This window comes from Pseudomonas fluorescens (assembly GCF_018614775.1).
Taxonomy (GTDB): Bacteria; Pseudomonadota; Gammaproteobacteria; order Pseudomonadales; family Pseudomonadaceae; genus Aquipseudomonas; species Aquipseudomonas fluorescens_BY.
This window is the reverse complement of the sequence record NZ_JAGGOF010000033.1, coordinates 1-55,376: the sequence shown is the minus strand read 5'-3', so window position 1 is coordinate 55,376 and position 55,376 is coordinate 1. Positions and strand designations below refer to the sequence as shown.

General features: G+C 61.7%; 55 protein-coding genes and 1 tRNA gene. 14 read left to right on the top strand and 42 right to left on the bottom strand.

Annotated elements, in window-relative coordinates:
• Window positions 1-45 precede the first annotated feature (45 nt).
• The 6 genes from xerD to ffh all read right to left on the bottom strand — a co-directional run bounded on the left by xerD (window position 46) and on the right by ffh (window position 4,644).
• The gene (gene xerD, locus J7E36_RS09660) at window positions 46-942 is read right to left on the bottom strand and encodes a site-specific tyrosine recombinase XerD (RefSeq protein ID WP_215002221.1); all 897 of its coding nucleotides are present in this window, start codon (window positions 940-942) and stop codon (window positions 46-48) included.
• 132 nt (window positions 943-1,074) lie between these two features.
• A complete protein-coding gene (rplS, locus tag J7E36_RS09655) occupies window positions 1,075-1,425 on the bottom strand; it encodes a 50S ribosomal protein L19 (RefSeq protein ID WP_003440273.1) in 351 nt (116 codons plus the stop codon).
• 44 nt (window positions 1,426-1,469) lie between these two features.
• The gene (trmD, locus tag J7E36_RS09650; RefSeq protein ID WP_170845966.1) at window positions 1,470-2,243 is read right to left on the bottom strand and encodes a tRNA (guanosine(37)-N1)-methyltransferase TrmD; all 774 of its coding nucleotides are present in this window, start codon (window positions 2,241-2,243) and stop codon (window positions 1,470-1,472) included.
• Window positions 2,225-2,761, bottom strand: coding sequence for a ribosome maturation factor RimM (rimM, locus tag J7E36_RS09645; RefSeq protein ID WP_215002219.1), 537 nt, complete (start codon window positions 2,759-2,761; stop codon window positions 2,225-2,227). The genes trmD and rimM overlap by 19 nt, the downstream gene beginning before the upstream one ends.
• Before the next feature lie 5 nt (window positions 2,762-2,766).
• Window positions 2,767-3,018, bottom strand: a complete 252-nt coding sequence (rpsP, locus tag J7E36_RS09640) for a 30S ribosomal protein S16 (RefSeq protein ID WP_003198088.1) — start codon at window positions 3,016-3,018, stop codon at window positions 2,767-2,769.
• Between the two features lie 249 nt (window positions 3,019-3,267).
• A complete protein-coding gene (gene ffh, locus J7E36_RS09635; protein ID WP_215002216.1) occupies window positions 3,268-4,644 on the bottom strand; it encodes a signal recognition particle protein in 1,377 nt (458 codons plus the stop codon).
• A gap of 193 nt (window positions 4,645-4,837) precedes the next feature.
• Between ffh and J7E36_RS09630 the strand changes: the two genes are divergently transcribed.
• From J7E36_RS09630 to cmoB, 8 genes are all read left to right on the top strand, one after another.
• Window positions 4,838-5,650, top strand: coding sequence for a cytochrome C assembly family protein (locus J7E36_RS09630; protein WP_215002214.1), 813 nt, complete (start codon window positions 4,838-4,840; stop codon window positions 5,648-5,650).
• A 12-nt stretch (window positions 5,651-5,662) separates the two neighbouring features.
• Window positions 5,663-6,904 (top strand): HlyC/CorC family transporter, encoded by a 1,242-nt coding sequence (locus tag J7E36_RS09625; RefSeq protein WP_215002212.1) that lies wholly within the window; start codon window positions 5,663-5,665, stop codon window positions 6,902-6,904.
• Window positions 6,905-6,994: 90 nt separating this feature from the next.
• Entirely contained in the window at window positions 6,995-8,308 is a 1,314-nt protein-coding gene (locus J7E36_RS09620; RefSeq protein ID WP_215002210.1) for an MFS transporter, read from the top strand.
• A gap of 161 nt (window positions 8,309-8,469) precedes the next feature.
• Window positions 8,470-10,884 carry an endopeptidase La gene (gene lon / locus J7E36_RS09615; protein WP_231286378.1) on the top strand — a complete coding sequence of 805 codons (2,415 nt, stop codon included), beginning with the start codon at window positions 8,470-8,472 and terminating at the stop codon, window positions 10,882-10,884.
• Window positions 10,885-11,091: 207 nt separating this feature from the next.
• Window positions 11,092-11,484: a protease inhibitor I42 family protein gene (locus J7E36_RS09610; protein ID WP_215002208.1), complete on the top strand. Its 393-nt coding sequence runs from the start codon at window positions 11,092-11,094 to the stop codon at window positions 11,482-11,484.
• Between the two features lie 2 nt (window positions 11,485-11,486).
• Window positions 11,487-12,122 carry a lysoplasmalogenase gene (locus tag J7E36_RS09605; RefSeq protein WP_215002206.1) on the top strand — a complete coding sequence of 212 codons (636 nt, stop codon included), beginning with the start codon at window positions 11,487-11,489 and terminating at the stop codon, window positions 12,120-12,122.
• 121 nt (window positions 12,123-12,243) lie between these two features.
• Window positions 12,244-12,987 carry a carboxy-S-adenosyl-L-methionine synthase CmoA gene (gene cmoA / locus J7E36_RS09600; protein ID WP_215002204.1) on the top strand — a complete coding sequence of 248 codons (744 nt, stop codon included), beginning with the start codon at window positions 12,244-12,246 and terminating at the stop codon, window positions 12,985-12,987.
• Complete coding sequence (gene cmoB / locus J7E36_RS09595) at window positions 12,984-13,940, top strand: tRNA 5-methoxyuridine(34)/uridine 5-oxyacetic acid(34) synthase CmoB (protein ID WP_215002202.1); 957 nt, start codon at window positions 12,984-12,986, stop codon at window positions 13,938-13,940. The genes cmoA and cmoB overlap by 4 nt, the downstream gene beginning before the upstream one ends.
• Before the next feature lie 123 nt (window positions 13,941-14,063).
• Here cmoB and tadA read toward each other — a convergent pair whose 3' ends face one another.
• From tadA to J7E36_RS09555, 8 genes are all read right to left on the bottom strand, one after another.
• Window positions 14,064-14,561 carry a tRNA adenosine(34) deaminase TadA gene (tadA, locus tag J7E36_RS09590; RefSeq protein WP_215002200.1) on the bottom strand — a complete coding sequence of 166 codons (498 nt, stop codon included), beginning with the start codon at window positions 14,559-14,561 and terminating at the stop codon, window positions 14,064-14,066.
• Window positions 14,561-15,937 (bottom strand): multicopper oxidase family protein, encoded by a 1,377-nt coding sequence (locus J7E36_RS09585; RefSeq protein WP_215002198.1) that lies wholly within the window; start codon window positions 15,935-15,937, stop codon window positions 14,561-14,563. The genes tadA and J7E36_RS09585 overlap by 1 nt, the downstream gene beginning before the upstream one ends.
• Before the next feature lie 231 nt (window positions 15,938-16,168).
• A complete protein-coding gene (locus tag J7E36_RS09580) occupies window positions 16,169-16,576 on the bottom strand; it encodes a DUF6632 domain-containing protein (protein ID WP_215002196.1) in 408 nt (135 codons plus the stop codon).
• Window positions 16,577-16,722: 146 nt separating this feature from the next.
• The gene (locus tag J7E36_RS09575; protein ID WP_215002194.1) at window positions 16,723-17,919 is read right to left on the bottom strand and encodes an FAD-dependent oxidoreductase; all 1,197 of its coding nucleotides are present in this window, start codon (window positions 17,917-17,919) and stop codon (window positions 16,723-16,725) included.
• Window positions 17,920-18,308: 389 nt separating this feature from the next.
• A complete protein-coding gene (guaA, locus tag J7E36_RS09570) occupies window positions 18,309-19,886 on the bottom strand; it encodes a glutamine-hydrolyzing GMP synthase (RefSeq protein ID WP_215002192.1) in 1,578 nt (525 codons plus the stop codon).
• A 79-nt stretch (window positions 19,887-19,965) separates the two neighbouring features.
• Complete coding sequence (gene guaB / locus J7E36_RS09565) at window positions 19,966-21,435, bottom strand: IMP dehydrogenase (RefSeq protein ID WP_215002190.1); 1,470 nt, start codon at window positions 21,433-21,435, stop codon at window positions 19,966-19,968.
• A 244-nt stretch (window positions 21,436-21,679) separates the two neighbouring features.
• Complete coding sequence (locus J7E36_RS09560; protein ID WP_215002188.1) at window positions 21,680-22,228, bottom strand: sugar ABC transporter ATPase; 549 nt, start codon at window positions 22,226-22,228, stop codon at window positions 21,680-21,682.
• Between the two features lie 69 nt (window positions 22,229-22,297).
• On the bottom strand, window positions 22,298-23,065 hold the full coding sequence (locus J7E36_RS09555) for a sulfite exporter TauE/SafE family protein (protein ID WP_215002186.1): 768 nt from the start codon (window positions 23,063-23,065) through the stop codon (window positions 22,298-22,300).
• A gap of 244 nt (window positions 23,066-23,309) precedes the next feature.
• Between J7E36_RS09555 and xseA the strand changes: the two genes are divergently transcribed.
• The 3 genes from xseA to leuA all read left to right on the top strand — a co-directional run bounded on the left by xseA (window position 23,310) and on the right by leuA (window position 27,552).
• A complete protein-coding gene (gene xseA, locus J7E36_RS09550) occupies window positions 23,310-24,689 on the top strand; it encodes an exodeoxyribonuclease VII large subunit (protein WP_215002225.1) in 1,380 nt (459 codons plus the stop codon).
• 3 nt (window positions 24,690-24,692) lie between these two features.
• The gene (locus tag J7E36_RS09545; protein WP_215002184.1) at window positions 24,693-25,514 is read left to right on the top strand and encodes a peptidoglycan DD-metalloendopeptidase family protein; all 822 of its coding nucleotides are present in this window, start codon (window positions 24,693-24,695) and stop codon (window positions 25,512-25,514) included.
• A gap of 358 nt (window positions 25,515-25,872) precedes the next feature.
• Entirely contained in the window at window positions 25,873-27,552 is a 1,680-nt protein-coding gene (leuA, locus tag J7E36_RS09540; RefSeq protein ID WP_215002182.1) for a 2-isopropylmalate synthase, read from the top strand.
• Between the two features lie 152 nt (window positions 27,553-27,704).
• Here leuA and J7E36_RS09535 read toward each other — a convergent pair whose 3' ends face one another.
• From J7E36_RS09535 to trmJ, 22 genes are all read right to left on the bottom strand, one after another.
• Entirely contained in the window at window positions 27,705-28,121 is a 417-nt protein-coding gene (locus tag J7E36_RS09535; RefSeq protein WP_215002180.1) for a hypothetical protein, read from the bottom strand.
• A gap of 68 nt (window positions 28,122-28,189) precedes the next feature.
• Window positions 28,190-28,981: an amidohydrolase gene (locus J7E36_RS09530; RefSeq protein ID WP_215002178.1), complete on the bottom strand. Its 792-nt coding sequence runs from the start codon at window positions 28,979-28,981 to the stop codon at window positions 28,190-28,192.
• A complete protein-coding gene (locus tag J7E36_RS09525; protein ID WP_215002176.1) occupies window positions 28,969-30,117 on the bottom strand; it encodes a pyridoxal phosphate-dependent aminotransferase in 1,149 nt (382 codons plus the stop codon). The genes J7E36_RS09530 and J7E36_RS09525 overlap by 13 nt, the downstream gene beginning before the upstream one ends.
• Window positions 30,118-30,353: 236 nt before the next feature.
• Window positions 30,354-31,826: a ribosome biogenesis GTPase Der gene (gene der / locus J7E36_RS09520; protein ID WP_215002174.1), complete on the bottom strand. Its 1,473-nt coding sequence runs from the start codon at window positions 31,824-31,826 to the stop codon at window positions 30,354-30,356.
• Between the two features lie 124 nt (window positions 31,827-31,950).
• Window positions 31,951-33,102 carry an outer membrane protein assembly factor BamB gene (gene bamB, locus J7E36_RS09515; RefSeq protein WP_215002172.1) on the bottom strand — a complete coding sequence of 384 codons (1,152 nt, stop codon included), beginning with the start codon at window positions 33,100-33,102 and terminating at the stop codon, window positions 31,951-31,953.
• Window positions 33,095-33,736, bottom strand: coding sequence for a YfgM family protein (locus tag J7E36_RS09510; protein ID WP_215002170.1), 642 nt, complete (start codon window positions 33,734-33,736; stop codon window positions 33,095-33,097). Before J7E36_RS09510 ends, bamB begins: the two co-directional genes overlap by 8 nt.
• 40 nt (window positions 33,737-33,776) lie before the next feature.
• Complete coding sequence (gene hisS / locus J7E36_RS09505; RefSeq protein WP_215002168.1) at window positions 33,777-35,066, bottom strand: histidine--tRNA ligase; 1,290 nt, start codon at window positions 35,064-35,066, stop codon at window positions 33,777-33,779.
• Between the two features lie 22 nt (window positions 35,067-35,088).
• Window positions 35,089-36,198 (bottom strand): flavodoxin-dependent (E)-4-hydroxy-3-methylbut-2-enyl-diphosphate synthase, encoded by a 1,110-nt coding sequence (gene ispG / locus J7E36_RS09500; protein WP_060543112.1) that lies wholly within the window; start codon window positions 36,196-36,198, stop codon window positions 35,089-35,091.
• Window positions 36,199-36,201: 3 nt separating this feature from the next.
• The gene (locus J7E36_RS09495; protein WP_215002166.1) at window positions 36,202-37,200 is read right to left on the bottom strand and encodes a RodZ domain-containing protein; all 999 of its coding nucleotides are present in this window, start codon (window positions 37,198-37,200) and stop codon (window positions 36,202-36,204) included.
• Window positions 37,200-37,958 (bottom strand): type IV pilus biogenesis/stability protein PilW, encoded by a 759-nt coding sequence (gene pilW / locus J7E36_RS09490; protein ID WP_215002164.1) that lies wholly within the window; start codon window positions 37,956-37,958, stop codon window positions 37,200-37,202. The genes J7E36_RS09495 and pilW overlap by 1 nt, the downstream gene beginning before the upstream one ends.
• 12 nt (window positions 37,959-37,970) lie before the next feature.
• On the bottom strand, window positions 37,971-39,119 hold the full coding sequence (gene rlmN / locus J7E36_RS09485; protein WP_210642966.1) for a 23S rRNA (adenine(2503)-C(2))-methyltransferase RlmN: 1,149 nt from the start codon (window positions 39,117-39,119) through the stop codon (window positions 37,971-37,973).
• Window positions 39,120-39,147: 28 nt separating this feature from the next.
• Window positions 39,148-39,573, bottom strand: coding sequence for a nucleoside-diphosphate kinase (gene ndk, locus J7E36_RS09480; RefSeq protein ID WP_042727994.1), 426 nt, complete (start codon window positions 39,571-39,573; stop codon window positions 39,148-39,150).
• Window positions 39,574-39,661: 88 nt separating this feature from the next.
• Window positions 39,662-39,862, bottom strand: a complete 201-nt coding sequence (gene iscX, locus J7E36_RS09475; RefSeq protein WP_215002161.1) for a Fe-S cluster assembly protein IscX — start codon at window positions 39,860-39,862, stop codon at window positions 39,662-39,664.
• A gap of 13 nt (window positions 39,863-39,875) precedes the next feature.
• Entirely contained in the window at window positions 39,876-40,217 is a 342-nt protein-coding gene (gene fdx / locus J7E36_RS09470) for an ISC system 2Fe-2S type ferredoxin (RefSeq protein WP_215002159.1), read from the bottom strand.
• Window positions 40,218-40,220: 3 nt separating this feature from the next.
• Window positions 40,221-42,083: a Fe-S protein assembly chaperone HscA gene (gene hscA, locus J7E36_RS09465; RefSeq protein ID WP_215002157.1), complete on the bottom strand. Its 1,863-nt coding sequence runs from the start codon at window positions 42,081-42,083 to the stop codon at window positions 40,221-40,223.
• A gap of 50 nt (window positions 42,084-42,133) precedes the next feature.
• Window positions 42,134-42,655, bottom strand: coding sequence for a co-chaperone HscB (hscB, locus tag J7E36_RS09460; RefSeq protein ID WP_018611578.1), 522 nt, complete (start codon window positions 42,653-42,655; stop codon window positions 42,134-42,136).
• An 8-nt stretch (window positions 42,656-42,663) separates the two neighbouring features.
• A complete protein-coding gene (iscA, locus tag J7E36_RS09455) occupies window positions 42,664-42,987 on the bottom strand; it encodes an iron-sulfur cluster assembly protein IscA (protein ID WP_215002155.1) in 324 nt (107 codons plus the stop codon).
• 24 nt (window positions 42,988-43,011) lie between these two features.
• Window positions 43,012-43,398, bottom strand: a complete 387-nt coding sequence (gene iscU / locus J7E36_RS09450; RefSeq protein ID WP_003185157.1) for a Fe-S cluster assembly scaffold IscU — start codon at window positions 43,396-43,398, stop codon at window positions 43,012-43,014.
• A gap of 43 nt (window positions 43,399-43,441) precedes the next feature.
• Window positions 43,442-44,656, bottom strand: coding sequence for an IscS subfamily cysteine desulfurase (locus J7E36_RS09445; protein WP_215002153.1), 1,215 nt, complete (start codon window positions 44,654-44,656; stop codon window positions 43,442-43,444).
• Between the two features lie 50 nt (window positions 44,657-44,706).
• The gene (gene iscR, locus J7E36_RS09440; RefSeq protein WP_030139599.1) at window positions 44,707-45,198 is read right to left on the bottom strand and encodes a Fe-S cluster assembly transcriptional regulator IscR; all 492 of its coding nucleotides are present in this window, start codon (window positions 45,196-45,198) and stop codon (window positions 44,707-44,709) included.
• Between the two features lie 268 nt (window positions 45,199-45,466).
• The gene (gene cysE, locus J7E36_RS09435) at window positions 45,467-46,243 is read right to left on the bottom strand and encodes a serine O-acetyltransferase (RefSeq protein WP_215002151.1); all 777 of its coding nucleotides are present in this window, start codon (window positions 46,241-46,243) and stop codon (window positions 45,467-45,469) included.
• A 1-nt stretch (window position 46,244) separates the two neighbouring features.
• Window positions 46,245-47,015, bottom strand: coding sequence for a tRNA (cytosine(32)/uridine(32)-2'-O)-methyltransferase TrmJ (gene trmJ, locus J7E36_RS09430; protein WP_215002149.1), 771 nt, complete (start codon window positions 47,013-47,015; stop codon window positions 46,245-46,247).
• Between the two features lie 144 nt (window positions 47,016-47,159).
• On the opposite strand from trmJ, the gene suhB reads away from it, so the two are divergent.
• Complete coding sequence (suhB, locus tag J7E36_RS09425; RefSeq protein WP_215002147.1) at window positions 47,160-47,978, top strand: type III secretion system regulator SuhB; 819 nt, start codon at window positions 47,160-47,162, stop codon at window positions 47,976-47,978.
• A 282-nt stretch (window positions 47,979-48,260) separates the two neighbouring features.
• On the opposite strand, the gene J7E36_RS09420 is transcribed toward suhB, so the two are convergent.
• The 6 genes from J7E36_RS09420 to queA form a co-directional block, all read right to left on the bottom strand.
• Entirely contained in the window at window positions 48,261-48,809 is a 549-nt protein-coding gene (locus J7E36_RS09420) for a glycine zipper 2TM domain-containing protein (protein WP_109753612.1), read from the bottom strand.
• Between the two features lie 119 nt (window positions 48,810-48,928).
• Window positions 48,929-49,843, bottom strand: coding sequence for a protein translocase subunit SecF (secF, locus tag J7E36_RS09415; protein WP_215002145.1), 915 nt, complete (start codon window positions 49,841-49,843; stop codon window positions 48,929-48,931).
• 9 nt (window positions 49,844-49,852) lie between these two features.
• Complete coding sequence (gene secD, locus J7E36_RS09410) at window positions 49,853-51,721, bottom strand: protein translocase subunit SecD (protein WP_215002143.1); 1,869 nt, start codon at window positions 51,719-51,721, stop codon at window positions 49,853-49,855.
• Between the two features lie 65 nt (window positions 51,722-51,786).
• Window positions 51,787-52,122 (bottom strand): preprotein translocase subunit YajC, encoded by a 336-nt coding sequence (yajC, locus tag J7E36_RS09405; protein WP_053214538.1) that lies wholly within the window; start codon window positions 52,120-52,122, stop codon window positions 51,787-51,789.
• A 43-nt stretch (window positions 52,123-52,165) separates the two neighbouring features.
• Window positions 52,166-53,281 (bottom strand): tRNA guanosine(34) transglycosylase Tgt, encoded by a 1,116-nt coding sequence (tgt, locus tag J7E36_RS09400; protein ID WP_215002223.1) that lies wholly within the window; start codon window positions 53,279-53,281, stop codon window positions 52,166-52,168.
• 14 nt (window positions 53,282-53,295) lie between these two features.
• Window positions 53,296-54,345: a tRNA preQ1(34) S-adenosylmethionine ribosyltransferase-isomerase QueA gene (gene queA / locus J7E36_RS09395; protein WP_215002141.1), complete on the bottom strand. Its 1,050-nt coding sequence runs from the start codon at window positions 54,343-54,345 to the stop codon at window positions 53,296-53,298.
• 108 nt (window positions 54,346-54,453) lie between these two features.
• Between queA and J7E36_RS09390 the strand changes: the two genes are divergently transcribed.
• Both J7E36_RS09390 and J7E36_RS09385 read left to right on the top strand, forming a co-directional pair.
• A tRNA-Leu gene (locus J7E36_RS09390) sits at window positions 54,454-54,538 on the top strand.
• Window positions 54,539-54,822: 284 nt separating this feature from the next.
• Window positions 54,823-55,152, top strand: coding sequence for a hypothetical protein (locus tag J7E36_RS09385; protein ID WP_215002139.1), 330 nt, complete (start codon window positions 54,823-54,825; stop codon window positions 55,150-55,152).
• Window positions 55,153-55,376: the final 224 nt, after the last annotated feature.

Genomic DNA, 55,376 nt, shown 5'->3' with positions numbered 1-55,376 from the left:
AGCAGGCTCGCTCCCACAGCAGATCAGCGTTGGGCTGTTGATGATTCAACCCCGTGGATGATGTTTGGCATGCAAGTCCTGCAACCGCGCCCGGGCGACGTGGGTGTAGATCTGGGTGGTGGAGAGGTCGCTGTGGCCGAGCAGCATTTGCACCACCCGCAGGTCTGCGCCGTGGTTGAGCAGGTGGGTGGCGAAGGCATGGCGCAAGGTGTGGGGCGAGAGGGATTTGGCGATGCCCGCCACCTTGGCCTGGTGCTTGATGCGGTGCCAGAAGGTTTGGCGGGTCATCTGGTCGCCGTTGCGGCTCGTGAACAACACGTCGCTGGGGCGTCCGCTCAGCAGCTCGTGGCGGGCGTCGCGCATGTAGCGCTCGACCCAGACGATCGCCTCTTCGCCCATCGGCACCAGGCGTTCCTTGCTGCCCTTGCCCATCACCCGCAGCACGCCCTGGCGCAGGTTGACTTGTTCCAGGGTCAGGCTGATCAACTCGGTGACGCGCAGCCCACAGGCGTACAGGACTTCCAGCATGGCCCGGTCACGCTGGCCGATGGCTTCGCTGAGGTCCGGCGCCGCCAGCAACGCTTCCACATCGGCTTCCGAGAGGGATTTGGGTAGCGGACGGCCCAGTTGCGGCATTTCCACGCGCAGGGTCGGGTCCACCGCAATCAGCTTTTCCCGCAGCAAATAACGATAGAACCCACGCAAGCCGGAGAGAAAGCGTGCGGTTGAGCGCGGCTTGTAGTTCTGTTCCAGGCGCCACGCCAGATGATCGAGGATCAACTCCCGCCCGGCATTGGCCAGCTCCAGGTTCTTCTCCTGCAACCAGCCGTTGAACAGCGCCAAGTCACTGCGATAGGCGTCGCGGGTGTTATCGGACAGCCCCTTTTCCAACCACAAGGCGTCGAGAAACTGGTCTATTAGAGGATGATCGATGGCTGGCATAAAAACTCAAAAGGATGCAGGCACGCACTGTATCGAAATGGAAAGCGAAGGTACGCAGGGTGCTCAAAGACCAAATCGCAGGCAACAAAAAAGCAGCCCGAAGGCTGCTTTTTTTTGCATCGGAAGCTGGACTTAAGCCAGTTTTTCCTTGATGCGAGCTGCTTTACCGGACAGGTCACGCAGATAGTACAGCTTGGCTTTACGCACGTCACCGCGACGCTTCACAGCCATGCTGTCGATTTGCGGGCTGTAGGTCTGGAAAGTACGCTCTACGCCAACACCGTTGGAGATTTTACGAACGGTGAAAGCACTGTTCACGCCACGGTTACGCTTGGCGATAACGACGCCTTCGAACGCTTGCAGACGGGAACGGTCACCTTCCTTCACTTTCACCTGAACGACAATGGTGTCGCCCGGGGCAAAGGGAGGGATTTCTTTGGTCATCTGCTCTGCTTCGAGTGCAAGGATGATTTTGTTAGTCATGCTGTGCTCCTAAGGCAAGTCTCGGACTTACCATCGATACGTTGTTAACTATCGTCCCGCTCGCGGATGTATTCCTCGAGCAGCTTCTTCTCTTCTCCAGAAAGCGAGCGGCTTTCCAGAAGATCGGCGCGTCGTTCATAGGTCCGACCAAGGGACTGCTGTAAACGCCAACGCCGGATGTGCGCGTGGTTGCCACTTAGCAACACGTCGGGAACACGCTGATCCGCATACACCTCCGGTCGGGTGTAGTGCGGGCAATCCAGCAGACCATCCGTAAAGGAATCTTCCTCGGCGGAATCTGCATGCCCTAAAGCTCCAGGCAGCAGTCGTGTAACCGCATCGATCAGGACCATCGCCGGCAGCTCGCCGCCAGACAGTACATAGTCGCCAATCGACCACTCTTCATCGACATGAGCTTCAATGAAACGCTCGTCAATGCCTTCATAACGGCCGGCAATCAGGATCAATGCATCCGAATTCGCCAGCTCGCGTACCGCCGACTGAGTCAGCTGGCGGCCTTGGGGCGACAGGTAGATCACCTTCGCACCCTCCCCGGCTGCCGTCCTGGCCTGAACCAGCGCATCTTCCAGGGGCTTGATCTTCATCACCATGCCCGGACCACCGCCAAACGGGCGATCGTCCACAGTGTGATGTCGATCCGTGGTGTAGTCCCGCGGATTCCAACAGGTGAGCTGCAACAGCTCCTGTTTCACCGCGCGGCTGGTTATGCCGTATTCGCTGATGGCGGAAAACATCTCGGGAAACAATGTGATGACTTCAACGCGCAAATTAGCCACGTTCAGAAATCCGCATCCCATTCCACCTTCATCTCGCCTGCTGCAAGGTCGATGGCCAACACGCATTGCTCGGTATAGGGCAACAGGCGTTCGCGATCATCCAGGCTGCCGACGAAAGGCTTGACCACCATGACATCGTTCGAACCGGTCTCGAGCAGGCGATCGATTTGCCCGAGCATCTGCCCGAGTTGGTCGATGACCTTCAGACCCACCAGCTGGTACCAGTAGTACTCGCCGTCGGTCAGTTCAGGGAAGAGGTTGCGCGGCACGCAGATCTCATAACCGGCCAGAAGACGTGCTTCTTCACGATCATCGAGACCCTTGAGCTTTGCGACCAGGAACTTGTCGTTCCCGCGTCCGCTGACCAGCTCAACCTGTTTCTCGCTGCCTTCGCGCTTGAGCGTCCAGGTTTTGTAGTCCAACAGGTTTTTGATCGGATCAGTAAAGGAATACACCTTCACTTCGCCGCGAACGCCATGAACAGAATAGATCTTGCCGACAACGATCAAATCATCAGCAGCTTTTGGCGTCGCGTTCATATTGCTCAGGCCGCAGCCTTAGCCGATTCCTTCAGCAACTGAGCAACGCGCTCAGAAGGCTGTGCACCAACGCTCAGCCAGTAGGCTACGCGCTCTTGGTTCACGGACAGACGTACTTCCTGGCCACGGGCAACAGGGTTGAAGAAACCAACCTGTTCCTTGTGGGAACCGTCACGCGGGTTGCGGCTGTCGGTTACGGTCAGGTGGTAAAACGGGCGCTTTTTGGAGCCGCCAAGGGCAAGACGGATTGTTAGCATGTGAACATCGTTCCTGTAGTCGGTGCTGCAAATCTAAATGCACAGCGGGCATAGGTGCCCGAAAGGCCGCATATTCTAAGGAATATCCGGACTTTTGCAAATGTCTTTTTCCGACGCCTGTCGGCGTGCCATTCAGATCTGCCATGAAGCCGTCATTGAAACGGCCGGTCAGCGCCCGCGAATGGCGGGTTGGCTGGAGATCCCACGTCCCCGTGGGCAGCGCCGGCATGACTGCCGGCGCCTGGATTCTTACATCTTGGGCATACCACCGCCGGGCAACATACCGCCCATGCCGCGCATCATCTTGGCCATTCCGCCCTTGGTGGAGAACTTCTTCATCATCTTCTGCATCTGCTTGTGCTGCTTGATCAAGCGACCGATGTCCTGCACCTGGGTGCCGGAACCCATGGCGATGCGGCGCTTGCGCGAACCGCTGATCAGCTCGGGGTCGCGGCGCTCGGCCGGGGTCATGGAGTTGATGATGGCTTCCATCTGCTTGAACTGCTTTTCAGCCGCACCCTGGGCGTTGCCCATCTGCGCCAGGTTCACGCCACCGATGTTCGGCAGTTTGTCCATGAGGCCGCCAAGGCCGCCCATGTTCTTCATTTGTTGCAGTTGATCGCGGAAGTCCTCGAGGTCGAAGCCCTTGCCCTTCTTCAGCTTCTTGGCCAGTTTGTCGGCCTTTTCCTTGTCGAGGGTCTGTTCAGCCTGCTCGATCAGGCTGAGCACGTCGCCCATGCCGAGGATGCGTGAAGCGATACGCTCGGGGTGGAACGGTTCGAGCGCTTCGCTCTTCTCGCCCATACCGATGAACTTGATCGGCTTGCCGGTGATGGCCCGGACCGACAGCGCGGCACCACCACGGGCGTCGCCATCGACCTTGGTCAGGATCACGCCGGTCAGCGGCAGTGCGTCGCCGAACGCCTTGGCGGTGTTGGCCGCGTCCTGGCCGGTCATGGCGTCGACCACGAACAGGGTTTCCACCGGATTGATCGCAGCATGCAGCGCCTTGATCTCGCCCATCATCTCTTCGTCGATGTGCAGGCGACCGGCGGTGTCGACGATGACCACGTCGATGAACTTGAGTTTTGCTTCCTTTATAGCCGCCTGGGCGATGTCCACCGGCTTCTGGCTCAGATCGGACGGGAAGAACGTCACGCCGATGTCGCTGGCCAGGGTTTCCAGTTGCTTGATCGCCGCCGGGCGGTAGATGTCCGCGGACACCACCATCACCGACTTCTTCTTGCGCTCCTTGAGGAAGCGCGCCAGCTTGCCGGCAGTGGTGGTCTTGCCCGCGCCCTGCAGGCCGGCCATCAACACCACGGCGGGCGGGACGGCGCTCAGGTTCAGGTCTTCGTTGGCGGCGCCCATCAGGCTTTCGAGTTCGGCCTGGACAATCTTCACGAACGCCTGGCCCGGCGTCAGGCTGCGCGACACCTCGGTGCCGACGGCGCGTTCCTTGACCGAATTGACGAAGTCCTTGACCACCGGCAGGGCGACGTCGGCTTCGAGCAACGCCATGCGCACTTCGCGCAGGGTGTCTTTGATGTTGTCCTCGGTCAGTTTCGCCTTGCCGGTGACATGGCGCAGCGTCTGCGAGAGACGGTCGGTTAGGTTTTCAAACATGCGCGATCCTTTCAGGCCCAGATGAGACCGGGGTAATGGCGGCCCAGACCGTGAAAAATGTGCTCGGCGAGCCTGCGGCGTGGGCAGGTCGCGGATTATAGCGAAGAAGCGTGCGACGTACACCTGCTGGTCTTTCGTGCGGCGGGGGTTCTATGCCAAACTCAGCGACTTTCGGGCCTGCCTAACAGGATTTATGCTCCCCTTGTCACCCAGCTTGCTTGCCACACTCGCCGCCGCCTGCCTTTATGCCGCTGCGACCTTCTATCAAGGCTCCCGCCTGGCCACCGGCGCCAAGGCGAACAAGCGCCTGCTGGTCACGCTGGGCGTGCTGGCGGTGCTCGGCCACGCGGCCAGCCTTTATACCCACCTGATGACGCCGATTGGCCTGGGCCTGGATTTTTTCAACGCCGCCAGCCTGATCGCCGTGGCGGTGATTGCCCTGACGCTGATGGCCTGCTCGCGGATCCCGGTGGAGAACCTGCTGGTGCTGCTCTTCCCACTGGGGCTGGCGACGGTGCTGCTGGCGCAATTCGCGCCATCGGGTACGGTGCAGGTCATCGACGAAGAGCCGGGCATCCTGGCCCACATCCTGTTGTCGATCCTCGCCTACGGACTGTTCACCATCGCGGTTTTCCAGGCGTTGCTGCTGTTGGTGCAAGACCACCAGCTCAAAAACAAACACCCGTCCGGGCTGATCCGCAACTTTCCGCCGCTGCAAACCATGGAAAGCCTGCTGTTCGGCTTTCTCTGGGCCGGCTGGACGCTGCTGTCGCTGTCGCTGATTTCCGGCTGGCTGTTCGTCGAAAACCTGTTCGCCCAGCACCTGGTGCACAAGACCCTCCTGGCCTGCCTGGCGTGGGTGGTGTTCAGCGTGCTGCTGTGGGGCCGCAACCGTCTCGGCTGGCGCGGCCACAAAGCCATCCGCTGGACCCTCGCCGGTTTCTGCCTGCTGATGCTCGCGTACTTCGGCAGCAAGCTGGTCCGTGAATACATCCTGCATATCTGACGGACGGCCCTGATGGATACATTGCCCGTAGCGCCGTTGTTCGCCGTGCTGGTGGTGCTGATCCTCTGGTCAGCCCTGTTCACCGCTATCGAAGCCGCGCAGCAATACCTGCTCGCCCAGCGCAAGGCCTCGCGGTCCAGCGACAAACCGCTGGCGATGCTGAGCTTTCCACTGGCCAGCCTGATCCTGTGCGATACCCTGTGCCGTACCCTGGCTGTCGTGATCGGCACCTTGCTGGGGATTTTTGCCTGGCTTGAAAACGGTCCTTGGGCGGCCTGGCTCGGCACCAGCGCGGTGCTGCTGGTATTCGCCGATTACCTGCCGCGCACCCTGGCCAGCCGTCACCCCGAGGCGGTGCTGGGGCTGGGCAACGCCTTGCTGGGCGTGCCATTGAAGCTGCTTTACCCGTTTGCCTGGCTGTTGAACGGCATCAGTCAATTGCTGCTGCGGCCCTTTGCCCGCAAGGCCAGCGTGGTGCAGCAGAGCGACGACGAGATGCCCGCACCACCGCGCAGCGAGCACGAGCCTGAGCACACCGGCGGCCGGTTGCAGCCGATTTCAGGCATCCATGCCCTGGACAACATCACCGTCAACGACATCCTCGTGCCCCGCAGCGAGGTCGACGGGATCAACCTCGACGACCCGATTGGCGAGATCATTGAACAACTGCGCATGAACCGACGTACCCGCCTGCCGGTGTTCCACAGCGACATCAACCAGGTCGAAGCGGTGCTCAACACCCGCCAGATCCGTCATCTGCTGGCGGACGCGAGCTTGACCAAGGAAGCGCTGCTGGTCGCCTCCCACGAACCCTACTTCGTGCCGGAAAGCACACCGCTGCAGCTGCAACTGCTGAATTTCCACAAGCAGCAACGGCGCCTGGGCATGGTGGTGGACGAATACGGCGAAGTGCTGGGCATCGTCACCCTGGAAGACATCCTCGAAGAAATCGTCGGCGAATTCGAAAGCCAGCACAGCCTCGACAACCCCCACGTCCATCCCCAGCCCGATGGCCGTCTGATGATCGATGGCGCGGCGTCGATCCGCGAATTGAACCGGACCCTGGGCTGGCACCTGCCTTGCGACGGCCCCAAGACCCTCAACGGGTTGGTGACCGAAGCGCTGGAAACCATTCCTGAAAGCCCGGTGTGCTTGAAGATCGGCCGTTATCGACTGGAAATCATCGAAACCGTGGACAACCGCGTCAGCCAGGTCCTGGCGTGGCATAACAGTTCGGTGCCGGTGATCGTCTGAACGCCGCAAGGTTCATCGCAAGCTCCACCCCTAGCTGTTCGACCATAATAATTCGCTCCGACGGAGCACATGAGTGTCAGGGATAACTGCATGACCACCACGACCTGCAACGACGCCGTGCCTGCCCGGCCGACCAACTCTGCCACCCGCGTGGCGACCGCGAGTTTCATCGGCACCGCCATCGAGTTCTACGATTTCTACGTCTACGCCACCGCCGCCGCGCTGGTGATCGGGCCGGTGTTCTTCCCGCAAACCTCCGGCACGGCGCAGATGCTGTCGTCATTCCTGACCTTCGGCATAGCCTTTCTCGCCCGGCCGCTGGGTTCGGCGCTGTTCGGCCACTTCGGTGACCGGATCGGGCGCAAATCCACGCTGGTGGCGTCGCTGTTGCTGATGGGCCTGTGCACCACCCTCATCGGCGTGCTGCCCGGCTACGCCAGCATTGGCGCCTGGGCCCCGATCCTGCTGTGTTTGCTGCGTTTCGGCCAGGGCCTGGGATTGGGCGGTGAATGGGGTGGCGCGGCGCTGCTCGCCACCGAGAACGCGCCGAAAGGCAAGCGCGCCTGGTTCGGCATGTTCCCGCAACTGGGGCCGTCGATCGGCTTCCTGGCGGCCAACGGGCTGTTCCTGACCCTGGCGATGACCCTGGACGACGAGCAATTCCGCTCCTGGGGCTGGCGGATTCCCTTCCTGCTCAGCGCCGTACTGGTAATCGTCGGCCTCTATGTGCGGCTCAAGCTCCATGAAACGCCGGTGTTCGCCAACGCCGTGGCCCGTCAGGAACGAGTGAAGGTGCCGTTGGTCGAGCTGTTCAGCCAGTATTGGGCACCGACCTTGCTGGGCGCAGCAGCGATGGTGGTGTGTTACGCACTGTTCTATATCTCGACGGTGTTTTCCCTGAGTTACGGCGTTTCCACCCTCGGCTACAGCCGCGAGACCTTCCTCGGCCTGCTGTGCTTTGCCGTGCTGTTCATGGCCGCCGCCACGCCACTCTCGGCCTGGGCCAGTGATCGCTACGGGCGCAAACCGGTGCTGATCACCGGCGGCGTGCTGGCGATTGCCTCGGGCTTCCTCATGGAACCTTTGCTGACCCAAGGCTCGACCGGTGGCGTGGCGCTGTTCCTGTGCATCGAACTGTTCCTGATGGGCGTCACCTTCGCCCCCATGGGCGCCTTGCTACCGGAACTGTTTCCTACTCATGTGCGCTACACCGGCGCCTCGGCTGCCTATAACCTGGGCGGCATCGTTGGCGCCTCGGCCGCGCCGTTCTTTGCCCAGAAACTGGTGGCGATGGGCGGCTTGAGCTATGTCGGCGGTTATGTCTCTGCCGCCGCGCTACTCAGCGTGATTGCGGTGCTGTGCCTGAAGGAAACCCGCCATAACGATTTGAACCGGGTCGCCTGAGCCCCTTGTGATGAGGGGGCTTGCGCCCTGCTCCCTCGTCACTGGAACCCTGTCACGCCGCTGAACAGCGCCCCATGAAATAGCCGCTAACAATCGTCCCCCATTGAAACCGCCCCCCACCTGCCCCATCTAAGTCCCATACTCCCTTGCGCAGGTGCCCCATGAGCGACCAGGACTCTACTGAAGCCGCGAACGAATACGCAGACTCCGAACACATCGAACATACCGCCTCCGGCACCGGCCTGGCCCTGCCCGGCCAGAACCTGCCGGACAAGGTCTACATCATCCCCATTCACAATCGTCCGTTCTTCCCGGCCCAGGTGTTGCCGGTCATCGTCAATGAAGAACCGTGGGCCGAGACCCTGGAGCTGGTGGCCAAGTCCGAACATCATTCCCTGGCGCTGTTCTTCATGGACACGCCCCAGGAAGACCCCCGGCATTTCGACACGTCGGCGCTGCCGCTGTACGGCACCCTGGTCAAGGTCCACCACGCCAGTCGCGAAGGCGGCAAGCTGCAGTTCGTCGCCCAGGGCCTGACCCGCGTGCGCATCCGTACCTGGCTCAAGCACCATCGCCCGCCCTACCTGGTGGAAGTCGAATACCCGCACCAGCCGAGCGAGCCCACCGACGAGGTCAAGGCCTACGGCATGGCGCTGATCAATGCCATCAAGGAGTTGCTGCCACTCAACCCGCTGTACAGCGAAGAGCTGAAGAACTACCTCAACCGCTTCAGCCCCAACGACCCGTCGCCCCTGACCGACTTCGCCGCCGCCCTCACCTCAGCCACCGGCAGCGAGCTGCAGGAAGTGCTCGACTGCGTGCCCATGCTCAAGCGCATGGAAAAAGTCCTGCCGATGTTGCGCAAGGAAGTCGAGGTGGCGCGGCTGCAGAAAGAAATATCCGCCGAGGTCAACAACAAGATCGGCGAACATCAGCGCCAGTTCTTCCTCAAGGAACAGCTCAAGGTCATCCAGCAGGAACTGGGGCTGACCAAGGACGACCGCAGCGCCGACCTCGAACAGTTCGAGCAGCGCCTGGAAGGCAAAGTGCTGCCGGCCCAGGCGCAGAAGCGCATCGAAGAGGAAATGAACAAGCTGTCCATCCTGGAGACCGGCTCGCCCGAATACGCCGTCACCCGTAATTACCTGGACTGGGCGACCTCGGTGCCGTGGGGCGTCTACGGCCAGGACAAGCTTGACCTGAAACATGCGCGCAAGGTGCTTGACCAGCACCACGCCGGCCTCGATGACATCAAGGACCGCATCCTCGAGTTCCTCGCCGTCGGCGCCTACAAAGGCGAGATCAGCGGCTCCATCGTGCTGCTGGTGGGTCCGCCGGGCGTGGGCAAGACCAGCGTCGGCAAGTCCATTGCCGAATCGTTGGGGCGGCCGTTCTACCGCTTCAGCGTTGGTGGCATGCGCGACGAAGCCGAGATCAAGGGTCATCGACGCACTTACATCGGAGCCCAGCCGGGCAAGCTGGTGCAGGCGCTGAAAGATGTCGAAGTGATGAACCCGGTGATCATGCTCGACGAAATCGACAAGATGGGCCAGAGCTACCAGGGCGACCCGGCCTCGGCACTGCTCGAAACCCTCGACCCGGAACAGAACGTCGAGTTTCTCGATCACTACCTGGACATGCGCCTGGACCTGTCCAAGGTGCTGTTCGTCTGCACCGCCAATACCCTGGACTCGATCCCCGGCCCACTGCTGGACCGGATGGAAGTGATTCGCCTGTCGGGCTACATCACCGAAGAAAAAGTCGCCATCGCCAAGCGGCACCTCTGGCCCAAGCAACTGGCCAAGGCCGGTGTGTCCAAGGGCAGCCTGAGCATCAACGACAGCGCCCTCAAGGCCCTGATCGACGGGTATGCCCGTGAAGCCGGGGTGCGCCAGTTGGAGAAACAACTGGGCAAGCTGGTGCGCAAGGCGGTGATGAAGCTGATCGATGAACCGAAGGCCGTGATCAAGCTCGGGCCGAAGGACCTTGAGGCCTCCCTGGGCAAACCGGTATTCCGCAATGAGCAGGTGTTGTCCGGCATCGGCGTGATTACCGGCCTGGCCTGGACCAGCATGGGCGGCGCGACCCTGCCGATCGAGGCGACGCGCATCCACACCCTCAATCGCGGCTTCAAGCTGACCGGCCAACTGGGAGACGTGATGAAGGAATCGGCGGAAATTGCCCACAGCTACGTCAGCTCGCACCTGAAGCAGTTCGGCGGTGATCCGAAGTTCTTCGACGAAGCCTTCGTTCACCTGCACGTCCCGGAAGGCGCCACGCCCAAGGACGGCCCGAGCGCCGGCGTCACCATGGCCAGCGCCTTGCTGTCCCTGGCCCGTAGCCAGGCGCCGAAAAAAGGTGTGGCCATGACCGGCGAACTGACCCTCACCGGGCATGTGCTGCCGATTGGCGGGGTGCGCGAGAAAGTGATCGCGGCGCGCCGGCAGAAAATCAATGAGCTGATCCTGCCGGAGGCCAACCGGGGCAACTTCGAGGAGCTGCCGGACTACCTCAAGGAAGGCATGACGGTGCACTTCGCCAAGCGGTTTGCGGATGTGGCGAAGGTGTTGTTCTAATGCTCTTGTAGCGCCAGTGCTATCGCCTTCGCGAGCAAGCCCGCTCCCACAGGGTTATTTGTTGAACACAATTAGGTGAACGACACAAAACCACTGTGGGAGCGAGCCTGCTCGCGATGGCGTCATCTGCAACAACCCATGCCCACCTGACACACCCGGTAGCATCTTCGGTTATGCTCGCCATTCGTCGTGAATGCCGGAGCCCCTATGTCCCCCACCCGCCTGCTCGTCCCTTTGAGCCTCGCGCTGCTGAGCGCCTGCGCCACGCAACCGAAACACAACGTGACCGTGGAAAAACTCAGCCAATGCCCGATACGGCTCGACAGCGGGCAGAATCTGATCCTGAGCCTGCCCAGCAACCCCACCACCGGGTATCGCTGGGCGATCCAGGATTCGGCGGGCGGCGTGCTGAAAAGCCTTGGTCCGGAGGTCTATCGCAACCCGGAAGACGCCGGCATCGTTGGCGCCGCCGGCGTATCGACCTGGCGCTTCCAGGCGTTTGCCGCTGGCACCGGGCGTTTGCGCCTGACTTATCAACAACCCTGGGCGCCTGAAGTGCCACCGGTGGAAACCTTCGACTGCGCCATTGCGGTGAACTGACCGTGGGTTGGCTGATCCTCGCGTTGATGGGTGCGGCCACCTACCTCTACGGCCTGGCTATGCACGCCACGCTGCTGTGCCTGCTGGTCAAGCCCATGCCGGTACTGGCCTTGCTCGGCTGGCTGCACGACGCACCGCCCGGTGAATACCGGCGCTGGATCAGCCTCGGGTTGATGTTCTCGCTGGTGGGCGACGTGGTGCTGGCCTGGCCGGGGGATCTGTTCGTGGTCGGCCTCGGCGCATTTCTGCTGGCGCACCTGGCCTATCTGAAAGCCTACCTCAGCGACAGCCGCCGCCCGGCAGTGCTGCCATTGACCCTGGCGTTGGGCATTGGCGCCGTGCTGTTGGGGATCCTCGTATCCGGCGGGCTCGGGCCGCTGCTGGTCCCGGTGATCGTCTATGGCCTGGTCATCAGCGCCATGCTCTGGCGAGCACTGGCGCGACTGGGTACCAAGGTGCCCAAGCGCTCGGCCTGGCTGGCCGCCGCCGGGGCATTGGCGTTTGTATTTTCCGACAGCCTGATTGGCATCAACCGCTTCGTTGCCCCTTTCCATGCCGCGCCCTATCTGATTATCGTCAGCTATTGGCTGGGCCAATGGGGGATTACCGCATCGGCCTTCACCCGCAAGCCCGACTGAACCAGAGAACACTGTGGGAGCCTGTGGGAGCTGAGCTTGCTCGGCTCCCACAAAGGCTCGCTCCCAGCGGTTTTTTGGTTAAAATGCCGGCCTTTTCACCACCCTTCCCGCTGGAACCGCCGTGAGCAAAGAACCCGACCGTCTATTCGCCCAACCGCTGGCCCAAGTGCCTGACTTCGCCTTCAACGAGGACGTGGTGCGGGTGTTTCCGGACATGATCAAGCGTTCGGTGCCGGGCTACCCGACCATTGTCGAAAACCTCGGTGTGCTTGCCGCGCAGTTCGCCCAACCCAATAGCGTGCTCTATGACCTGGGCTCGTCCCTGGGCGCGGTGACCCAGGCGCTGCGCCGTCATGTGCGCACCGACGGTTGCCGGGTCATTGCGGTGGATAACTCAGCGGCCATGGTCGAGCGTTGCCGGGAATACCTGAACGGCCAGGACTCGATGTTCCAGGAGCTGCTGCCGGTCGAGGTGATCGAAGGTGACATCCTCGCCCTGGCCTTTCAGCCGACCTCGGTGGTGGCACTGAACTTCACCCTGCAATTCATCGCCCCGGACCAGCGCACCGCGTTGTTGAGCCGCATCCGCCATTCGCTGTTGCCAGGCGGCGCCCTGATCCTGTCGGAGAAGCTGCGTTTCAACGATGCCCAGGAGCACGCGTTGCTCACCGATCTGCACGTGGCGTTCAAGCGCGCCAACGGCTACAGCGAGCTGGAAATTGCCCAGAAACGCAGCGCCATCGAAAACGTCATGAAGCCCGACAGTCTCGAAGAACACCGCGAGCGCCTGCTGGCAGCCGGGTTCTCGAAAGTCGTGCCGTGGTTCCAATGCCTTAACTTCGCCTCGTTGATTGCCCTGCCATGATTGATCTGTCCCCCCTCGCCCGCCATCTGACCGGCACCCCGTTGGCCGACTGGGCTGCAACGCTGCAAACGCAACTCGACAGCAAGATGGAAAAGGGCCACGGCGACCTGGAGCGCTGGCAGAGCGCCCTCGACGCCTTGCCCGTCCTGCAACCCAGCAAAATCGACCTGCTGAACGGCTTGACCCTCGACACCGACTGCAGCGACGCAACCCGGGCCCAGATGCGCACCGCGTTGATGGGCCTGTCGCCGTGGCGCAAAGGGCCGTTCGACCTGTTCGGTGTGCACGTGGACACCGAATGGCGCTCGGACTGGAAGTGGTCGCGGGTCGCGCCGCACCTTGACCTCAAGGGCAAGCGCATCCTCGATGTGGGCTGCGGTAATGGTTACTACATGTGGCGAATGCTCGGGGCCGGGGCCGACACGGTGATCGGCGTCGACCCCAACTGGCTGTTCTTCTGCCAGTTCCAGGCGGTGCAGCGTTATCTTTCCCAGCCCAAGGCCTGGCACCTGCCGTTCCCGTTCGAAGACCTGCCGCCGGACCTGGAAGGCTTCGACACGGTGTTTTCCATGGGTGTGTTCTACCACCGACGCTCGCCGATCGAGCATTTGCTGGCGCTGAAGGACTGCTTGGTGAAAGGCGGCGAACTGGTGCTGGAAACCCTGGTGATCGAGGGCGACGAACATCAGGTGCTGGTGCCCGAGGACCGCTACGCACAGATGCGCAACGTCTGGTTCCTGCCTTCGGTACCGGCCCTGGAACGCTGGCTGCGCCGCGCCGGGTTCAGTGAGGTGCGCTGCGTGGACGTGAGCCTGACCACAGTCGAGGAACAGCGCAGCACCGAGTGGATGAAATACCAGTCGCTGAGCGATTTCCTCGATCCGACCGACCACGGCAAAACCGTCGAAGGGCTGCCGGCGCCGATGCGGGCGGTGATTGTGGCGCGTAAATAACCCAGCCACCACACACGCCACAGTGGGAGCGGGCTTGCTCGCGAATACGGGCTCACATTCAACGCTGATGTTGGCTGATCTACCGCTTTCGCGAGCAAGCCCGCTCCCACAAAGGCCCGGTGGTTAGTCTGAAGGCTTGGCCCTTCTCGCCCTGAAAAACTCACTCAACACCGCGCTGCATTCCTCTGCCAACACCCCCCCCTCGAAAATCACTCGATGGTTCAGAAACGCCTGGCTGAAAAACTGCCCCTGACTCTGCACGATGCCGGCCTTGGGTTCCAACGCGCCGTAGACGACCCGAGCGATGCGCGAGTGGACGATGAGGCCGGCGCACATGCTGCATGGCTCCAGCGTGACGTAGAGGGTGCTGCCCGGCAGGCGATAATTGCTCACGGCCTGGGCAGCGGCGCGGATGGCGACCATTTCCGCGTGGGCGCTGGGGTCGTGGCCGCTGATCGGGCAGTTGAAGCCGCGTCCGATCACCTCGCCGTCCTGCACCAGCACCGCGCCCACCGGCACTTCGCCCAGGGCCGCGCCTTGGGCGGCGAGCGCCAGGGCTTCGCGCATGAAGTCCTGGTCACGGCTGCGATCAATGATCCGTGCGGGACGAATCTGGCGCATCACGCCACCTCGATGGCGGCCATCAGGCCGGTTTCCATGTGGTCGATCACATGGCAATGGAACATCCACACGCCCGGGTTATCCGCCACCAGCGCCACCTGCGCCCGCTCGTTCTTGCCCAGCAGGTAGGTGTCGGTGAAGTACGGGATGACCTTGTGGCGGTTGGACGCGATCACTTTGAAACTCATCCCGTGCAAATGAACCGGATGCTGATACTGAGTCATGTTCTTCAATTCGAAAATGTAGCTCTGGCCTTTTTTCAGTGTGGCAATCGGCCGGTCGGCGCAGGTCTTGTCGGTGATGTCCCAAGCCTTGCCGTTGATCTGCCACAGGCTCGGCGGCTTGCCATTGTCGACGTCGACCGACACCGAACCGACCCATTCGAAATTGAAGTTGAGTTTCTCGGCATTGGCCAGGTCCGGCTCGGACACCGGGTTGGCCGGCAACGCGGGCGGCCACTGGGCCGGCGCATCACTGTTGGGCACCGAGCGCAGTGTCCCCAGGCGCACCGGGCCGTTGCGCAACGAAAGCTCCTCCCCGGCCGGCGGCGCCTTGATCGCCAGGCAAATGCGCATGCCCGGGCCCAACCAGTATTCCTTGCCGAGGGGACGCGGTTCGACGGGGTTACCGTCCAGCGCATAGATCTGCGCTTCGACGCCCGGGATATTGATCCGGTAGGTCAGGGTGTTGTCCAGGTTGAGCAAGCGCACCCGGGTGATCTGCCCGGCCGGCAGGTCAATCACCGCTTCCGGCACGCCATTGATGGTCGACAACCGCCCCGCCGTCCCACCACGGGCAGCCTCACGCGGCACACTGAAGGCAACGAACTCGCCTTGCTCGTCCACGTGCCAGCTCTTCAGGCTCAGGGTCTGTTCATACTTGAAGCCGGTGGGCTCGCGCTCCTCGATGATCAGCGGCCCCACCAACCCACGCCCGAGTTCTTCGCTGCTGTTGACGTGTGGGTGATACCAATAGCTGCCGGCGTCTGGCACGCGGAATTTGTAATCGAAGTACTCTCCCGGCAGCACCGGCAGTTGCGAGACATAAGGCACGCCGTCCATTTCCAACGGCAGGCGGATGCCGTGCCAATGGATGGTAGTGGCGACCGGCAAGTGGTTGATGAAGCGTACCCGCAACCACTCGCCCTGGCGCACCCGCAGCTCGGTACCCGGCGCCGACGGGCCGAATGCCCAGGCCTGGGTCTTGTGCCCGGCCACCAGCTCGACGTCCAACGGCGCCGCAATCAACTCATAGTCGTGCCCAGCCTCGGCGTCCGCCCGCTTGCCCAACCAATACCGCGACGCGCCTCCTGCGCCAACGCCCACAACAACAAGACCGGCCAGGCCACCGAGTATTTGGCGACGGGTAAAGGACATGAAGGCAACCACCTATTGAATCTGCGGCGAACCGGTAGGCCCGCAAAAGGCGAATACGATACACCTGCAATTGAGAAAGATTAAGTGAAGGATTGTCGCGCGGTCTCGATGTGGCGAGGGCGCATGGCGAGACGCGTTGCCGTCGGGAGGCCAGAACACGCCGGTCACCAAAATGAAAAAGCCCTGGAGAGATTATCCACAGGGCTTTTCAGGTACACCGCAAATGCAGGATCAACCCGCCAGCAAACGCGCCTTCTCGCCACGGGGTGTGAAGAGCGCCAGCGCCGCCGCAACAACGAACAGCGCAGGTACGTCACCGAGTAGATGGCCGTAGTGGCTCATTCCGTCCATCCCGACCCCAAAGGACTGCACAGCCATGATTGCGCCATGCACGACGCTCGACCACACCGTGAACCAGATCAAGCTCAGGTGCTTTATCGGATCACGCGAAGCCCTCAGCAGGAACACGCCGAGGGTTGCGTAGAGGCCTACGATCATCAGTGGGTAGTCGGAATGACCGCTGTGCCATGTCCAGCCGGACGGCCATAGCAACATCAGCGGGCCGATTGCGAACACGGAAATCAGGCCCACGATGATCAGAACCATGCGCAGGGCGGCGAGTTTTTGGGTGTCGTTCATGGCGGGCTCCTTTTGGCGACAGGACTGTCGCCGGAACTAGACGTCTGTGAGTATAGTCCGCACCTCCCACATTCGACTGCGAACGGCCGCATTACCCGAGAACGCGGCACACCCCGACAAACTCTCGGTTTTCCATGGCCCGACGATTACCCGTCAACCTCACTCGTTTGAAAAAGCGCGCCGAGCCGTCTGACGGCGGCCTCGGAGGCCATTGGATCGGGCGTGGTATCAGGATTGCCAAAATCACCCTTGGCGTGGGCCTGCACCAAAATGCCATCCCCGCGCGGAGCAACGAACAGATTTTCGCTACGATATGAAATGCCATAGGTGACTTCAGGCTGGGGAATCAGCCGCGCGGTCTGTCCACGCACCGCAATAATGGACTCATCGCCCAACAAGGCGCGCGCGCCATAACCTGTGGCATTGACGATGACGTCCTCGGAAAGTCCGGAAAACTCCTCTGGATCGTAGAACTGGTGGAGCTCCATTTTGCCGCCGCCACGTAAGTAGTCGTCCAGCAGGAGCCGCGAATAGGCATTGATATTGAGGCCCATCTGCCGATAGAAACGAGCATCCTGTGCAAATGGATGCTCTTGGGGCCGTAACGCAACAGGCACTGGCAACAAGTCGCGGATCAGGGGTCTCAGGTCGGCATACTCCGGCTCGCCGTCCTTGTCGTCATCTGACGGGGCTGGAACCTTAGTATTCGCCAGCGAGTAGCCGTCATGCCACTTGATCGGATCGCCCGCCAAGCCCACCAGTGTCTGGAAATGACTGAAAGACGTACGCGCCATCATCTCCCAGCTCCGCTTGAATTGCGGTGTCGCCTGCTCGATGGCACATATCCGCGAATCCGGGGTCCATACGCCGCTGGCCTGGAAAGAGTGGGTCTGCGGCATGAGATCCTTGGTATAGATGCGAACGCTGAAGCCGGAGCGCTGTGCGAGCACTGCGGTGGTCAGCCCGATTGCACCACACCCGATGACGGCCAATGTGCGCCGACCGGTCGCCTTCGCCTGCGCAACGGCCAATGCCGCAGCACCCCACGAAAGCGACCAGCCACTACCGCCGTGCCCGTACTTGTGAATGAGGGTCTTGCTGCCCAAACGCTCCGATTCGATGCGCGGCCCTTGGGCGCGAAATGGCCGTATGCCAACACCGACAGCAATGATGCGATCCGGGCTGGCTCGGATCGGCGCAATCGGCGCAAGGGAAGGAAAATGATTGGCGCCGTAACGAGCCTGAGTGCGTTCGGTTGTGATAAACCGCCCGCCCCCACACGCTGAAAGGACATTGGCGACCAGGATCAAGCCGCTGGCCTGCAGAAACTTTCGCCGCTCCATAGCTGCTTCCGTCGAGGTTGAAATTTACGTTACCCACGCTGATGCAGTCCTGCAGCCAGCAGGTTCGTGCACGCTAATTCTTTCAACGTAACAGGGGATCGCCGCGCGTAACAACGCAGCAAACGTATCGGCATGCTTCTTGGAGCGACTTTTCGGACACATGCTCGTCCAGCAACTCACCGAACAGACGCAGGACGTCCAGGTCGGTCCCCCCTGATCTTGTCAGCTAATGGTTAAAGTCGGATAAAAACGATTATTTACCAACGAACTCGAGTTCGTCAGAGCTCGGGAAGCGAAGGGCCTGTACAAGCTCCCTTCCTTCCCGACTACTGAACCGACGTTGCGTCGATTCCAGGACAACGGGAGTTAGTATCTCCCTGGGACGTTCGTCATTCCCACTCAATCGTCGCCGGCGGCTTGCTCGACACGTCATACGTGACGCGGGAGATGCCTTCGATCTCGTTGATGATGCGGCCCGACACGGTTTCCAGCAGCTCGTATGGCAGGTGCGCCCAGCGAGCGGTCATGAAGTCGATGGTCTCCACGGCGCGCAGGGCCACGACCCAGGCGTAGCGACGGCCATCGCCGACCACGCCGACCGATTTCACCGGTTGGAACACCACGAACGCCTGGCTGACCTTGTGGTACCAGTCGGCCTTGCGCAGTTCTTCGATGAAAATGTGGTCGGCGCGACGCAACAGGTCGGCGTATTCCTTCTTCACTTCACCGAGGATTCGCACACCCAGGCCCGGGCCCGGGAATGGGTGGCGGTAGACCATGTCGTAAGGCAGGCCCAGTTCCAGGCCGAGGCGACGGACCTCGTCCTTGAACAGCTCGCGCAGCGGCTCGACCAGCTTGAGGTTCATTTCTTCCGGCAGGCCACCGACGTTGTGGTGGGACTTGATCACGTGGGCCTTGCCGCTCTTGGCGCCGGCCGACTCGATCACGTCGGGGTAGATGGTGCCCTGGGCCAGGTACTTGATGTTGTCCAGCTTGCAGGATTCGGCATCGAACACGTCGATGAAGGTACGCCCGATGATCTTGCGCTTCTTCTCCGGGTCGGACTCGCCGGCCAGGTTGTTCAGGAACTGCTCTTCGGCGTTGGCGCGGATCACCTTGACGCCCATGTTCTCGGCGAACATGGCCATCACTTGCTCGCCTTCGTGCAGGCGCAGCAGGCCGTTGTCGACGAAGACGCAGGTCAGCTGGTCGCCAATGGCCTTGTGCAGCAGCGCCGCGACCACCGACGAGTCCACACCGCCGGACAAGCCCAGCAGCACGTTGTCGGTGCCGACCTGGGCGCGCACCTGGGCGATGGCGTCTTCAGCGATCTTCGACGGGGTCCACAGGGCTTCGCACTCGCAGATGTCGAGGATGAAGCGCGACAGGATGCGACCGCCCTGCTTGGTGTGGGTCACTTCCGGGTGGAACTGCACGCCGTAGTAACGACGCTCATCGCTGAACATGCCGGCAATCGGGCAGCTCGGCGTACTGGCCAGGATGTGGAAGTCTTCCGGCATTTTGGTGACCTTGTCACCGTGGCTCATCCAGACGTCCAGGCCGAACAGGCCGTCGGGGTCGATATGGTCTTCGATGCCGTCCAGCAGGCGGCTTTTGCCCACCACGTCGACACGGGCGTAGCCGAACTCACGCAGGTCGGAACCTTCCACCTTGCCGCCCAACTGCTCGGCCATGGTCTGCATGCCGTAGCAGATGCCGAAGACCGGCACGCCCAGGTCGAACACCGCTTGCGGGCAGCGCGGGCTGTTGGCTTCGTGCACGGATTCGGGACCGCCGGCGAGGATGACGCCTTTTGGAGCGAACTCGCGAATCGCTTCGTCATCCATGTCGAACGGGTGCAATTCGCAGTACACGCCGATTTCACGCACGCGGCGGGCGATCAGTTGGGTGTACTGGGAACCGAAGTCGAGGATCAGGATGCGGTGAGCGTGAATGTCGAGGGCCATGACTCATTCTCATGTAGTGAATCAGAAACAACTCGGGGCTGAATGAACAGCCCCGGTGATTAACGTTTTGCTGGGAGCCTTAACCTACGCGGTAGTTCGGCGCTTCCTTGGTGATCTGCACGTCGTGGACATGGGACTCGGCCATGCCGGCGCCGGTGATGCGGACGAACTCCGGCTTGGTGCGCATCTCATCGATGTTCGCGCTGCCGGTGTAGCCCATGGAAGAACGCAGGCCGCCCATCAGTTGATGGATGATGGCGCTCAGGGTGCCCTTGTACGGCACGCGACCTTCGATGCCTTCCGGCACCAGCTTCTCGGCACCCGCGGAGGAGTCCTGGAAGTAACGGTCGGAAGAACCCTGGGCCTGGGACATGGCGCCCAGCGAACCCATGCCGCGATAGGCCTTGTAGCTACGGCCCTGGAACAGCTCGATCTCACCTGGCGCTTCTTCGGTACCGGCGAACATCGACCCCATCATCACGCAGGAAGCACCGGCGACGATGGCCTTGGACAGGTCACCGGAGAAACGGATGCCGCCGTCGGCGATCAACGGTACGCCAGTGCCTTCAAGGGCAGCGGCGACGTTGGCGATGGCGCTGATTTGCGGCACGCCGACACCGGCGACAATACGGGTGGTGCAGATCGAGCCAGGGCCGATACCGACCTTGACCGCGTCGGCGCCGGCTTCGGCCAGGGCCTTGGCGGCAGCGCCAGTGGCGATGTTGCCGCCAATGACCTGCACTTGCGGGAAGTTCTGCTTGACCCAGCGAACACGGTCGATCACGCCTTTGGAATGACCGTGGGCAGTGTCGACCACCACCACGTCGACGCCGGCATTGACCAGCGCGGCGACACGGTCACCGGTGTCCTTGCCGGTGCCGACCGCGGCGCCGACGCGCAGACGACCCTGGTCGTCCTTGCTGGCGAGCGGGTAAGCCTTGGCTTTCTCGATGTCGTTGACGGTCATCATGCCCTTGAGGGCGAATTTGTCGTCGACGATCAGCACGCGCTCGATGCGGTGCTTGTGCAGCAACTCACGGACTTCGTCCTTGCTGGTGCCTTCCTTGACCGTGACCAGGCGCTCTTTGGGCGTCATCACCTGGCGGACGGTGGCGTCCAGACGGTTCTCGAAACGCACGTCGCGGGAGGTGACGATGCCGATCAGGTCGCCATCGTGCAGCACCGGAACGCCGGAGATGTTGTGCATGCGGGTCAGTTCGAACAGATCGCGAACCGTGGCGTCAGCCTCGATGGTGATCGGGTCCTTGACCACGCCAGCCTCGAACCGCTTGACCTTGCGCACTTCGGCGGCCTGCTGTTCGATGGTCATGTTCTTGTGGATGATCCCGATACCACCTTCCTGGGCCATGGCAATGGCCAGACGGGCTTCGGTCACGGTGTCCATGGCGGCGGAAACCAGGGGAATATTCAGTTCGATGCCACGGGTGAGACGGGTCTTGAGACTGACTTCGTTAGGCAGCACCTCGGAATAACCAGGCACTAGGAGAATGTCGTCGAAGGTCAGAGCTTCTTGGCTGATACGCAGCATCGCGGGGGCTCCCGAGCGGGAAAATGGAAGCGCGCCATTATACTCATGCACCCCGTCTGGCTCAATGTAAAACTCTGTCTATTATTGCCCGGGCGATTGATGGGTCAAAATGCTGCCTGACGGCCAGCACGCCCCCTGTGGGAGCGAGCCTGCTCGCGATAGCGGTGGATCAGCTTGCATAGATGTCGAAGGTGCTGCCCTCATCGCGAGCAGGCTCGCTCCCACAAGGGCTACTCTGGCGCTACTACAACTCCACCTTCACCCAACTCACCGGCTGATCCAGCCAGTCGGCGAATTCATCGAGAAAGTCCTGCTTGAACCCAGCCTCCAGCCAGTTGTTGAAGATGAACCCCAGGTTCGAAAAACCACACGGCTGCAAGAACAGGAAACCGTTGATGTCATCTTCGTGCCCACACTCGGGGCAGGTGAAGTTGTCGGTGCGCTCGGGCATCCAGTCTTCGAGGCTTTCGAACAGCGCCTCGCCGATTTCCTTGCGACATTCGGCGCAGCCGGCTTCTTCGAGAAAGCCCCTGGCCGGCGTATAGATACAGCGCTTGGTGATGATCTCCAGGCCATTGATCGATTCGCCGAACGGCAAGGCGCCGGGGTGCAGCACCACATTGCGAGCACCGGGGGCGATGGCATGGGCCATGCGATTGCCGGTGCGGCCACAGGTGGTCAGTTGCTCCTCGACGATATTCTTGCGCACCAGCCAGCGCACGATCGCCCGGGCCCGGGGTTCGTGGACTGGCAAGGTGGAGATTTTCGGAACGATGATGCTTTGGGAGTTCATGGCAACGCCTGGGGGTTCTTTTTACAGGTGCAATTAAAGGCCGGCAGCTTAATCCCTGGTCAGGCCAGGTCAAGCACTCAGGTAGCGTCCGATCAAGGCAATGCCGCTGGCAAGCACCAGCCAGGTCACCAGACGCACGAACGCCTCGCGCGACATTTTCATGGTCAGGCGACGTCCCACCCATAGCCCCAACGCCATGGCCGGCAACAGACATAGCGCCAGTACCAACAAGGGTAGCTCGGCATACACGCCCGCGATGACAAACAGGCTCAAGCGCACCACGGTGCTGCAGCTGATCAGCGCGCTTTGAGTGGCGCGGGCCGGATCCTTGGGCAGGCGGCTGTTGAGGTAGATGGCATAGAGAAAGCCACCACTGCCAAACAGCGCACCGAACAGCCCGCCGACGATGCCCATCGGGACCGACCACAGCGCCGACAGTTGTCTTGGCCGGGTCTTGATCAACAAGCTGTAGATCGCGTAGCTGCTGATGAACAGGCCCATCAACAGCAATAACAGGTCGGATTTGAGGTTGAGCAGGAAAATCACTCCCAGGGTGCAGCCCAGTGCCATGCACGGCAGCAAGCGCAGCAGCTCGGGCCGGGACACGTCCCGACGCGACGGCAACAGATTGCCGAACGCCGCGACGAAATCCAGCAGCACCAGCAACGGCACGATCTTCGACAGCGGCATGAACAGCAACAAAATCGGCGCCGCCACCAGCGCGGTGCCGAACCCGGCGATGCCGAACACGATATACGCCAGGGCGATGGCCAGGCCGATCACCAGCCACTCCACGGGTGCAAACGCCCATTGGCCTAACCACGACAGAGGATCCATTGCGCAACTTCCTTGATGGCGGAGGGGCGACTTTAGCCAGAGGTGGATGGCTTATCCAGCATTAGTGCTACCTGCACCGGCGCTATCGCGAGCGGGCTCGCTCCCACAGGAGATCTTCATTTGGCACAGATACCGTATACAACATGAATCCCTGTGGGAGCGAGCCTGCTCGCGATGAAGGCGACTGGGTCTAATTCTCTGCGCTCATGGAGATTGAGCCACAAATGCCCTTATCATGCCGCTCATGATTAAAGATCCCTTTGCCCGACTGGGCCTGGACCGCGAAGTCCTCACTGTCAGCCAGCTCAACGGCCGTGCGCGGGTGTTGCTTGAGGATGTGTTCAGCAACATCTGGGTCGAGGGCGAAATCTCCAACCTCGCCCGCCCCGCCTCCGGCCATGTGTACTTCACCCTCAAGGACAGCGGCGCCCAGGTGCGCTGCGCGCTGTTCCGGCAGAACGCCGCGCGGGTGCGCCAGGCCTTGAAAGACGGGCTGGCGGTCAAGGTGCGCGGCAAGGTCTCGCTGTTCGAGGGCCGTGGTGACTACCAACTGATCCTCGACACCGTCGAGCCGGCCGGTGACGGTGCCCTGCGCCTGGCCTTCGATGCCCTGAAGGAAAAGCTCAGCGCCGAAGGCCTGTTCAGCGCCGAGCGCAAAGTGCCGCTGCCGGCCCATCCGCAACGCATCGGCATCATCAGCTCGCCCACCGGTGCGGTGATCCGCGACATCATCAGTGTCTTCCGCCGTCGTGCGCCGCAGATTTCCCTGACGCTGATCCCGACGGCGGTGCAGGGCCGCGAAGCCACCGCGCAGATCGTTCGCGCCCTGAAACTGGCGGACGCCCGGGGCTTCGATGCGCTGATCCTGGCCCGGGGCGGCGGTTCGCTGGAAGACTTGTGGTGCTTCAACGAGGAGGCCGTGGCCCGGGCGGTGGACGCCTGCGTGACGCCGATCGTCAGCGCTGTCGGCCATGAAACCGATGTCTCCATCAGCGATTTCGTCGCCGACGTGCGCGCCCCTACGCCCTCCGCCGCCGCCGAACTGCTGGCGCCGGATGCGGGCGAGCTGGTGCGCCGGGTCGAAAGCCTGCATCGCCGACTGGTGATGCGCATGCGCGACCGCCTGATGCGCGATCAACTGCGCCTCGAAGGCCTCACCCGGCGCTTGCGTCACCCTGGTGAACGCCTGCGCCAGCAAGCCCAGCGCCTCGACGACCTGGACATGCGCCTGCGTCGTGCATTCGAGCGCAGCCTCAATACCCGCCGCGAACGCTTGATCCGCCTGGAAACCCGCCTGGCCGGGCAACACCCGGGCCGGCACCTGGCCTTGTTGCGCCATCGCCTGGACGGCCTGGCCGAACGCCTGCCACGGGCCATGCGCGAAGGCTTGAAAGCGCGCCGGGTGCAATTGCACAACCAGATGCAGACGCTGCACATCGTCAGCCCGTTGGCGACTTTGGGCCGGGGTTACAGCATCCTGCTCAACGAACACGGCCATGCAATCCGCAGCGCCGACCAAACCCGGACCGGCCAGCGCCTGACCGCCCGCCTCGGCGAAGGCGAACTGCTGGTGCGGGTCGAAGACAATCACCTGACGCCGGTCACCCTTTCTCTATTGGACTGATTCATGCCGCGACTTCTAGCACCCCTGTTTTTGCTATGCCTGACCTTCAACGCCCACGCCGACAGCTACATCACCCGCCTGCTGAACAAACCGGTGCCCGGCGGCGTGGCCGTGGTGGACCTGGGCAGCGCGACCCAGGCGCCGAAAGCCAGCTATCAAGGCAAGCCAGTGCTGGTGGTCAAGGAACAGGACAACTGGCTGGCGATTGTCGGCATCCCGTTGACGGTGCAACCCGGTACCCAGCAGATCAGCAGTGGCGGCAGCACCCAGCCGTTCGTGGTTGGCTATAAAAAGTACCCCGAGCAGCACATCACCCTGACGAATAAACGCCAGGTCAACCCGAACCCGGCGGACCTCAAACGCATTGACGCCGAACTGGCCGTGCAACTGAAGGCCTATCGCAGCTTCAGCCCGAACATACCCAGTAACCTGCTGTTGGACAAACCGGTCAATGGACCGCTGTCGAGCAAGTTCGGCGTGCGCCGCTTTTTCAACGGCGAAGAACGCAACCCCCACGCCGGTCTCGATTTCGCCGTGCCCGCCGGCACACCGATCAAGACGCCGGCCGCCGGCAAGGTGATCCTCACCGGCAACTTCTTCTTCAACGGCAACACCGTGTTCGTCGACCATGGCCAGGGTTTCATCAGCATGTTCTGCCATATGTCGCAGATCGATGTGAAGGTCGGCCAGCAACTGGCCCGAGGCGCAGTGGTGGGCAAGGTCGGCTCCACCGGCCGGGCGACCGGGCCGCACATGCATTGGAACGTCAGCTTGAATGATGCGCGGGTGGACCCGGCGATTTTTATCGGGGAATTCCAACCCTGAGTTTTGTGGCGGGCCTACTGGCCTCATCGCCCTCTCAGCAGAAATTGCCGAGCTATAAACATCGGCACAATAAAACTACAAATTCCATGATAGCGCGCGATTAAAAATCGAAATTCACCCCAAAAGCAGAACTTCTCTCAATTTTTTCCGACTGCTTGCGATCCTCCCTTCACGCGGTTAGGGTTGAGGGCATGAAAACCTCTCACACCCTCATTCAGCTTCGCCAGCACCGCAGCCTGTGCCTCGTCAGCGCACGACTGCCGGGCTGAATCGCGGCGCCTCGTCCCGGCTGTGAAGCCACCCCATTCGTACCACCGGCAGGCCGCCTTTTCCCGGCCACGACAACAAGGATTCCCCGATGAGCATGCTCAAAGACCCGTCTTCCAAGTACCGCGCGTTCCCGACCATCAACCTGCCGGACCGCACCTGGCCATCGAAGACCATTACCGCCGCGCCGATCTGGTGCAGCTCCGACCTGCGTGACGGCAACCAGTCGCTGATCGAGCCGATGGACGCGGTCAAGAAGCTGCGCTTCTGGAAAACCCTGGTGGCCGTGGGCGTGAAGGAAATCGAAGCGTCGTTCCCGGCGGCCTCGCAGACCGACTTCGACTTTGTGCGCACCCTCATTGAAGAAGGCCATATCCCGGACGACACCACCATCCAGGTGCTGACCCAGGCCCGTGAAGACCTGATCGCCCGCACGTTCGAATCCCTGCGCGGCGCGAAAAAAGCCATCGTCCATCTGTACAACGCCACCTGCCCGTCGTTCCGCCGCATCGTGTTCAACCAGGACAAGGAAGGCGTGAAGGAAATCGCGGTGAACGCGGCAAAGCTGTTCGTCAAATACGCGGCGCAGCAACCGGAAACCCAATGGCAGTTCGAATACTCGCCAGAGACTTTCAGCGCCACTGAACTGGAGTTCGCCAAGGAAGTCTGCGACGCGGTGATCGAAGTCTGGAACCCGACGCCCGAGCACAAGGTGATCCTCAACCTGCCCGCCACCGTGGAGGTCGCCACCCCGAACATCTACGCCGACCAGATCGAATGGTTTCACCGCAACATCACCCGCCGTGACAGCGTGCTCATCAGCCTGCACACCCACAACGACCGTGGCACGGGCGTAGCCGCTACCGAGCTGGGCCTGATGGCCGGCGCCGACCGTGTCGAAGGCTGCCTGTTCGGCAACGGCGAGCGCACCGGTAACGTCGACCTGGTGACCGTCGCGCTGAACCTCTACACCCAGGGCATCAACCCTGGGCTGGATTTCTCCGACATCGACGGCGTGCGCAAGGTGGTCGAAGAGTGCAACCAGATCCCGGTGCACCCGCGTCACCCGTACGTGGGCGACCTGGTTCATACCGCGTTTTCCGGCTCGCACCAGGACGCCATCCGCAAGGGCTTCGCCCAGCAGAAACCGGACACCTTGTGGGAAGTGCCGTACCTGCCGATCGACCCGGCCGATATCGGCCGCAGCTATGAAGCGGTGATCCGGGTGAACAGCCAATCTGGCAAGGGTGGCATCGCCTACCTGCTGGAACAGGAATACGGCATCAGCCTGCCGCGCCGCATGCAGATCGAGTTCAGCCAGGTGGTGCAGCGTGAAACCGATCGCCTCGGCCTGGAAATGACCGCCCAGCAGATCCATGCCCTGCTCCACAGCGAATACCTGCAAGCCAACACCCCGTACGCGCTGGTCAGCCATCGCCTGCAGGAAGAGAACGGCAACAGTGCCGTGGAAGTGGAAGTGGCGAGCAAGGGCCAGGGCGAGACCAACCTGCACTGGCGCGGCAAGGGCAACGGCGCGCTGGAAGCCTTGGTCGCCGGCCTGCCAATCCCCGTGGAAATCATGGACTACAACGAACACGCCATTGGCGCCGGCACCAACGCCAAGGCGGCGGCGTACATCGAACTGCGGGTCAACGGTGAGCGTGCGGTGCACGGTGTGGGCATCGATGAAAACATCACCACGGCCAGCTTCAAGGCGCTGTTCAGCGCGCTGAACCGCTCGCTGAGCCAGCCTGAGGCCAAGGCGGCCTGATCCACCGCTGCAACTAAAAAGGCCCTGGGGTATGAACCCCGGGGCCTTTTTGTTTGGCTCGGTGGGACGCGGAGCGTCCCTGGCTGCATTCCCACGCGGAGCGTGGGAACGATCAAGACTGGCGATAGCGGCCTTGTCAGACGACAAAAATGTCAGGCGTGGGTATCAACCCCAACCGTCATGGCCTGCAACAACGAGGCCCGCAAGGTTTGCAAGGCGGCCTGGGTGCCCATGATCTGGGTCTGGATAGCCATTGCCTGCTGAGCTTTCTGATCCTGGCTGGCCTGGCTCTTCTGCACGCGGGCCAATTCGGCCTGCTGCTGGGCCAACAGCTTTTCGGTCTGCTCGATCTGTTTCTTCAACTGCTCGATGATGTCCACGCCGCCGCTGGTAGGTGCACCGGCGATGTTTGCACCGCTGGTATCGACTTTCAGTGACTTTTCCTTCTTGTCGCCGGCGTCGGTCGCTGCCGTCGAGGTCACCGATGTGTCTTCGGCCGCGCCTTTGATCCGCACCGTTGGGGCCGAGAGCGGGTAAGGATTTACGCTGGTTGCACTGATAGTGGTCATTGGAATGCCTCCTTGGATGACCGTCTATCGGCAGATGGCGCCGTTTCTAAAGGGCTGAATCGTGACAATTAGATGAATTCGAACCGATCGGCATCCAGGTTCGCCGGAAACCGTGTGCGATACGCCGCCAGGTCCGCCGCGTTCAAGCACACCGTGAACACGCCATCCGCTTCACCGGCGCTAAGCAAGGTTTCACCCTGGAAATCCAGCACCTGGCTGTCGCCGGTGTAGGCAAACCCCTTGCCGTCGGTGCCAATGCGGTTCACCGCCGCCACGTAGCACAGGTTCTCGATCGCCCGGGCCGGCAGTAACCGATTCCAGTGCTGGCGCCGGGCGCCCGGCCAGTTGGCGGTGTACAGCAGCAGGTCGGTGTCCTCGGCGTCACGGCTCCAGGCCGGAAAGCGCAGGTCGTAGCAGATCAGCGGCCGAACCCGCCAACCCTTGAGTTCGAACAGCACCTGGCGCTCACCCGGCGTGTAGTGGTTGTGCTCCCCCGCCATGCGAAACAGATGACGCTTGTCGTAATGCAGCACTTCGCCGTCCGGTCGCACCCAGAGCAGGCGGTTGCGATGGCTGCCGTCGGCGGCCTGGACAATCAGGCTGCCGGTGATCACCGCATCGAGGCGCGACGCCTGGGTGCGTAGCCACACGCTGGTAGGGCCGTGTTCCGGCTCCGCCAGGGTCTGCGATTCCATGGAAAACCCCGTGGTAAACATTTCCGGGAGGATGATCAGGTCCACCCCCCGAACCTGCTCCAGCAGACTCTCGAAATGCTCCAGGTTGGCCTGGCGATCGTGCCAGGCCAGCGTGGTCTGGACCAAGGCAATGTTGAGGTTCGGCAACGCACTCAGATCACGCATAGTTTTTCCGCCGCTTCGCGCAGCGTCTCCTCGCGTTTGGCAAAGCACAGGCGCACCAGGCGCTGGCCTTGGGGTGGGTTCTGGTAGAACACCGACACCGGAATCGTTGCCACGCCGTGTTCGCGGGTCATCCAGACCGCCATGTCGACGTCGCTCAGGTCCGGCCGGATCCGGGAGTAATCCACCAGTTGGAAATAGGTGCCGGTCACGCGCTTGAAGTTGAACCGCGACGGGCCCAACAGATCGCAGAACAGGTCGCGTTTGGCCTGGTAGAAGTCCGGCAGCTCATCGACGTGTTCCGGGTGCTCGGCCATGTAGTCGGCCAGGGCGTACTGCAACGGCGTCACGCCGCAGAAACTGACGTACTGATGCACCTTGCGCAGCTCTGCGGTCAGGGCCGGCGGCGCCACCACATAGCCGGTTTTCCAGCCAGTGACGTGATAGGTCTTGCCGAACGAACTGACCACAAAGGCCCGCCGGTACAGCTCTTCGTGGGCCAGCACACTGGCATGGGGCACGCCGTCGAACACCAGGTGTTCATAGACTTCGTCGCTGACCAGGTAGATGTCGCGGTCGCGAATCAGCGCCGCCAACTGATCCAGTTCGGCGCGGCTGATCAGCGCGCCGCTGGGGTTGTGTGGCGTATTGAGGATGATCATGCGCGTGCGCGGGCTGAGGGCCTCGCCGAGCTTCTGGAAGTCGATGGCAAAGTCATCCAGGCCCAGTGGCACATGCACGCACCGCCCCCCGGCCAGTTCCACAGCAGGTTCGTAGCTGTCGTAGCACGGGTCGAACACGATCACTTCGTCACCGCGGTGCACCACCGCGGCGATGGCGCAAAAAATGCCCTGGGTCGCGCCGGGCGTTACGGTGACTTCCTGGTCGGCGTCGACGCTGGCACCGTAGCTGCGGGCGATCTTCGCGGCAATCTGCTGACGCAAAGCCGGTAGGCCGGTCATGGGCGAATACTGATTGTGACCTTGGGCGATGTGCCGGCCAACTGCATCACGCAGGGCCTGGGGGCCATCGAAATCGGGAAACCCCTGGGACAGGTTCAGCGCACCGGTCTGGGCGGCAAGCTGGGACATCTGGGTGAAAATAGTGATGCCGACATTCGGCAACTTGCTGGTGATCATCGGGGCGTCTCGGCGTCTGCACCCGGCTCTGGCGCGGCGCGGGAAAGATCGAGGATAGCCCAATCGCCGGGCATGAAAAAGGGTGCCTCTGCGGGCACCCTTTTTTCATACTGACATCCGTACCCTGTGGGAGCGAGCTTGCTCGCGATTGCGGTGGATCAGCTCACATCAATGTTGATGTACTACCGCTATCGCGAGCAAGCTCGCTCCCACAGTGGATCTTCGGTGACTCTGGATCAGCGCTTGTCGCGGCGCTTCTTGTCAGCCTTCTTGTGGTGCGACATCAGGCGACGCTTCTTGTTGACCTGGCGGTCGGTGAGCGTGTTCTTGTTGCCTTCGTACGGGTTCTCGCCGCCTTTGAACTCGATGCGGATCGGCGTGCCAACCAGCTTGAGGACGCGACGATAGGTGTTTTCCAGGTAACGGACGTACGACTTGGGCACCTTCTCGATCTGGTTACCGTGGATCACGATGATCGGCGGGTTGGCGCCGCCCAAGTGAGCGTAACGCAGCTTGATCCGGCGGTTGTTGACCATCGGTGGCGCGTGCTCGCCGACGGCGTCTTCGAGGATCTGGGTCAGGCGGTTGGTCGGCCAGCGGGTGACCGCCGACTTGAACGAGTTCTGTACCGACGCGTAGAGGTTGCCCACGCCCGTGCCGTGCAAGGCCGAGATGAAGTGGATGTCGGCGAATTCGACGAAGAACAGCCGACGCTGCAACTCGATTTTCACGAAATCGCGTTCGCTCGGCGTCATGCCGTCCCACTTGTTGATCGCGATGACCAAGGCGCGCCCGGCTTCCAGGGCGAAGCCCAGCAGGTTCAGGTCGTGGTCGACCACACCTTCGCGGGCGTCCATCACGAAGATCACCACGTTGGCGTCCTTGATGGCCTGCAGGGTCTTGACCACGGAGAACTTTTCAACTTCTTCGTGGATCTTGCCGCGCTTGCGCACACCGGCGGTGTCGATCAGCGTGTACTTCTCTTCGTTACGCTCGAAGGGAATGTAGATGCTGTCACGGGTGGTGCCGGGTTGGTCATAGACGATAACCCGGTCTTCGCCGAGCATGCGGTTGACCAGCGTCGACTTGCCCACGTTCGGGCGGCCGATGATAGCGATCTTGATCCCGTCTTTCTCGCTCGGGCCAGGAATGCGCTTGGCTTCCTCGCCTTCGGCAACGATTTCTTCCTCGCCATCTTCCGGCTCGTCTTCATCGTCTTTCGGGAAATCGGCCAGGGCGATTTCCAGCATCTGGGTGATGCCGCGGCCATGGGCGCCGGCGATCGGGATCGCGTGGCCCATGCCCAACGGTGCGAATTCGGCGCGGGCCATCTCCGGGTCGATGTTGTCGACCTTGTTGGCAACCACGTAAGAACGCTTGTTACGCTTGCGCAAATGCTCGGCGATCATCTGGTCGGCGGCGGTGAAACCGGCCTTGGCGTCTACCAGGAACAGCACCACATCGGCTTCTTCGATGGCGAGCAGCGACTGCTCGGCCATTTTTTCGTCCATGCCGTGCTCATCACCGGAGATGCCGCCGGTGTCGACCAGAATATAGGTACGCCCTTGCCACTTGGCCTCACCGTATTGGCGATCACGGGTCAGACCGGACAAGTCGCCGACGATGGCGTCACGAGTCCTGGTCAGGCGGTTGAACAAGGTGGACTTGCCGACGTTCGGTCGGCCCACCAGGGCGATTACGGGAACCATGCGGCTCTCCACTTCGTTATTTCAGAAAATACAAAAGCCGCTGCGAGGCAGCGGCTGGTGCTCGGAGACTGTCCTGTGTTGCCACAGAAGACAGGCCGCTTGGGGTCTAGCCCCAAGCATAGTCTTACTTGATGGTCAGGGCTTCCAACTTGCCGCTGTTGCCATACACATAAATCATGTTGCCCACCACCAGCGGACGGGCACGCAAGCCGTCGCTGTCGATGCGCTCACGGCCGACGAAACGGCCGTCTACCTGGCTGAGCAGGTGCAGGTAACCTTCCAGGTCACCCACTGCAACGTAGCTGGAGAACACTTCCGGGGCCGACAGTTGACGGCGGGCCAGGGAGTCGTTGCTCCACAACGCAGTGGTGGAACGCTCGTCGACGCCTTCAACCGTGCCCGAGGACAGGCTCACGTAGACGCTGCCAAAACCCTGGGCGACACCGGCGTAGCTGGACGCATCCCGCTGCCACAGCGGACGACCGCTTTCCAGGTCCAGTGCCGCTACACGGCCCTGGTAGCTGGCGACGTACAAGGTACCGCCGGACAGCAGCAAGCCGCCGTCGATGTCGACCACGCGTTCCAGTTCCGAACGACCTTGCGGAACGGCAACACGTTGCTCCCACACCGGCACGCCGTTGGAGATGTCCAGGGCAACCACTTTACCGGTCGACAAGCCAGCCACCGCGAGGCGGTTGGTAACGATTGGCGCGCTGGTGCCACGCAGGGTCAGGACCGCCGGGGTACTGTCGTACAACCAGCGCTGGTTGCCGGTGGCGGCGTCCAGACCGATCAGACGGTCATCCTGGGTCTGGACCACGACCACATCACCATTGGTGGCCGGTGGTGCGAGCACTTCACTGGTCACGCGGGCGCGCCATTTCTCTTCACCGCTGCTCGCGTCAAGCGCGACGATCTCGCCCTTGAGCGTGCCGATCATCACCAGCCCGTAACCCACGCCAACGGCGCCGGACACCGGCAGTTCGAGATCTTTCTTCCATTTCACGTCGCCGTTCATGCGGTCCATCGCGACCACTTCACCGGTGACGTCACCTGCATAGATGGTGTCGCCATCAATGGCCGGCACCAGCATGTTGTAGGTTTCGCCCTGGCCATCGCCGATGGAACGGCTCCATTGCTTCTGCAGCACGACTTCTTCTTTGAAGTCGGTCAGCTCCGCCGGAGGCAGTTCTTTCTTGCTGTTGCTGCTGCAACCCGCGGCCAGAATGGCCAGGGCCAGCAATGCTGCATGTTTCCAACGGATCACGTCACGCATCCCCTTTGGCCAGGTCGTCCAGCTTGATTTGCAGGCCACCGACTGCGGCTTCATCCGACAGCGCAGCCTTGGCTTTTTGGTAGGCCGCATTGGCCTCATCGGCACGGCCCAGCTGTACCAGCAGGTCGCCCTTGAGCTCTTCGCGGGTTGCCAGGAAGGCCTTGTCGGCATCGCCGTCGAGCAGCTTCAAGGCGTCTTCGGTCTTGTTCTGCGCCGCCAGCACCTGCGCCAGGCGCTGACGCGCCACTTCGCCCAGGGTCGGGTTGGCCGGTTTGTCGACAATAGCCTTGAGCTCGGTGGCCGCGTCGTCCAGCTTGCCGCTGTCCACGGCCACCTTGGCCACGAACAGACGACCGTACTGCGCGTAGGCGCTGCCGCCGAACTCGCTGTTGAGCTTGCCGGCCAGGTCGGCCACGCGGGCAGCGTCAGGCTTGCCATCCGGGGTCAGGGTGGTTTCCAGCAATTGCTGATAGAGCATCGAGGCGCCTTGCGACTGGTTGCTCTGGTATTTCTGGTAGGCCTGCCAGCCGAACACGATGACCAGCGCCAACAGGCCGCCAGTGACCAGCGGCTTGCCATTGCGCGTCCACCAGTCCTTCAAATCCGCCAGCTGTTCATCTTCGGTACTCGACACCCCAATACTCCTTAATCGCTAAATCGGCTGTTTGACAGCTTCAACCCTGCACGACGCAGGTGGCCAGGTGTGCAGCAAGCGCATCCCAGGCAATACTTTGTTGTTCGCCCTGGCCACGCAGGGGTTTGAAACCTACCACTTGTTGGGCCAGTTCGTCGTCACCGAGGATCAGTGCGTACAGTGCACCGCTCTTGTCGGCCTTCTTGAACTGACTCTTGAAGCTGCCGGCACCGGCATTGATCTGCAGGCGCAGGTTGGGCAACTGGTCGCGGACCCGCTCGCTCAATGTCAATGCCGCCAGTTCTGCCGCTTCGCCGAACGCGCAGAGGTAGACGTCGACCTGACGGGCCAGCTCTTCAGGCACCTTGTCCAGGGCCTCAAGCATCAGCACCAGGCGCTCGATGCCCATGGCAAAGCCCACGCCCGGGGTCGGCTTGCCGCCCATCTGCTCCACCAGCCCGTCGTAACGGCCGCCGGCACACACGGTGCCCTGGGCGCCGAGCTTGTCGGTGACCCATTCGAATACGGTCTTGCTGTAGTAGTCCAGGCCGCGGACCAGCTTCGGGTTGATCACGTAGGGAATGCCGGCGGCGTCCAGGCGGGCCTTGAGCCCTTCGAAGTGCACGCGGGATTCTTCGTCCAGGTAGTCGGCTAGCTTCGGCGCGTCCACCAGTACGGCCTGGGTGTCCGGGTTCTTGGTGTCCAGCACGCGCAGCGGATTGGTCTTGAGCCGGCGCTGGCTGTCTTCGTCCAGGTGTTCGAGACGGGCCGAGAGGAATTCCACCAGCGCGTCACGGTAGCGAGCACGGGCTTCGGCGGTGCCGAGGCTGTTGAGCTCAAGCTTGACCGCGTCACGGATGCCCAGCTCGCCCCACAGGCGCCAGGTCAGCACGATCAGTTCAACGTCGATGTCCGGGCCGTCGAGGTTGAACACTTCGCAGCCGATCTGGTGGAACTGGCGATAACGGCCTTTCTGCGGGCGCTCGTGACGGAACATCGGGCCGATGTACCAGAGTTTCTGCACCTGGCCGCCGCCGGTGATGCCGTGCTCGAGCACCGCACGCACGCACGCTGCCGTGCCTTCGGGGCGCAGGGTCAGCGAATCACCGTTGCGGTCGTCGAAGGTGTACATCTCTTTCTCAACGATGTCGGTCACTTCACCGATGGAGCGCTTGAACAGCTCGGTGAACTCGACGATCGGCATGCGTATCTGCCGGTAACCGTAGTTATCCAGCAGACGCGCCACGGTGCCTTCGAAGTAGCGCCACAGGGGCGTCTGCTCGGGCAGGATGTCGTTCATGCCACGAATGGCTTGCAGAGACTTGCTCACAAAATTTCCTTAATTCGTTCGATCAGCCGCGTGCGATGACCGCTGCGTCGGCTTCGACCTTTTCGGCCGCTTTCTCGCGGATCAGCCGTTCCAGCTCATCCACCAGATTGTCATTCGTCAGTTTCTGCGACGGCTTGCCGTCGATGTAAATCAGGTTCGGCGTACCGCCGGTGAGACCGATATGGGCCTCTTTGGCTTCGCCGGGCCCGTTGACCACGCAACCAATCACCGCGACATCCAGCGGCACCAGCAGGTCTTCAAGGCGCCCTTCCAGTTCGTTCATGGTCTTGACCACATCGAAGTTCTGCCGCGAGCAACTCGGGCAGGCGATGAAGTTGATCCCACGGGACCGCAGGTGCAGGGACTTGAGGATGTCGTAGCCGACTTTCACTTCCTCGACCGGGTCCGCCGCCAACGAGATGCGGATGGTATCGCCAATCCCTTCGGCGAGCAGCATACCGAGGCCGACGGCGGATTTCACCGTGCCCGAACGCAAGCCGCCCGCTTCGGTGATGCCCAGGTGCAGCGGCTGGACGATTTCCTTGGCCAGCAGGCGGTAGGCTTCGACGGCCATGAACACGTCGGAAGCCTTCACACTGACCTTGAAGTCCTGGAAATTCAGGCGTTCGAGGTGCTCGACGTGGCGCAGGGCCGACTCCACCAGCGCTGCCGGGGTCGGTTCGCCGTATTTCTTTTGCAGGTCTTTTTCCAGGGAACCGGCGTTCACACCGATACGGATCGGAATACCCCGGTCGCGAGCGGCGTCCACCACCGCGCGCACGCGGTCTTCGCGACCGATGTTGCCCGGGTTGATGCGCAGGCAATCCACGCCCAACTCGGCCACGCGCAGGGCGATCCGGTAGTCGAAGTGGATGTCGGCCACCAACGGCACCTTGACCAACTGCTTGATCTTGCCGAACGCCTCGGCGGCGTCCATGTCCGGCACGGAAATCCGCACGATGTCGACACCGGCGGCTTCCAGGCGGTTGATCTGCGCGACCGTGGCGGCCACGTCATTGGTGTCGCTGTTGGTCATGCTCTGCACAGCGATAGGCGCATCGCCGCCCACGGGCACGTTGCCGACCCAGATCTTTCGGGATTCGCGACGCTTGATAGGAGATTCGCCGTGCATGACTTATTGACCCAACTTCAGGCGAGCGGTCTCGCCACTGGTGAACGGAGCCACATCGACCGGCTGGCCGTTGTAGCTGACCTGCGCGCCACGGGCATAACCCAGGCGGACGGCAAATGGTGGCTTGCCGTTGATGGACGTGCTGTCGCCCTTGCGCTTGAGGCCACTGAACAACACCTTGCCATTGCCATCGGTGACCTGGGTCCAGCAATCGGCGACGAACTGGATCTGCACCTGACCTTCACCCGCAGCCGGCGCCGGAGCCGGAGTTGCCGGGGCGACGTGGGGCGCCGGCGCAGCCACGGTCGGCGCCGGGGTGCTCGGCGCGACAGGCGCCGTGGCAATCGGCGCGCCGCCCGTGCTTGGGGCAGTCGGCGTTGTCGGCGCTGGAGCAGTTGGCTCGGCGCCAGCCTGGGTGTCGGCGTCGTCCTGGCCTTGAGGCAGGGCCAGGGCGGTTTCGCCTTCGCTCTGCCCCTCCAGGACGGCCTGGTCTTCCGGCTCGTCCAGCGGATGGATCTGGGTCGTGCCGTCGGCACCTTCGACTTCAACGTGCTCAGGGTTCATGGCGACCGGCTCTTTGTTGCGCAAAGACGTCTGGTCCTGCCACCAGACGAAACCGCCACCAATCACCGCGATCAGCAGCAACAGGCTGACGATGCGCAAAATGGTGTGGGAAACGCGAACCGGCTCCTCGATGCGACCCAGGCTGTGCACGCTGCTGCCCTGGGCATCGGAACCGGTGTATTGATCGAACTGCTGGACCAGGACGGTCTGGTCCATGCCGAGCAACTTGGCATAGGCGCGGATATAGCCACGGGCGAAGGTATGCCCGGGCAGCTTGTCGAACGCGCCCGCTTCCAGGTTGCTCAGGGAAGTCACGGTGAGATTGAGCTTGAGGGCCACTTCGGCCAGCGACCAACCATTGCTTTCGCGGGCTTGACGCAGGGTCTCTCCGGGATTTACGCGAGTCGCTGCTACAACTTCGGGATGCGCCGCTTTCATCATTGCTCCGACAGGTATTGCTGATATTCCGGCGTACCGGGATAGAGTCTTTTGAGTTGCAGGCCGTAACTTGCAGCCTTGTCGCGATCTTCAAACACATGTGCCAGCCGAACGCCGAGCAATAGACTACGTGCATTTTGCTCGCTCAGCAGGCTAAAACGCTCGTAGTAGTCGCGCGCGGGCACATAATGCCTGTCTTCGTAAGACAACTCAGCCATTTCCAGCAATGCTCGCGGTTGCTGGCGGTTGAGCCGCAGGGCTTTTTCCAACTGCTGGCGGGCCAGGTCACGCTGGCCCAGTTGCACGGCGGTCATGCCCAGGTTTTCGAAAACCCGTGAACGCTCGGGGTAAAGCGTGTCGGCGGCGGCCTGCTCGAAGCGCTCGTAGGCTTCCTTGAAGCGTTTCTGCTCGAAAAGAAAGCTGCCGTAGTTGTTGAGGATCCGGGCATCCTGCGGCCGGGCCGACAGCGCCTTGCGAAAATGCTTGTCGGCCAGCTCCTGCTCCATTTCGGCCTGGAACACCAGGGCCAGGGCCGCGTTGGCATCCGCATCGCTGTCGTCCAGCTCCAAGGCTTTCTTGAGCGGGACCTTGGCCCGTTCGGTCATGCCCTGCTGCAGGTAGCCGATGCCCAACTGCACATAGGCCACACGCGCCTCGTCGCGCCCCTTGCTGGTTTTCATCGGATTGTAGTCACCCGACAGAACGCAACCGGAGCACAGCCCGGCCAACAGCAAGATGAGCGCGAAGCGCAGGGACATGGAGTTCCTCTCTTAGTGACTGTTCGCAGCGTTCTGCGCAACATCGTCGGAGGCGTTCAATTCACGCACGGCAATGTAGCGTTCGCTGCGACGGGTGCGATCCAGCACCTGCCCTACCAATTGGCCACACGCGGCATCGATGTCTTCGCCGCGGGTGGTGCGCACGGTAACGTTGAAGCCAGCGTGGTGAAGCTGATCCTGGAAGCGACGGATCGCATTGTTGCTCGGACGCTCGTAACCGGAATGCGGGAACGGGTTGAACGGGATCAGGTTGATCTTGCACGGGATGTTCTTGAGCAATTCGATCATCTCGACCGCGTGCTCGACTTTATCGTTCACATCCTTGAGCAGGGTGTACTCGATGGTCAGCACGCGCTTCTCGCCCAGGGACGACATGTAGCGCTGGCACGACTCGAGCAGCATCTTAAGCGGATACTTCTTGTTGATCGGCACCAATTGGTTACGCAATGCGTCATTGGGGGCGTGCAGCGACAACGCCAGGGAGACGTCGATGTGCTTGGCCAGCTCATCGATCATCGGCACCACGCCGGAGGTGGACAGGGTCACCCGGCGCTTGGAAATGCCGTAGCCCAGGTCATCCATCATCAGGTGCATGGCCGCGATGACGTTGTCGAAGTTCAGCAGCGGCTCACCCATGCCCATCATCACCACGTTGGTGATGGCACGGTCGACGGTCGCCGGGACGCTGCCAAAGGATTTGTTGGCAATCCACACCTGGCCGATCACTTCGGCGGCGGTGAGGTTGCTGTTGAAGCCTTGCTTGCCGGTGGAGCAGAAACTGCAATCCAGGGCACAGCCTGCCTGGGACGAAACGCACAAGGTGCCGCGTTTGCCCTGGGGAATGTACACGGTCTCGACGCAGCTGCCGGACGCCACGCGCACCACCCACTTACGGGTGCCGTCGCTGGAGATGTCCTCGCTGACCACTTCCGGACCGCGAATCTCGGCAACCGCCTTGAGCTTTTCGCGCAGGGCCTTGCTGACATTCGTCATGGCGTCGAAGTCGTCGACACCAAAGTGGTGAATCCACTTCATCACCTGGCCGGCACGGAAACGCTTCTCCCCGATCGAGTCGAAAAATTTCTCCATTTCCGGCTGGGTCAGACCCAACAGGTTGGTTTTGCCGTTCGATGTAGTCATGGATTCACCTTCACTCAAAAGCCTGGGCTTAGCGAGTGGTTACTTCAGTAGCGGAGAAAAAGTAAGCGATTTCGCGAGCAGCGGCGGCTTCGGAGTCCGAACCGTGGACGGCGTTGGCGTCGATGGACTCGGCGAAGTCGGCACGGATGGTGCCGGCAGCGGCTTCTTTAGGGTTGGTAGCGCCCATCAGCTCACGGTTGCGAGCGATAGCGTTTTCGCCTTCCAGTACCTGAACGACAACCGGACCGGACGTCATGAAGGCAACCAGCTCGCCGAAGAAACCGCGCTCGCTGTGCTCAGCGTAGAAGCCTTCGGCCTCGGCCTTGGACAGCTGCTTCATTTTCGAAGCTACAACGCGCAGGCCAGCGTCTTCGAAGCGGGTAACGATCTTGCCGATCACGTTTTTAGCAACGGCGTCAGGCTTGATGATGGAGAAAGTACGTTGAACAGCCATGGTGTAACTCCAGAAACGGTAATTTGTGAAAAATTAAACCCGCGAATTATACGCGGGTTCAGGGGTATTGCCTAACCTGCCAGCTCGATCAGTCGATTTCTTCGATCCAGAGCGTCTGAACCGCCTCCAGGACCTTCTCGCCACAGCGCCCGGAAGTATTATCGAAGTCGGGCAGCTCCATGATCCATCGCTGCAAATCGACAAAGTTGACCGTCAGCGGGTTCACGTCCGGCTTGGCTTCAGCCAACTCTTCTGCGATGCGCTGTACATCATTCCAACCATAGTTCATGACAGTGTCACCATCAGTGCGGCGCTTCGGCCGCATGGTTAAGCGAATATTTCGGGATCTCGACCACCAGGTCCTCGGTGCCGACCTTGGCCTGGCAGGTCAGCCGCGACGTCGGCTCCAGGCCCCAGGCGCGGTCCAGGTAATCTTCTTCCAGCTCATCGGCTTCGTTCAGCGAGTCGAAACCTTCGCGAATGATGCAATGGCACGTGGTGCAGGCACAGACGCCGCCGCAGGCGCTTTCGATCTCGATATCGTTGTCGTGGGCCACTTCCAGCAGGGACTTGCCGGTTTCGGCCTCGACCACCATACCGTCCGGGCAATGCTCGGCGTGTGGCAGAAAAATGATCTGCGGCATCAGTTATTCCTCGATTTCATTCAGGTTGCGCCCCGCCAGGGCGGCTTTCACCGTCGAGTCCAGGCGGCGGGCAGCAAAGGCATCGGTGACGCTCGACAGACGCTTGGTCTGTTGCTCGATGGCATAGCCGTCGGTGCCCTTGATCAATTCGGACAGTTCCTGCATTTGCAACTCGATGACCATGCGCTCCTCGGCGTCCAGCAGACGGTCGCCATCGGCTTCAAGGGCGCCTTGCACCGCTTCGATCAGGCGCTGGGCATCGACCTGCTGCTCACGCAGCACGCGGGCCACCTTGTCGTCGCCGGCGTACTGGAACGAGTCCTTGAGCATCCGGGCGATCTCGCCGTCGGTCAGGCCATAGGACGGCTTGACCTGGATGCTCGCCTCGACGCCCGAACCCAACTCGCGGGCGCTGACATTGAGCAAGCCATCGGCATCGACCTGGAAGGTCACGCGGATCTTCGCCGCACCGGCCACCATCGGCGGGATGCCGCGCAATTCGAAGCGCGCCAGGGAGCGGCAATCGCTGATCAGCTCACGCTCGCCTTGCAGCACGTGGACCATCATGGCCGACTGGCCGTCTTTATAGGTGGTAAAGTCCTGGGCGCGGGCGACGGGGATGGTGGTGTTGCGCGGAATCACCTTTTCCATCAGTCCACCCATGGTTTCCAGCCCCAGGGACAGCGGGATCACATCGAGCAACAACAGTTCGCCACCGTCACGCTTGTTGCCGGCCAGGGTATCGGCCTGGATCGCGGCGCCGATGGCCACCACCTGGTCCGGGTCGATTTCGGTCAGCGGCTGACGGCCAAAAGCTTCGGCAACGGCTTCACGAACCCGCGGCACCCGGGTCGAACCGCCGACCATGACCACCGCCTTGACCTCTTCGAGTTCAATACCCGAATCACGCACGGCGCGGCGGCAGGCCTTGAGGCTACGGGCAACCATGGGTTCGATCAGCGCGTCGAAAGCTTCGCGGCTCAGCGAAGCTTTCCACTCGCCGTGAGCGACGTCGACGCTCGCGGCCTTGGTCAGGGCTTCCTTGGCGGCGCAGGCCGTTTGCAACAATTGACGTTGTGCGCCCGGATCGAGGTCGGCGGACAGGCCCGCTTGCTCGATGATCCAACCGGCAATGGCGTGGTCGAAGTCATCGCCGCCCAGGGCACTGTCGCCACCGGTGGCCAGGACTTCGAAGACCCCACCGGTCAGGCGCAGGATCGAGATATCGAAGGTGCCGCCGCCCAGGTCATAGATGGCGACGAGGCCCTCGGCGTGCTGGTCCAGACCGTATGCCACCGCAGCGGCAGTCGGCTCATTGAGCAAGCGCAGCACATTGAGACCGGCCAGCTTGGCCGCGTCCTTGGTGGCCTGGCGCTGGGCGTCGTCGAAATAGGCCGGGACGGTGATGACCGCGCCCACCAGCTCACCGCCCAATGCCGCCTCGGCGCGCTCACGCAGCACCTTGAGAATGTCAGCCGACACCTCTACCGGGCTTTTCGGGCCTTGTACGGTGTCGATGAACGGCATATGGGATTCGCCACCGACGAAACGGTACGGCAGTTGATCGCCCAATTGCTTGACGTCGGACAGACCACGCCCCATCAAGCGCTTGACCGAGACAATGGTGTTCAGCGGGTCGGTGGCGGCGGCCCGCTTGGCCGACTCGCCCACTTCAACGTGATCGGCGTGATAGCGCACGGCGGACGGCAGGATCACTTGCCCCTGCGCGTCGGCCAGCGGTTCGGAAAGGCCGCTGCGCAAGGCAGCGACCAGGGAATTGGTAGTACCCAAGTCGATTCCCACAGCCAGGCGACGCTGGTGCGGTTGTGGACTTTGGCCGGGTTCGGCGATCTGCAGTAGGGCCATCGTAATCAGGACTTATCTGTAATCAGGCGTGCGACCGGAGCGGCACTGGGTTAATCGTCGAGGCGCTCTTCGAGCTGGCGCACTTCGTAGGTGAGCTTGTCGAGGAACTGCATGCGCCGCATCAGGCGTTCGGCCTGTTCGCGTTGCGCGGCATCGTTCCAGCAGGCTGCGAAGCTTTCGTTCAGGGTTTGCTGGGCGTCTTTCAGGCGGCGCTTGAACACCGCGACACCGGCCAGGTCGGCACTGTCCTGCAGGTCCTCGAGTTCTTCGCGCCACTGCATCTGCTGCAACAGGAACTCGGGATCGTGGACCGTGACTTCCAGCGGCAACTCATGACCGCTGATGGCAAGCAGGTAGCGCGCGCGCTTGGCTGGAAGCTTGAGCGTCTGGTAGGCCTCGTTGAGGTTTGCAGACTGCTCGAGCGCCCGGCGCTGCTCAGCCTCGGAAGCGTCGGCAAACCGGTCCGGGTGGACACCACGGGCCAATTCCAGGTAACGCGCGGACAACTGGTCGAGATCCAGCTGGAAAGCAGGCTGCATCTGGAACAAGGCAAAATGACAAGGAGTTCCCACAAGCCGCCTCAGATGTTGAAGCTTTCGCCGCAGCCACATTCACCGCGCACGTTGGGGTTGTTGAACTTGAAGCCTTCGTTCAACCCTTCCTTGACGAAATCCAGCTCGGTGCCGTCCAGGTACGTCAGGCTCTTCGGGTCGATGATCACTTTCTGACCATGACTCTCGAACACCTGATCGTCGTCGCCGACTTCGTCGACGAACTCCAGCACGTAGGCAAGGCCAGAGCAACCCGTGGTGCGAACACCCAGGCGGATACCCTCGCCCTTGCCGCGACCCGCGAGGGACCGCTGCACATGTCTAGCTGCCGCTTCTGTCATCTGGATAGCCATGGAAACTCCTTACCGGTACGCGGATCAGATCAAGCCTTTCTTCTGCTTGTAATCGCGAACGGCGGCCTTGATGGCGTCTTCGGCGAGTACCGAGCAGTGGATCTTCACTGGCGGCAGGGCCAGTTCTTCGGCCAGCTGGGTGTTCTTGATGGTTTCGGCTTCATCCAGGGTCTTGCCCTTCATCCACTCGGTGGCGAGGGAGCTGGAGGCGATGGCCGAGCCGCAGCCGTAGGTCTTGAACTTGGCGTCTTCGATGATGCCTTGCTCGTTGACCTTGATCTGCAGGCGCATCACGTCGCCGCACGCCGGGGCGCCGACCATGCCGGTGCCGACATCAGGATCCTGCGCGTCCATCTTGCCGACGTTGCGCGGGTTCTCGTAGTGGTCGATGACCTTTTCGCTATATGCCATTTGCTTCAATCCTCATCAGTGAGCCGCTCTGGTGGCGACTTCTTCAGTGCGCAGCCCACTCGATTTTCGAGATGTCGACGCCGTCTTTGTACATGTCCCACAGCGGCGACAGAGCGCGCAGCTTGGTGACGGCCTCGCAGACTTTCTGCGCGGCGTAATCGATTTCTTCTTCGGTGGTGAAGCGGCCGAAGGTGAAGCGGATCGAGCTGTGGGCCAGTTCGTCGTTGCGGCCCAGGGCGCGCAATACGTACGAAGGCTCCAGCGATGCCGAGGTGCACGCCGAACCGGACGACACGGCCAGGTCCTTGAGCGCCATGATCAGCGACTCGCCTTCAACATAGTTGAAGCTCAGGTTCAGGTTGTGCGGGACGCGGGCGGTCATGCTGCCGTTGACGTAGAGCTCTTCGAGGTGCTCGACCTGCTTGAAGAAACGGTCGCTCAGGGCCTTGATGCGCACATTCTCGGCGGCCATGTCTTCCTTGGCGACGCGGAAGGCTTCGCCCATGCCGACGATCTGGTGGGTCGCCAGGGTGCCGGAACGCATGCCACGTTCGTGTCCGCCGCCGTGCATGGTCGCTTCGATGCGCACACGCGGCTTGCGGCTCACGTACAGCGCGCCGATGCCTTTAGGGCCGTAGGTCTTGTGGGCCGAGAACGACATCAGGTCGACTTTGAGCTTGGACAGATCGATGTCGACCTTGCCGGTGGACTGGGCTGCGTCAACGTGGAACAGAACGCCCTTGGAGCGAGTCAACTCGCCAATGGCTTCGATGTCGTTGATGGTGCCGATTTCGTTGTTCACGTGCATGATCGACACCAGGATGGTGTCGTCGCGCAGCGCGGCTTCGATCATGGCCGGGGTGATCAGGCCGTCTTCACCGGGCTCGATGTAGGTCACCTCGAAGCCTTCACGCTCCAGTTGGCGCATGGTGTCCAGGACAGCCTTGTGCTCGACCTTGGAGCTGATCAGGTGCTTGCCCTTGGTGTGGTAGAAATGCGCGGCGCCCTTGATTGCCAGGTTGTCGGACTCGGTGGCACCGGAGGTCCAGACGATTTCCCGCGGGTCGGCGTTAACCAGGTCGGCGACCTGGCGACGGGCGTTTTCAACCGACTCTTCGGCCTTCCAGCCAAACACGTGGGAGCGGGACGCCGGGTTACCGAAGTTTCCGTCGACCAGCAGGCATTCACTCATCTTTTGCGCGACACGCGGATCAACCGGGGTGGTCGCAGAGTAATCAAGGTAAATCGGCAATTTCATGGACTCTCTCCTAAATCAGGCTGGCTGGCGTTCCGCGTGCTCTGCGGCAGTCATTCGACGGCGGACGCTTCAATCTTGTCCAGGTGCGGCGCCTTGCCATTGCAACGGCGCTGGTCCTGACGCTGGGCTACTTCTTGCACCTCACGGCGAGTCACAAGGTCAGCCAAGCTGATACCGCTCAGAAATTCGTGGATCTGCAGGCTCAAGTCGCACCACAGATGATGGGTCAGGCACGTATCGCCGCCATGGCAGTCGCCCAGCCCCTGGCATTTGGTCGCATCGACCGATTCGTTCACGGCATCGATCACCTGGGCGACCTGGATGCCTTGCATCTCACGGGACAGCTGGTAGCCGCCACCGGGGCCGCGAACGCTGGACACCAGGTTGCTGCGGCGCAGCTTGGCGAACAGTTGTTCAAGGTAGGACAGGGAAATGCCTTGGCGCTCGGAGATATCGGCCAGGGACACCGGCCCGTGCTGCGCGTGCAATGCCAGGTCCAGCATCGCGGTCACGGCGTATCGGCCTTTTGTAGTCAGTCGCATGGACAGTTACCACGGAGTTCGGAATGGGGGCGAGTATGCAATTCCCGAGCATTTAAGTCAAGTATAAGACCTAGTGGGTTACTCGGATTTACCCGCGAAAGAGCGCGCGCATGATAGCAAAGGGTGGTTGCCGGCGACCAGCCATACCGCGTCATCGTTCTTCGCGAGCAAGCCCGCTCCCACAGGGGATCTTTATTGCACACCTGATTCATGTACAACGCAGGTCCAATGTGGGAGCGGGCTTGCTCGCGAAGAGGCCAGCAGGGTTTCAGCCGACCTGGCTCTGGTCCTTATCCTTCACGCACGCAAAATCCTCTTCGCGCAGCTCAGGCAGGTCCTTGGCGCAGTAGTTACTGCCCAGGTCCTTGAGGGCGCCGCACATTCCCTCCAGGCGCCCGTCGACGGCCTGCAGGTGATCGAGCAATTGGTTGATGGCGCGGGCAACCGGGTCGGGCATGTCTTCGCCGACACCGTAGGCATCGAAGCCGATCTTCTCGGCCATGGCCTTGCGACGAGCGTCCTGCTCGTCGTCGGACTTGACGATGATTCGCCCCGGGATACCGACCACCGTCGCGCCGGGCGGCACGGCCTTGGTGACCACGGCGTTGGAGCCGACTTTCGCCCCAGCCCCGACCGTGAACGGGCCGAGCACCTTGGCGCCCGCCCCCACCACCACGCCGTCTTCCAGCGTCGGGTGGCGCTTGCCCTTGTTCCAACTGGTGCCGCCGAGGGTCACGCCCTGGTACAGGGTTACGTCATCGCCGATCTCGGCGGTTTCCCCGATGACGATGCCCATGCCATGGTCAATGAAGAACCGACGACCGACCTTGGCCCCCGGATGGATCTCGATCCCGGTCAGCCAACGCCCGAAGTTCGACACCAGTCGCGCCAGCCACTTCCAGCCCATGCCCCACAAGGCACCGGACAACCGATGGATCCAGATGGCGTGCATGCCCGGGTAGCAGGTGAGCACTTCAAAGGCATTGCGCGCCGCCGGGTCACGATGAAAAACGCTTTGGATATCTTCACGCAAACGTTCGAACATTTTATTTCTTCCGCTTAATCAGCTCGCCACGGGCCGCTTTCTGGGTTTCCGTGAGAATGCCGCGCAATATATTCATCTCCGCTCGGCTGACCGAGCTTCGTCCGTACAACCGACGCAGGCGCGCCATCAAGTGCCTTGGCTTGTCCGGGTCGAGGAACTCGATGTCCACCAGGGTCTGCTCCAGGTGCTCAAAGTATCGTTCCAGCTCGTCCATGGTCGCCAGTGTCTCACTGCGCGGCGACGTGACCTCGGTTTTTTCGACCTTGCTGGGCTTGCCTTCGGCGGCCAGCCAGGCCATGCGCACTTCATAACTCAACACCTGCACCGCCGCCCCGAGGTTCAGCGAACTGAACGTCGGATCGGAAGGGATATGCACGTGAAAGTGACATCGCTGGAGCTCTTCGTTGGTCAGGCCGGAATCTTCACGACCAAACACCAGGGCGATCTCTGCGCCCTGCCCGGCTTCCTCGACCACCTTGGTCCCGCACTCGCGCGGGTCCAGCAGCGGCCATGGAATGCGCCGGTCACGAGCGCTGGTGCCGAGCACCAGGTTGCACCCCACCAAGGCCTCTTCCAGGGTGGCGACCACTTGGGCGCCGGCCAGGATATCGCCAGCACCGGACGCCCGGGCGTCGGCTTCGTGATGGGGAAACAAGCGCGGCTCGACCAGCACCAGCCGCGACAGGCCCATGTTCTTCATGGCCCGCGCAGCTCCGCCGATGTTACCCGGATGGCTGGTATTGACCAGGACGACACGAATGTTCTGCAACAAGGGAAGCGCTCTCGAACACGATAAAGGGAGCAAATCTTACCTAAGCACCTACCGTTAAGCTATGAAAGCGAACGCCAACCTTCTCCTCGGAAAACTTTCTGATAGAATGCCCGGCTTTCTTTAACAACCTTAGGTGACACATCCATGCAGCCCATGCTGAATATCGCGCTGCGCGCCGCCCGCAGCGCCAGTGAACTGATCTTCCGCTCCATCGAGCGCCTGGATACCATCAAGGTCGATGAAAAAGACGCCAAGGACTACGTGTCCGAGGTTGACCGCGCCGCCGAACAGAAGATCGTCGACGCATTGCGCAAGGCTTACCCGAACCACTCGATCCTGGGTGAAGAGACCGGCATGCACGCCGGCACCGGCATCGAAGGCGAAGAGTACCTGTGGATCATCGATCCACTGGACGGCACCACCAACTTCCTGCGCGGCGTCCCTCATTTCGCTGTCAGCATCGCCTGCAAATACCGTGGCCGCCTCGAACACGCCGTCGTGCTGGACCCGGTTCGCCAGGAAGAATTCACCGCCAGCCGTGGCCGTGGCGCCCAACTGAACGGTCGCCGCCTTCGCGTCAGCGGCCGCACCAGCCTGGACGGCGCCCTGCTGGGTACCGGCTTCCCGTTCCGCGATGAGCAGATGGACAACCTGGACAACTACCTGGGCATGTTCCGCGCCCTGGTCGGCCAGACCGCCGGCATCCGCCGCGCCGGCGCCGCCAGCCTGGACCTGGCCTATGTGGCCGCTGGCCGTTTCGATGCCTTCTGGGAATCGGGCCTGTCCGAATGGGACATGGCCGCAGGCGCCCTGCTGATTCAGGAAGCAGGCGGCCTGGTCAGCGACTTCACCGGTGGCCACGACTTCCTCGAAAAAGGCCACATCGTCGCTGGCAACACCAAATGCTTCAAGGCCGTGCTCACCGCCATCCAGCCACACCTGCCGGCTTCGCTGAAACGCTAAGCGACCGGTTATGGAAAAAGCACCTTTCGGGGTGCTTTTTTTATGCCCGGGTTTTATGTATGAACCCGATCCCACAGGGGTTTGGGACTGGGCCTGACATTTGTGGGTGTTGAAGATCCAATGTGGGAGCGGGCTTGCTCGCGAAAGCGGTGGGTCAGTCGATATCTGTTTTGAATGTCAGCCCGCATTCGCGAGCAAGCCCGCTCCCACAGGGTTAGTGGTGAGTCCTGGGATCCAGGATAAAAAAAGCACCCCGAAGGGTGCTTCTTCACATCACTTAAATTACTGAGCCGGTTCGTTCTGGCCCAGGATCAGTTGGCCTTCCTTGTTCACCGGAATCTGGTTGCCCGGGTCGCGGTCCATGCGGACTTTGCCTTCCTTGCCGTCGAGCATGTAGCGTACGTCGTAGCCTACCACCTTGTCGCTGATGTCATTGACGGTGTTGCAGCGCGTCTGGGTGGTGGTGTACGTGTCGCGTTCCTGCATGCCTTCCTGGATCTTGTTACCGGCATAACCGCCGCCGGCTGCGCCCGCCACCGTGGCGATTTTCTTGCCGGTGCCGCCGCCGACCTGGTTGCCCAGCAGGCCACCGGCCAAAGCGCCGATCACGGTGCCGGCGATCTGATGCTGGTCCTGGACCGGCTTCTGCCGGGTCACGGTGACGTCCTTGCACACTTCACGCGGGGTTTTGATCTGGGTCTTGACCGGTTCCACGGCCAATACTTGCGCATATTCAGGGCCACTTTTTACCAAGCTGTAGGTTGCGACCGCACCACCGGCAGTCACACCGACAGCACCCAATACCGCACCAACCAGCATCGATTTGTTCACTAGAACCTCCAGGGCCATCACGAGCGGAATAATCCGCGCTTCTCCCAGCCTTGGAGCATAAAAAAAGGCGCGAGTTCAACTCGCGCCCTTTTTAGCGGTGACGGACGGGGCGACAAGCCTTATGGGCGGTCGTCCACCTCCGTTTCGGTGGCCGCTGGAGGAATCAGATCCTCGGTGCTCAGGTTCAGCCAGATCAGCACCACGTTGGCGATGTAGATCGACGAGTAAGTACCCGCCAGCACACCGACAAACAGCGCAATGGAGAAACCGAACAGGTTATCGCCACCAAAGAACAGCAACGCGGCAATCGCCAGCAGCGTGGAGATCGACGTCGCCATGGTCCGCAGCAGGGTCTGGGTGGTCGAGATGTTGATGTTCTCGATCAACGACGCCTTGCGCAGCACACGGAAGTTCTCACGCACCCGGTCGAACACCACGATCGTGTCGTTGAGCGAGTAACCGATGATCGCCAGCACCGCGGCCAGCACCGTCAGGTCGAAGGTGATCTGGAAGAACGACAGGATGCCCACGGTCACGATCACGTCGTGGATCAGCGAGACGATTGCGCCCACCGCGAACTTCCACTGAAAGCGGAAGGCCAGGTAGATCAGGATGCCGCCCAGCGCCATGAGCATGCCGAGGCCACCCTGGTCGCGCAGCTCTTCACCCACCTGCGGGCCGACGAACTCGACGCGCTTGACCTGCGCCGGGTTGTCGCCACCGGCCTTCTGCAAGGCTTCGGCGACCTGGTGACCCAGCTGCGGGTCTTCACCCGGCATGCGCACCAGCAGGTCGGTGGTTGCACCGAAGCTCTGCACGATGGCGTCGCTGTAGCCCGAGCTCGCGAGTTGCTCACGCACCTTGGTGACGTCGGCCGGACGCTCGTAGGTCAGCTCGATGAGCGTACCGCCGGTGAAGTCCAGGCCATAGTTCAGGCCCTTGGTCGCCCAGCTGAACAACGCCAGTACGGTAAGGAACAATGTGACGCCGAACGCAATGTTGCGAACGCCCATGAAGTTGATTGTACGTAACATGGCAGCCCCTTAAATCCACAACTTCTTGAAGTCACGACCGCCAAAGATCAGGTTGACCATAGCGCGGGTCACCATGATGGCTGTGAACATCGAGGTAAAGATCCCGAGGGACATGGTCACTGCGAAGCCCTTGACCGGGCCGGTACCCATGGCGAAGAGAATCCCGCCGACCAGCAACGTGGTCAGGTTGGCGTCGAGAATCGCGGTGAATGCCCGGCCGAAGCCTTCGTTGATTGCCCGCTGGACAGTCATGCCTGCGGCGATCTCTTCACGTATCCGCGAGAAGATCAGCACGTTGGCGTCCACCGCCATGCCCATGGTCAAGACGATACCGGCGATACCCGGCAGGGTCAGCGTGGCGCCCAGCAGCGACATCAGCGCCAGCAGCATAACCATGTTCACCGCCAGCGCGACGGTGGCAATGATGCCGAAGAAGCGGTAGATGGCGATGATGAACAGCGACACGAACAGCATGCCCCACAGCGACGCATTGATACCCTTGGTGATGTTGTCGGCACCCAGGCTCGGGCCAATGGTGCGCTCTTCAGCGAAGTACATCGGCGCGGCCAGACCACCGGCACGCAGCAGCAGGGCCAGTTCCGATGCCTCGCCCTGGCCGTTCAGGCCGGTGATGCGGAATTGGCTGCCCAGCGGCGACTGGATGGTCGCCAGGCTGATGATCTTCTTCTCTTCCTTGAAGGTCTGGACCGGCACGTCCTTCTCGACGCCGTTGACCACTTGCCTGGTGTAGGTGGTGGTTGGCTTCTGCTCGATGAAGATCACCGCCATGCTGCGGCCGACGTTGCTGCGCGTGGCGCGGCTCATCAGCTCGCCACCGTGGCCGTCGAGGTGGATATTCACCTGTGGGCGACCGTGCTCGTCGAAGCTCGCCTTGGCGTCGGTCACCTGGTCACCGGTGATGATCAGGCCACGCTCGATCTGCGCCGCCGGACGACCGCCTTCACGGAACTCGAAGCTCTCGGAAGTGGCCTTGGACGCACCAGGCTCGGCACCGAGGCGGAATTCCAGGTTGGCGGTCTTGCCGAGGATACGCTTGGCTTCGGCGGTGTCCTGCACACCTGGCAGCTCGACCACGATGCGGTTGGCGCCCTGGCGCTGCACGATCGGTTCGGCCACACCCAGCTCGTTGACCCGGTTACGCACGGTGGTCAAGTTCTGCTTGATGGAGTACTCGCGGATTTCCGCCAGCTTGGCCGGGGTCATCGCCAGACGCAGCACCGCCTGACCATTAAGGTCGGCCGGCACGATGTCGAAATCGTTGAAGGTCTTGCGGATCAGCGCACGGGCCTGCTCGCGGGTATCTTCATCGCTGAAGCCCAGCTGAATGGCACCGTTGAAGGCCGGGAGGCTGCGATAACGCACGCGCTCTTTGCGCAGCAGGCTCTTGACGTCGCCTTCATAGACTTTCATCCGCGCGTCGAGGGCTTTGTCCATGTCCACTTCCAACAGGAAGTGCACACCGCCGGACAAGTCCAGGCCCAGCTTCATCGGATGCGCGCCGAGTTTGCGCAACCATTGCGGGGTGGTCTGGGCCAGGTTCAGCGCCACAACGTAATCGTCGCCCAGCGCCTTGCGCACCACGTCCTTGGCTGGCAACTGGTCTTCAGCCTTGACCAGGCGCAACAGGCCGCCCTTGCCGTTTGCCGCGAGGGTGGCTGCCTTGACCTCAATGCCGGAGGTCTTGAGCGCCGCGCTCGCACGGTCCAGATCCGCCTGGGTGACCTGCAAGGCCGTGCTTGCGCCACTGACCTGAATGGCCGGGTCATCCGGGTAGAGATTGGGAGCGGAATAAATCAGACCGATCGCCAGCACCGCCAGGATCAGTACATATTTCCACAGAGGGTATTTGTTCAGCATCACGCCGCCCGCTTATGACGCGGGGCGCCTTGCGCGCCCCGTCGATTGAAGAGAAGTTTGAAACCTTAGATCGCTTTCAGCGTGCCTTTTGGCAGCGTGGCCGCGATAGCGCCCTTCTGGAACTTCATTTCAACAGTGTCGGACACTTCCAGTACCACGAAGTCATCGGCCACTTTGGTGATCTTGCCAGCGATGCCGCCGGTGGTGACCACTTCATCGCCCTTCTGCAGGCTGCCGAGCAGGTTCTTCTGCTCCTTGGCGCGCTTGGCCTGTGGACGCCAGATCATCAGGTAGAAAATAACCAGGAAGCCGACCAGGAAAATCCACTCGAAACCGCCACCCATCGGGCCCGCCGCAGGGGCAGCCGCATCAGCCATGGCGTTAGAGATAAAAAAGCTCATTTAGCACTCCAGTTGCAAGTATTGAATCTTAGGATCGGAAAACTCAGTCCAAGGGCGGAACAGGCAACCCGCGCTTGGCATAGAAGGCCTCGACAAAGGCGGCCAATGTACCCTGTTGAATAGCCTCGCGCAAACCAGCCATAAGCACCTGGTAATGGCGCAAATTGTGGATCGTATTCAACATGCTACCGAGCATTTCGCCGCACTTGTCCAAATGATGCAGATAAGCGCGGGAGAAGTTCTGGCACGTGTAGCAGTCGCAGGTCGGATCGAGCGGCGAATCATCATGGCGATGGAACGCGTTACGGATCTTCAGCACGCCAGTGTCGATGAACAGATGCCCATTGCGGGCATTACGGGTTGGCATCACGCAATCGAACATGTCCACCCCGCGGCGCACACCCTCAACCAGATCTTCCGGTTTGCCAACGCCCATAAGGTAACGAGGTTTGTCAGCGGGCATCTGGCCCGGCAGGTAATCGAGCACCTTGATCATTTCGTGCTTGGGTTCGCCCACCGACAGGCCGCCAATCGCCAGGCCGTCGAAGCCGATCTTGTCCAGGCCTTCGAGCGAGCGCATGCGCAGGTCCTGGTGCATGCCGCCCTGGACGATGCCGAACAGCGCCGCCGTGTTGTCGCCATGGGCATTCTTGGAGCGCTGGGCCCAGCGCAACGACAGCTCCATGGACACCCGCGCGACGTCTTCATCGGCCGGGTACGGGGTGCATTCGTCGAAGATCATCACGATGTCCGAGCCCAGGTCGCGCTGGACCTGCATCGACTCTTCCGGGCCCATGAACACCTTGGCGCCATCCACCGGCGAGGCGAAGGTCACGCCCTCCTCCTTGATCTTGCGCATGGCGCCCAGGCTGAACACCTGGAAGCCGCCGGAGTCGGTCAGAATCGGGCCTTTCCACTGCATGAAATCGTGCAGGTCGCCGTGGGCCTTGATCACCTCGGTGCCCGGGCGCAGCCACAGGTGGAAGGTGTTGCCCAGGATGATCTCCGCGCCCGTGGCCTCGATGTCCCGTGGCAGCATGCCCTTGACCGTGCCGTAGGTGCCCACCGGCATGAACGCCGGGGTTTCCACCGTACCGCGGGGGAAGGTCAGACGACCGCGACGCGCCTTGCCATCGGTGGCGAGCAACTCGAAGGACATGCGACAGGTGCGACTCATACTGTTTCCTCGGGCCCGCGTGGCGCGGGGTTACGGGTGATGAACATCGCATCACCGTAGCTGAAAAAGCGGTAACCCTGCTCGACGGCGGCCTTGTAGGCGGCCATGGCTTCGGGATAACCGGCGAACGCCGAAACCAGCATCAACAGCGTGGATTCGGGCAAATGGAAATTGGTGACCAGGGCATCGACCACATGGAATGGCCGGCCCGGGTAGATAAAGATGTCGGTGTCACCACTGAACGGCTTGAGCATGCCATCGCGGGCGGCGCTTTCCAGGGACCGCACGCTGGTGGTACCCACCGCCACCACTCGACCGCCGCGGGCGCGACAGGCCGCCACCGCATCGACGACTGCCTGGCTCACTTCCAGCCATTCGCTGTGCATGTGGTGGTCTTCGATGCGCTCCACCCGCACCGGCTGGAACGTACCGGCGCCGACGTGCAGCGTCACGAACGTGGTCTCCACGCCCTTGGCGGCAATCGCCTCCAGCAACGGCTCGTCGAAATGCAACCCTGCCGTCGGCGCCGCCACCGCCCCCAGGCGCTCGGCGTACACGGTCTGGTAACGCTCGCGGTCCGAACCTTCGTCCGGGCGATCTATATAAGGAGGCAACGGCATGTGCCCGACACGGTCGAGCAGTGGCAACACCTCTTCGGCAAATTCCAGCTCGAACAACGCGTCATGCCGCGCCACCATCCGCGCCTCGCCGCCGCCGTCGATCACGATCGACGAACCCGGCTTGGGCGACTTGCTGGAGCGCACATGGGCCAGCACACGGTGACTGTCCAGCACCCGCTCCACCAGAATCTCCAGCTTGCCGCCGGAGGCCTTCTGGCCAAACAAACGCGCCGGGATCACCCGGGTATTGTTGAACACCATCAAATCGCCCGGGCGCAAATGCTCAAGCAAATCAGTGAATTGACGGTGAGCCATGGCACCGCTGACCCCGTCCAGGGTCAACAGTCGACTGGCGCGACGCTCGGCCAGCGGGTGGCGAGCGATCAGCGAATCAGGGAGTTCGAAGGTAAAGTCAGCAACACGCATGATGGAGTTCGTCTAGCAGGGCCGGAAAGTCTAGCGGAAATATCAAAAATTGACCATGAAACGTGATTGACCAACGGTAGGCACCTCTCTATACTTCGCCGCCATTGAGCCCTGATGGCGGAATTGGTAGACGCGGCGGATTCAAAATCCGTTTTCGAAAGGAGTGGGAGTTCGAGTCTCCCTCGGGGCACCATCTTAAAGAAAGACCTTGAAATTCAAGGTCTTTTTTTTCGCCTGCAGGAAAGTGGTAAACAGGGATGACGCCACCCGAAGCAACCACATCCCGTGGCAAGGGCGCTTGCTCCCAGCGTGAGCGCGAAGCGCTCAAAAGGGATCACTGCGTACCACGCGGTCGATCGTTCCCACGCTCCGCGTGGTAATGCATCCCGCGACGCTCCGCGTTGCAGCCCCACAGCGGGAAGCGTTAAACCCGCTTCACCACGCCCTCCACAACCCAGTCACTAAGGATTTCACCCCATGGAATTACTCCTGGAAACCGTCGCCCTTTACTGCCTGAAGCTGGTCTACGAAGCGGAAGATCACAGCCCGATTCTGCGGGATGATCCGTTGATGGCAGATTATGAGCGAGAGGTTTTTGGGTTACTGGTGCGCAAGGGGGATGTCGAGGGGATTCGCAGCAAAGTGGAGCATTGCCTGGGGTTGGCACTGCACGCGCTGGGTGGTGCCGATACGGTCCTGGGGCGCGAGCTGAATCGTTTGGCGGTGGATTTCAGCGCCACACGGACGATGGAGCAGTTTGATGCTCCGCTCATGGCGCTTAAGGGCTATCTGAAAGATATTCAGTGAATTGGATTCTGTACGTACCTGAACGACACCGATCGTTCCCACGCTCCGCGTGGTAACGCATCCAGCGACGCTCGGCGTTGCAGCTTTAACAAGGCAGATTGGTCGATAACGTACCGAGTCGTGGGGCAAGCTGACTCCGTCGAAGGGGCGGGGTGTTTCTATCCTGCTTCAACGGTAAGTCAAAACATCCGGCCGATAGCTCGGTGTCTAGTCCTGAAATAGGT

What these genes read in the sequence shown, in the direction of transcription:
- xerD (WP_215002221.1), bottom strand. Translation starts at nt 942, where the DNA reads ATGCCAGCCATCGATCATCCTCTAATAGACCAGTTTCTCGACGCCTTG.
- rplS (WP_003440273.1), bottom strand. Translation starts at nt 1,425, where the DNA reads ATGACTAACAAAATCATCCTTGCACTCGAAGCAGAGCAGATGACCAAA.
- trmD (WP_170845966.1), bottom strand. Translation starts at nt 2,243, where the DNA reads ATGGGATGCGGATTTCTGAACGTGGCTAATTTGCGCGTTGAAGTCATC.
- rimM (WP_215002219.1), bottom strand. Translation starts at nt 2,761, where the DNA reads ATGAACGCGACGCCAAAAGCTGCTGATGATTTGATCGTTGTCGGCAAG.
- rpsP (WP_003198088.1), bottom strand. Translation starts at nt 3,018, where the DNA reads ATGCTAACAATCCGTCTTGCCCTTGGCGGCTCCAAAAAGCGCCCGTTT.
- ffh (WP_215002216.1), bottom strand. Translation starts at nt 4,644, where the DNA reads ATGTTTGAAAACCTAACCGACCGTCTCTCGCAGACGCTGCGCCATGTC.
- J7E36_RS09630 (WP_215002214.1), top strand. Translation starts at nt 4,838, where the DNA reads ATGCTCCCCTTGTCACCCAGCTTGCTTGCCACACTCGCCGCCGCCTGC.
- J7E36_RS09625 (WP_215002212.1), top strand. Translation starts at nt 5,663, where the DNA reads ATGGATACATTGCCCGTAGCGCCGTTGTTCGCCGTGCTGGTGGTGCTG.
- J7E36_RS09620 (WP_215002210.1), top strand. Translation starts at nt 6,995, where the DNA reads ATGACCACCACGACCTGCAACGACGCCGTGCCTGCCCGGCCGACCAAC.
- lon (WP_231286378.1), top strand. Translation starts at nt 8,470, where the DNA reads ATGAGCGACCAGGACTCTACTGAAGCCGCGAACGAATACGCAGACTCC.
- J7E36_RS09610 (WP_215002208.1), top strand. Translation starts at nt 11,092, where the DNA reads ATGTCCCCCACCCGCCTGCTCGTCCCTTTGAGCCTCGCGCTGCTGAGC.
- cmoB (WP_215002202.1), top strand. Translation starts at nt 12,984, where the DNA reads ATGATTGATCTGTCCCCCCTCGCCCGCCATCTGACCGGCACCCCGTTG.
- tadA (WP_215002200.1), bottom strand. Translation starts at nt 14,561, where the DNA reads ATGCGCCAGATTCGTCCCGCACGGATCATTGATCGCAGCCGTGACCAG.
- J7E36_RS09585 (WP_215002198.1), bottom strand. Translation starts at nt 15,937, where the DNA reads ATGTCCTTTACCCGTCGCCAAATACTCGGTGGCCTGGCCGGTCTTGTT.
- J7E36_RS09580 (WP_215002196.1), bottom strand. Translation starts at nt 16,576, where the DNA reads ATGAACGACACCCAAAAACTCGCCGCCCTGCGCATGGTTCTGATCATC.
- J7E36_RS09575 (WP_215002194.1), bottom strand. Translation starts at nt 17,919, where the DNA reads ATGGAGCGGCGAAAGTTTCTGCAGGCCAGCGGCTTGATCCTGGTCGCC.
- guaA (WP_215002192.1), bottom strand. Translation starts at nt 19,886, where the DNA reads ATGGCCCTCGACATTCACGCTCACCGCATCCTGATCCTCGACTTCGGT.
- guaB (WP_215002190.1), bottom strand. Translation starts at nt 21,435, where the DNA reads ATGCTGCGTATCAGCCAAGAAGCTCTGACCTTCGACGACATTCTCCTA.
- J7E36_RS09560 (WP_215002188.1), bottom strand. Translation starts at nt 22,228, where the DNA reads ATGAACTCCCAAAGCATCATCGTTCCGAAAATCTCCACCTTGCCAGTC.
- J7E36_RS09555 (WP_215002186.1), bottom strand. Translation starts at nt 23,065, where the DNA reads ATGGATCCTCTGTCGTGGTTAGGCCAATGGGCGTTTGCACCCGTGGAG.
- xseA (WP_215002225.1), top strand. Translation starts at nt 23,310, where the DNA reads ATGATTAAAGATCCCTTTGCCCGACTGGGCCTGGACCGCGAAGTCCTC.
- J7E36_RS09545 (WP_215002184.1), top strand. Translation starts at nt 24,693, where the DNA reads ATGCCGCGACTTCTAGCACCCCTGTTTTTGCTATGCCTGACCTTCAAC.
- leuA (WP_215002182.1), top strand. Translation starts at nt 25,873, where the DNA reads ATGAGCATGCTCAAAGACCCGTCTTCCAAGTACCGCGCGTTCCCGACC.
- J7E36_RS09535 (WP_215002180.1), bottom strand. Translation starts at nt 28,121, where the DNA reads ATGACCACTATCAGTGCAACCAGCGTAAATCCTTACCCGCTCTCGGCC.
- J7E36_RS09530 (WP_215002178.1), bottom strand. Translation starts at nt 28,981, where the DNA reads ATGCGTGATCTGAGTGCGTTGCCGAACCTCAACATTGCCTTGGTCCAG.
- J7E36_RS09525 (WP_215002176.1), bottom strand. Translation starts at nt 30,117, where the DNA reads ATGATCACCAGCAAGTTGCCGAATGTCGGCATCACTATTTTCACCCAG.
- der (WP_215002174.1), bottom strand. Translation starts at nt 31,826, where the DNA reads ATGGTTCCCGTAATCGCCCTGGTGGGCCGACCGAACGTCGGCAAGTCC.
- bamB (WP_215002172.1), bottom strand. Translation starts at nt 33,102, where the DNA reads ATGCGTGACGTGATCCGTTGGAAACATGCAGCATTGCTGGCCCTGGCC.
- ispG (WP_060543112.1), bottom strand. Translation starts at nt 36,198, where the DNA reads ATGCACGGCGAATCTCCTATCAAGCGTCGCGAATCCCGAAAGATCTGG.
- J7E36_RS09495 (WP_215002166.1), bottom strand. Translation starts at nt 37,200, where the DNA reads ATGAAAGCGGCGCATCCCGAAGTTGTAGCAGCGACTCGCGTAAATCCC.
- pilW (WP_215002164.1), bottom strand. Translation starts at nt 37,958, where the DNA reads ATGTCCCTGCGCTTCGCGCTCATCTTGCTGTTGGCCGGGCTGTGCTCC.
- rlmN (WP_210642966.1), bottom strand. Translation starts at nt 39,119, where the DNA reads ATGACTACATCGAACGGCAAAACCAACCTGTTGGGTCTGACCCAGCCG.
- ndk (WP_042727994.1), bottom strand. Translation starts at nt 39,573, where the DNA reads ATGGCTGTTCAACGTACTTTCTCCATCATCAAGCCTGACGCCGTTGCT.
- iscX (WP_215002161.1), bottom strand. Translation starts at nt 39,862, where the DNA reads ATGAACTATGGTTGGAATGATGTACAGCGCATCGCAGAAGAGTTGGCT.
- fdx (WP_215002159.1), bottom strand. Translation starts at nt 40,217, where the DNA reads ATGCCGCAGATCATTTTTCTGCCACACGCCGAGCATTGCCCGGACGGT.
- hscA (WP_215002157.1), bottom strand. Translation starts at nt 42,083, where the DNA reads ATGGCCCTACTGCAGATCGCCGAACCCGGCCAAAGTCCACAACCGCAC.
- iscA (WP_215002155.1), bottom strand. Translation starts at nt 42,987, where the DNA reads ATGGCTATCCAGATGACAGAAGCGGCAGCTAGACATGTGCAGCGGTCC.
- iscU (WP_003185157.1), bottom strand. Translation starts at nt 43,398, where the DNA reads ATGGCATATAGCGAAAAGGTCATCGACCACTACGAGAACCCGCGCAAC.
- J7E36_RS09445 (WP_215002153.1), bottom strand. Translation starts at nt 44,656, where the DNA reads ATGAAATTGCCGATTTACCTTGATTACTCTGCGACCACCCCGGTTGAT.
- iscR (WP_030139599.1), bottom strand. Translation starts at nt 45,198, where the DNA reads ATGCGACTGACTACAAAAGGCCGATACGCCGTGACCGCGATGCTGGAC.
- cysE (WP_215002151.1), bottom strand. Translation starts at nt 46,243, where the DNA reads ATGTTCGAACGTTTGCGTGAAGATATCCAAAGCGTTTTTCATCGTGAC.
- suhB (WP_215002147.1), top strand. Translation starts at nt 47,160, where the DNA reads ATGCAGCCCATGCTGAATATCGCGCTGCGCGCCGCCCGCAGCGCCAGT.
- secF (WP_215002145.1), bottom strand. Translation starts at nt 49,843, where the DNA reads ATGTTACGTACAATCAACTTCATGGGCGTTCGCAACATTGCGTTCGGC.
- secD (WP_215002143.1), bottom strand. Translation starts at nt 51,721, where the DNA reads ATGCTGAACAAATACCCTCTGTGGAAATATGTACTGATCCTGGCGGTG.
- yajC (WP_053214538.1), bottom strand. Translation starts at nt 52,122, where the DNA reads ATGAGCTTTTTTATCTCTAACGCCATGGCTGATGCGGCTGCCCCTGCG.
- tgt (WP_215002223.1), bottom strand. Translation starts at nt 53,281, where the DNA reads ATGTCCTTCGAGTTGCTCGCCACCGATGGCAAGGCGCGTCGCGGTCGT.
- queA (WP_215002141.1), bottom strand. Translation starts at nt 54,345, where the DNA reads ATGCGTGTTGCTGACTTTACCTTCGAACTCCCTGATTCGCTGATCGCT.
- J7E36_RS09385 (WP_215002139.1), top strand. Translation starts at nt 54,823, where the DNA reads ATGGAATTACTCCTGGAAACCGTCGCCCTTTACTGCCTGAAGCTGGTC.